45 protein-coding genes and 1 tRNA gene (2 of these 46 running past the window's edge) are annotated in these 57,671 nt (G+C 63.5%); 27 read left to right on the top strand and 19 right to left on the bottom strand.

Annotated elements, in window-relative coordinates; all coding sequences use genetic code 11:
- The 3 genes from truB to pnp all read left to right on the top strand — a co-directional run.
- Positions 1 to 585: the 3' portion of a tRNA pseudouridine(55) synthase TruB gene (gene truB, locus F7D01_RS02715; protein WP_215229629.1), read on the top strand. Its footprint begins 396 nt before the window's first position; the window shows 585 of its 981 coding nt (coding positions 397-981); its start codon lies beyond the left edge, outside the window; it ends in the stop codon at positions 583 to 585.
- 5 nt (positions 586 to 590) lie between these two features.
- Positions 591 to 860 (top strand): 30S ribosomal protein S15, encoded by a 270-nt coding sequence (rpsO, locus tag F7D01_RS02710; RefSeq protein WP_215228728.1) that lies wholly within the window; start codon positions 591 to 593, stop codon positions 858 to 860.
- Positions 861 to 1,034: 174 nt separating this feature from the next.
- Positions 1,035 to 3,323 carry a polyribonucleotide nucleotidyltransferase gene (gene pnp / locus F7D01_RS02705; RefSeq protein WP_215228727.1) on the top strand — a complete coding sequence of 763 codons (2,289 nt, stop codon included), beginning with the start codon at positions 1,035 to 1,037 and terminating at the stop codon, positions 3,321 to 3,323.
- A 79-nt stretch (positions 3,324 to 3,402) separates the two neighbouring features.
- On the opposite strand, the gene F7D01_RS02700 is transcribed toward pnp, so the two are convergent.
- Together F7D01_RS02700 and F7D01_RS02695 are read right to left on the bottom strand one after the other, a co-directional pair.
- Positions 3,403 to 3,927, bottom strand: a complete 525-nt coding sequence (locus tag F7D01_RS02700) for a DUF1993 family protein (RefSeq protein WP_215228726.1) — start codon at positions 3,925 to 3,927, stop codon at positions 3,403 to 3,405.
- Positions 3,928 to 4,015: 88 nt separating this feature from the next.
- On the bottom strand, positions 4,016 to 4,687 hold the full coding sequence (locus F7D01_RS02695) for a GcrA family cell cycle regulator (RefSeq protein WP_215228725.1): 672 nt from the start codon (positions 4,685 to 4,687) through the stop codon (positions 4,016 to 4,018).
- A gap of 103 nt (positions 4,688 to 4,790) precedes the next feature.
- Between F7D01_RS02695 and F7D01_RS02690 the strand changes: the two genes are divergently transcribed.
- The gene (locus F7D01_RS02690) at positions 4,791 to 5,675 is read left to right on the top strand and encodes an ABC transporter permease (RefSeq protein ID WP_215228724.1); all 885 of its coding nucleotides are present in this window, start codon (positions 4,791 to 4,793) and stop codon (positions 5,673 to 5,675) included.
- 19 nt (positions 5,676 to 5,694) lie between these two features.
- On the opposite strand, the gene hspQ is transcribed toward F7D01_RS02690, so the two are convergent.
- On the bottom strand, positions 5,695 to 6,045 hold the full coding sequence (hspQ, locus tag F7D01_RS02685) for a heat shock protein HspQ (protein WP_215228723.1): 351 nt from the start codon (positions 6,043 to 6,045) through the stop codon (positions 5,695 to 5,697).
- Between the two features lie 201 nt (positions 6,046 to 6,246).
- On the opposite strand from hspQ, the gene F7D01_RS02680 reads away from it, so the two are divergent.
- The 5 genes from F7D01_RS02680 (at position 6,247) to F7D01_RS02660 (ending at position 12,270) form a co-directional block, all read left to right on the top strand.
- A tRNA-Ser gene (locus F7D01_RS02680) sits at positions 6,247 to 6,336 on the top strand.
- Between the two features lie 68 nt (positions 6,337 to 6,404).
- The gene (locus F7D01_RS02675) at positions 6,405 to 6,662 is read left to right on the top strand and encodes a hypothetical protein (protein ID WP_215228722.1); all 258 of its coding nucleotides are present in this window, start codon (positions 6,405 to 6,407) and stop codon (positions 6,660 to 6,662) included.
- Positions 6,663 to 6,714: 52 nt separating this feature from the next.
- Positions 6,715 to 7,806 (top strand): efflux RND transporter periplasmic adaptor subunit, encoded by a 1,092-nt coding sequence (locus tag F7D01_RS02670; protein WP_215228721.1) that lies wholly within the window; start codon positions 6,715 to 6,717, stop codon positions 7,804 to 7,806.
- A 13-nt stretch (positions 7,807 to 7,819) separates the two neighbouring features.
- On the top strand, positions 7,820 to 10,912 hold the full coding sequence (locus F7D01_RS02665; RefSeq protein WP_251567004.1) for an efflux RND transporter permease subunit: 3,093 nt from the start codon (positions 7,820 to 7,822) through the stop codon (positions 10,910 to 10,912).
- On the top strand, positions 10,909 to 12,270 hold the full coding sequence (locus F7D01_RS02660) for an efflux transporter outer membrane subunit (RefSeq protein WP_215228719.1): 1,362 nt from the start codon (positions 10,909 to 10,911) through the stop codon (positions 12,268 to 12,270). The genes F7D01_RS02665 and F7D01_RS02660 overlap by 4 nt, the downstream gene beginning before the upstream one ends.
- A gap of 222 nt (positions 12,271 to 12,492) precedes the next feature.
- Here F7D01_RS02660 and F7D01_RS02655 read toward each other — a convergent pair whose 3' ends face one another.
- Both F7D01_RS02655 and F7D01_RS02650 read right to left on the bottom strand, forming a co-directional pair.
- Positions 12,493 to 12,741 carry a hypothetical protein gene (locus F7D01_RS02655; protein ID WP_215228718.1) on the bottom strand — a complete coding sequence of 83 codons (249 nt, stop codon included), beginning with the start codon at positions 12,739 to 12,741 and terminating at the stop codon, positions 12,493 to 12,495.
- The gene (locus F7D01_RS02650; protein WP_215228717.1) at positions 12,738 to 12,908 is read right to left on the bottom strand and encodes a hypothetical protein; all 171 of its coding nucleotides are present in this window, start codon (positions 12,906 to 12,908) and stop codon (positions 12,738 to 12,740) included. Before F7D01_RS02650 ends, F7D01_RS02655 begins: the two co-directional genes overlap by 4 nt.
- 153 nt (positions 12,909 to 13,061) lie before the next feature.
- Between F7D01_RS02650 and F7D01_RS02645 the strand changes: the two genes are divergently transcribed.
- The 3 genes from F7D01_RS02645 (at position 13,062) to F7D01_RS02635 (ending at position 16,361) form a co-directional block, all read left to right on the top strand.
- The gene (locus F7D01_RS02645) at positions 13,062 to 14,807 is read left to right on the top strand and encodes a DEAD/DEAH box helicase (protein ID WP_215228716.1); all 1,746 of its coding nucleotides are present in this window, start codon (positions 13,062 to 13,064) and stop codon (positions 14,805 to 14,807) included.
- A 127-nt stretch (positions 14,808 to 14,934) separates the two neighbouring features.
- Positions 14,935 to 15,201 carry a hypothetical protein gene (locus F7D01_RS02640; RefSeq protein ID WP_215228715.1) on the top strand — a complete coding sequence of 89 codons (267 nt, stop codon included), beginning with the start codon at positions 14,935 to 14,937 and terminating at the stop codon, positions 15,199 to 15,201.
- Positions 15,198 to 16,361, top strand: coding sequence for a cupin domain-containing protein (locus F7D01_RS02635; protein ID WP_215228714.1), 1,164 nt, complete (start codon positions 15,198 to 15,200; stop codon positions 16,359 to 16,361). Before F7D01_RS02640 ends, F7D01_RS02635 begins: the two co-directional genes overlap by 4 nt.
- A 9-nt stretch (positions 16,362 to 16,370) precedes the next feature.
- On the opposite strand, the gene F7D01_RS02630 is transcribed toward F7D01_RS02635, so the two are convergent.
- The 3 genes from F7D01_RS02630 to F7D01_RS02620 form a co-directional block, all read right to left on the bottom strand.
- Positions 16,371 to 16,913, bottom strand: coding sequence for a pseudouridine synthase (locus F7D01_RS02630; protein ID WP_215228713.1), 543 nt, complete (start codon positions 16,911 to 16,913; stop codon positions 16,371 to 16,373).
- Between the two features lie 5 nt (positions 16,914 to 16,918).
- Positions 16,919 to 18,772, bottom strand: coding sequence for an ABC-F family ATP-binding cassette domain-containing protein (locus tag F7D01_RS02625; protein ID WP_215228712.1), 1,854 nt, complete (start codon positions 18,770 to 18,772; stop codon positions 16,919 to 16,921).
- A 280-nt stretch (positions 18,773 to 19,052) separates the two neighbouring features.
- On the bottom strand, positions 19,053 to 21,857 hold the full coding sequence (locus tag F7D01_RS02620) for a TonB-dependent receptor (protein WP_215228711.1): 2,805 nt from the start codon (positions 21,855 to 21,857) through the stop codon (positions 19,053 to 19,055).
- 327 nt (positions 21,858 to 22,184) lie between these two features.
- Between F7D01_RS02620 and agaR the strand changes: the two genes are divergently transcribed.
- A complete protein-coding gene (agaR, locus tag F7D01_RS02615; RefSeq protein ID WP_215228710.1) occupies positions 22,185 to 22,964 on the top strand; it encodes a transcriptional repressor AgaR in 780 nt (259 codons plus the stop codon).
- On the opposite strand, the gene F7D01_RS02610 is transcribed toward agaR, so the two are convergent.
- Positions 22,952 to 24,115, bottom strand: a complete 1,164-nt coding sequence (locus F7D01_RS02610) for an amidohydrolase family protein (RefSeq protein WP_215228709.1) — start codon at positions 24,113 to 24,115, stop codon at positions 22,952 to 22,954. The two genes, agaR and F7D01_RS02610, sit on opposite strands and share 13 nt — an antisense overlap.
- A 167-nt stretch (positions 24,116 to 24,282) precedes the next feature.
- Between F7D01_RS02610 and F7D01_RS02605 the strand changes: the two genes are divergently transcribed.
- The 5 genes from F7D01_RS02605 to F7D01_RS02585 are packed head-to-tail and all read left to right on the top strand — an operon-like array spanning position 24,283 to position 30,628.
- On the top strand, positions 24,283 to 26,337 hold the full coding sequence (locus tag F7D01_RS02605; RefSeq protein WP_215228708.1) for a glycoside hydrolase family 36 protein: 2,055 nt from the start codon (positions 24,283 to 24,285) through the stop codon (positions 26,335 to 26,337).
- Positions 26,334 to 27,272: a DMT family transporter gene (locus F7D01_RS02600; protein WP_215228707.1), complete on the top strand. Its 939-nt coding sequence runs from the start codon at positions 26,334 to 26,336 to the stop codon at positions 27,270 to 27,272. The genes F7D01_RS02605 and F7D01_RS02600 overlap by 4 nt, the downstream gene beginning before the upstream one ends.
- Positions 27,269 to 28,549, top strand: a complete 1,281-nt coding sequence (locus F7D01_RS02595) for a D-tagatose-bisphosphate aldolase, class II, non-catalytic subunit (protein ID WP_215228706.1) — start codon at positions 27,269 to 27,271, stop codon at positions 28,547 to 28,549. Before F7D01_RS02600 ends, F7D01_RS02595 begins: the two co-directional genes overlap by 4 nt.
- Positions 28,542 to 29,678 carry an SIS domain-containing protein gene (locus F7D01_RS02590; protein WP_215228705.1) on the top strand — a complete coding sequence of 379 codons (1,137 nt, stop codon included), beginning with the start codon at positions 28,542 to 28,544 and terminating at the stop codon, positions 29,676 to 29,678. Before F7D01_RS02595 ends, F7D01_RS02590 begins: the two co-directional genes overlap by 8 nt.
- Positions 29,663 to 30,628, top strand: coding sequence for an N-acetylglucosamine kinase (locus F7D01_RS02585; RefSeq protein WP_251567002.1), 966 nt, complete (start codon positions 29,663 to 29,665; stop codon positions 30,626 to 30,628). Before F7D01_RS02590 ends, F7D01_RS02585 begins: the two co-directional genes overlap by 16 nt.
- A gap of 79 nt (positions 30,629 to 30,707) precedes the next feature.
- Here F7D01_RS02585 and F7D01_RS02580 read toward each other — a convergent pair whose 3' ends face one another.
- Positions 30,708 to 32,180, bottom strand: a complete 1,473-nt coding sequence (locus tag F7D01_RS02580) for a DUF4832 domain-containing protein (RefSeq protein WP_215228704.1) — start codon at positions 32,178 to 32,180, stop codon at positions 30,708 to 30,710.
- A 151-nt stretch (positions 32,181 to 32,331) separates the two neighbouring features.
- Here F7D01_RS02580 and F7D01_RS02575 point away from each other — a divergent pair, with 151 nt between their 5' ends.
- Both F7D01_RS02575 and F7D01_RS02570 read left to right on the top strand, forming a co-directional pair.
- On the top strand, positions 32,332 to 35,622 hold the full coding sequence (locus F7D01_RS02575; protein WP_215228703.1) for a TonB-dependent receptor: 3,291 nt from the start codon (positions 32,332 to 32,334) through the stop codon (positions 35,620 to 35,622).
- A gap of 53 nt (positions 35,623 to 35,675) precedes the next feature.
- Positions 35,676 to 37,598: an NPCBM/NEW2 domain-containing protein gene (locus F7D01_RS02570; RefSeq protein ID WP_215228702.1), complete on the top strand. Its 1,923-nt coding sequence runs from the start codon at positions 35,676 to 35,678 to the stop codon at positions 37,596 to 37,598.
- Here the strand turns inward: F7D01_RS02570 and F7D01_RS02565 are convergent.
- From F7D01_RS02565 to F7D01_RS02555, 3 genes are read right to left on the bottom strand one after another with little or no spacing between them, the layout of a single operon-like run.
- Entirely contained in the window at positions 37,595 to 39,097 is a 1,503-nt protein-coding gene (locus tag F7D01_RS02565; protein WP_215228701.1) for a tryptophan halogenase family protein, read from the bottom strand. The genes F7D01_RS02570 and F7D01_RS02565 overlap by 4 nt on opposite strands.
- Positions 39,094 to 40,473, bottom strand: a complete 1,380-nt coding sequence (locus F7D01_RS02560) for a tryptophan 7-halogenase (RefSeq protein WP_215228700.1) — start codon at positions 40,471 to 40,473, stop codon at positions 39,094 to 39,096. The genes F7D01_RS02565 and F7D01_RS02560 overlap by 4 nt, the downstream gene beginning before the upstream one ends.
- Positions 40,470 to 41,975 (bottom strand): tryptophan halogenase family protein, encoded by a 1,506-nt coding sequence (locus tag F7D01_RS02555; RefSeq protein WP_215228699.1) that lies wholly within the window; start codon positions 41,973 to 41,975, stop codon positions 40,470 to 40,472. Before F7D01_RS02555 ends, F7D01_RS02560 begins: the two co-directional genes overlap by 4 nt.
- 263 nt (positions 41,976 to 42,238) lie before the next feature.
- Here F7D01_RS02555 and F7D01_RS02550 point away from each other — a divergent pair, with 263 nt between their 5' ends.
- Positions 42,239 to 43,324 carry an aldose epimerase family protein gene (locus tag F7D01_RS02550; RefSeq protein ID WP_215228698.1) on the top strand — a complete coding sequence of 362 codons (1,086 nt, stop codon included), beginning with the start codon at positions 42,239 to 42,241 and terminating at the stop codon, positions 43,322 to 43,324.
- Here the strand turns inward: F7D01_RS02550 and F7D01_RS02545 are convergent.
- The 3 genes from F7D01_RS02545 to F7D01_RS02535 are packed head-to-tail and all read right to left on the bottom strand — an operon-like array spanning position 43,312 to position 46,458.
- Positions 43,312 to 43,962, bottom strand: coding sequence for a 2-dehydro-3-deoxy-6-phosphogalactonate aldolase (locus tag F7D01_RS02545; RefSeq protein ID WP_215228697.1), 651 nt, complete (start codon positions 43,960 to 43,962; stop codon positions 43,312 to 43,314). The genes F7D01_RS02550 and F7D01_RS02545 overlap by 13 nt on opposite strands.
- Positions 43,959 to 44,828: a 2-dehydro-3-deoxygalactonokinase gene (locus F7D01_RS02540; RefSeq protein ID WP_371819670.1), complete on the bottom strand. Its 870-nt coding sequence runs from the start codon at positions 44,826 to 44,828 to the stop codon at positions 43,959 to 43,961. The genes F7D01_RS02545 and F7D01_RS02540 overlap by 4 nt, the downstream gene beginning before the upstream one ends.
- A gap of 10 nt (positions 44,829 to 44,838) precedes the next feature.
- On the bottom strand, positions 44,839 to 46,458 hold the full coding sequence (locus F7D01_RS02535; RefSeq protein ID WP_215228695.1) for a sodium/sugar symporter: 1,620 nt from the start codon (positions 46,456 to 46,458) through the stop codon (positions 44,839 to 44,841).
- A gap of 230 nt (positions 46,459 to 46,688) precedes the next feature.
- Here F7D01_RS02535 and F7D01_RS02530 point away from each other — a divergent pair, with 230 nt between their 5' ends.
- Positions 46,689 to 47,381, top strand: a complete 693-nt coding sequence (locus F7D01_RS02530; RefSeq protein WP_251567178.1) for a FadR/GntR family transcriptional regulator — start codon at positions 46,689 to 46,691, stop codon at positions 47,379 to 47,381.
- Here F7D01_RS02530 and F7D01_RS02525 read toward each other — a convergent pair.
- The gene (locus F7D01_RS02525) at positions 47,378 to 49,171 is read right to left on the bottom strand and encodes an IlvD/Edd family dehydratase (RefSeq protein ID WP_215229626.1); all 1,794 of its coding nucleotides are present in this window, start codon (positions 49,169 to 49,171) and stop codon (positions 47,378 to 47,380) included. The genes F7D01_RS02530 and F7D01_RS02525 overlap by 4 nt on opposite strands.
- Before the next feature lie 129 nt (positions 49,172 to 49,300).
- On the opposite strand from F7D01_RS02525, the gene F7D01_RS02520 reads away from it, so the two are divergent.
- Positions 49,301 to 50,221 carry a Gfo/Idh/MocA family protein gene (locus F7D01_RS02520; RefSeq protein ID WP_371819669.1) on the top strand — a complete coding sequence of 307 codons (921 nt, stop codon included), beginning with the start codon at positions 49,301 to 49,303 and terminating at the stop codon, positions 50,219 to 50,221.
- A 77-nt stretch (positions 50,222 to 50,298) separates the two neighbouring features.
- On the opposite strand, the gene F7D01_RS02515 is transcribed toward F7D01_RS02520, so the two are convergent.
- Positions 50,299 to 51,546, bottom strand: coding sequence for a dipeptidase (locus tag F7D01_RS02515; RefSeq protein WP_215228694.1), 1,248 nt, complete (start codon positions 51,544 to 51,546; stop codon positions 50,299 to 50,301).
- Positions 51,543 to 52,238 carry a helix-turn-helix domain-containing protein gene (locus F7D01_RS02510; RefSeq protein WP_215228693.1) on the bottom strand — a complete coding sequence of 232 codons (696 nt, stop codon included), beginning with the start codon at positions 52,236 to 52,238 and terminating at the stop codon, positions 51,543 to 51,545. The genes F7D01_RS02515 and F7D01_RS02510 overlap by 4 nt, the downstream gene beginning before the upstream one ends.
- Before the next feature lie 106 nt (positions 52,239 to 52,344).
- Between F7D01_RS02510 and F7D01_RS02505 the strand changes: the two genes are divergently transcribed.
- From F7D01_RS02505 to F7D01_RS02490, 4 genes are all read left to right on the top strand, one after another.
- Positions 52,345 to 54,366, top strand: coding sequence for a serine hydrolase (locus F7D01_RS02505; protein WP_215228692.1), 2,022 nt, complete (start codon positions 52,345 to 52,347; stop codon positions 54,364 to 54,366).
- Positions 54,366 to 55,367 (top strand): dipeptide epimerase, encoded by a 1,002-nt coding sequence (locus F7D01_RS02500; RefSeq protein WP_215228691.1) that lies wholly within the window; start codon positions 54,366 to 54,368, stop codon positions 55,365 to 55,367. Before F7D01_RS02505 ends, F7D01_RS02500 begins: the two co-directional genes overlap by 1 nt.
- Positions 55,364 to 56,653: a peptide MFS transporter gene (locus F7D01_RS02495; protein WP_215228690.1), complete on the top strand. Its 1,290-nt coding sequence runs from the start codon at positions 55,364 to 55,366 to the stop codon at positions 56,651 to 56,653. The genes F7D01_RS02500 and F7D01_RS02495 overlap by 4 nt, the downstream gene beginning before the upstream one ends.
- Positions 56,654 to 56,722: 69 nt before the next feature.
- Positions 56,723 to 57,671 carry the start of a TonB-dependent receptor gene (locus F7D01_RS02490; RefSeq protein ID WP_215228689.1) on the top strand. Its footprint extends 1,328 nt past the window's final position, so the window shows 949 of its 2,277 coding nt (coding positions 1-949); it begins with the start codon at positions 56,723 to 56,725; the stop codon falls past the right edge of the window.

Here is a 57,671-nt window from a genome sequence, read left to right as displayed (position 1 = left end):
TATGACCGCGCGCGCGCGGGCGAGGAAGTTGCGATGAAGACGCGGCGGGTCACGATTCATGATCTGGGCTTGGCTGGCGGCTATGCGGGAGAGGACAATCCCTCGCAGCTTGCTACCGGCTTCGCCCAGCCCGACCCATACAATCCAGCGCCGCCGCTCGTTTCGGTCGACGCGGTCACGCTGACAGCGCATGTTTCCAAGGGAACCTACATCCGATCGCTGGCACGGGATATCGCGCGCGCCCTTGGCACCGTGGGACACGTCACCTATCTCAGACGTACGAAGGCCGGGCCATTCCGCGAGGATCAGGCGATTTCGCTGGACAAACTCAACGAAATCGGTAACGGCGCGCCCCTTCAAGACCTCCTCCTGCCGCTCGAGGCGGGGCTGGACGACATCCCGGCTCTCAACCTCACCCCCGATAGTGCGCAGGCGGTCCGCCAGGGCCGGGTCCTTTCGGGAATGCCCCAATCCGACGGGCTCTACCTTGCGAAATCGGGCGATATTCCGGTGGCGCTGGTGGAAATTGCCGGAGGCGACGCGAAAGTCGTCCGGGGTTTCAACATGCACGATGTCGCGGAGTGAATGAAATGTCGGTAACCGCCGAGAAGAAGCAGGAAATCATCAAGGATAACGCCACGGGCACGAACGATACAGGTTCGCCCGAGGTGCAGGTCGCGATCCTGACCGAGCGTATCCGCAACCTGACCGAACACTTCAAGGATCACCACAAGGATAACCACTCGCGTCGCGGCCTGCTGACCATGGTCAACAAGCGCCGCAGCCTGCTCGCCTATCTCAAGAAGAAGGACGTCGAGCGGTACAACGCGCTGATCCAGAAGCTGGGTCTTCGTAAATAAGAGTTTCTCGAAGGGGCGGCTCCGAGAGCCGCCCCTTCGTCTATCCGGCCCAAGCGCAATTCGGCGCACGGGCTGAAGAATGGGGCAGACAAGGCCCCGCACCGGCCCGGGACGGCTTACCCGGAATATGAGGCCCCGCGAGGCAATGTGGCACGCGGGTCAGAAGGAAAATCAATGTTCGACACGAAGAAAGTAGAACTGGAGTGGGGCGGAAAGACCCTCACTCTGGAAACCGGGCGTATCGCCCGTCAGGCCGACGGCGCCGTGCTGGCGACCTATGGCGAGACCGTGGTGCTGTGCGCCGTGACCGCGGCCAAGAGCGTCAAGGAAGGGCAGGACTTCTTCCCCCTGACCGTTCACTACCAGGAAAAATTCTCCGCTGCGGGCCGTATCCCGGGCGGCTTCTTTAAGCGCGAAGGCCGCGCCACGGAGAAGGAGACGCTGACCTCGCGCCTGATCGACCGCCCCGTGCGGCCGCTCTTCCCGGAAGGCTTCTACAACGAGATCAACGTGATCTGCCAGGTCCTCTCCTATGACGGCGAGACCGAGCCCGATATCGTTGCGATGATCGCCGCTTCGGCTGCGCTGACCATTTCGGGCGTGCCGTTCATGGGCCCGATCGGTGCCGCGCGCGTCGGTTTCCGCAATGGCGAGTACGCGCTGAACCCGTCGCTTTCCAGCGCGCTGGACGACGAAGGTCGCCTCGACCTGGTCGTCGCCGCCACGCAGGACGCGGTGATGATGGTCGAATCCGAAGCCAAGGAGCTGACCGAAGAGGAAATGCTCGGCGCGGTGATGTTCGCGCACGAGGAAAGCCGCAAGGTCATCGGCGCGATCATCGATCTGGCCGAGCAGGCCGCGAAGGATCCTTGGGAAGTCGCCACCAGTGACGGCAACGAGGACATGAAGTCCTCGATCAAGGCGATGATCGGCGACGACATCGCGAAGGCTTACAAGCTGACCGACAAGTCCGCCCGTTCGGACGCGCTGAACGAAGCGCGCGAGAAGGTGAAGGCGCATTATTCTAGCGAGGAATTCGACGGCCAGCAGCGCATGACCGCGATCAAGCTGACCAAGAAGCTGGAAGCCGAAATCGTGCGCGGTGCCATCCTGAAGGACGGCCAGCGCATCGACGGGCGCAAGCTCGACCAGGTTCGCCCGATCGAGGCGATGGTTGGCCTGCTGCCGCGGACCCACGGTTCGGCGCTGTTCACGCGCGGTGAGACGCAGGCGATCTGCACCACCACGCTGGGCACCAAGGATGCCGAGCAGATGATCGACGGGCTGGAGGGCCTCTCCTATTCGCCCTTCATGCTGCACTACAACTTCCCGCCCTATTCGGTCGGCGAAGTGGGTCGCTTCGGTTTCACCAGCCGCCGCGAAACCGGCCACGGCAAGCTCGCATGGCGCGCGCTGCACCCGGTGCTGCCCGATCACGAGGATTTCCCCTACACCATCCGCATCCTGTCGGACATCACCGAGTCCAATGGCTCTAGCTCGATGGCGACCGTGTGCGGCGGCTGTCTGTCGATGATGGACGCCGGCGTTCCGATCGAGCGTCCGGTTTCCGGCATCGCAATGGGCCTGATCCTCGAAGGCGACGACTTCGCGGTTCTGTCCGATATCCTGGGTGACGAAGATCACCTGGGCGATATGGACTTCAAAGTCGCGGGCTCGGAGAAGGGCATCACCAGCCTCCAGATGGACATCAAGGTCGCCGGCATCACGCAGGAGATCATGAAGACCGCGCTGGAGCAGGCGAAGTCCGGTCGTGCGCACATTCTGGGCGAAATGACCAAGGCGCTCAGCACGTCGCGCACCGGCGTCAGCAAGCACGCTCCGCGTATCGAGACGATGCAGATCGACAAGTCGAAGATCCGCGACGTCATCGGCACGGGCGGCAAGGTGATCCGCGAGATCGTCGCCGAAACAGGTGCGAAGGTCGACATCGATGACGAGGGCGTGATCAAGATCAGCTCCTCCAACGCCGACGAGATCGAAGCCGCCAAGAAGTGGATCGAAGGCATCGTCGAAGAAGCGGAAGTCGGCAAGATCTACACCGGCAAGGTCGTCAATATCGTCGATTTCGGTGCGTTCGTGAACTTCATGGGTGGCAAGGACGGCCTCGTCCACGTGTCCGAAATGAAGAACGAGCGGGTCGAGAAGCCGACCGATGTCGTCTCCGAAGGCCAGGAAGTGAAGGTCAAGGTCCTCGAGATCGACAACCGTGGCAAGGTCCGCTTGTCGATGCGCGTCGTCGATCAGGAAACCGGCGAAGAGCTGGAGGACACCCGTCCCCCGCGCGAGCCGCGTGGTGATCGTGGCGACCGTGGACCGCGTGGCGGTGGCGATCGTCGCCGCGGCGGTGGCCGCGGACGTGGTGGCGACCGTGGCCCTCGTGGCGAAGGCGACGGTTCCAGTGGCGGTGGCGAAGCCCACGTTCCCGACTTCCTGAAGGACTGATTCAGCCTTCAGCCTGAATGAAAACGGCCGCGGAGATTGCTCTCCGCGGCCGTTTTTCTTTGCTGAGGGAGCGCTAGCGTCAGGCGCTCCGTACGCGCATCGCCCCCAGATAATCACGCTTTCCGATCTCGACGCCCTTCATGCGAAGGATGTCGTAAGCTGTCGCGGCGTGGAAATAGAGGTTGGGGGTCGAGAAGCTGAGCAGGAAATCCTGCACTGTGAAGTCGAGGCGGAACTTGTCGCCAATGGAGAACACCATCTCGTTGTCGGCCAGCGCCTCCAATTCGTCTTCACCGATTGCCTCGCATGCCGAGCGCGCATCGAGGATCATCTTCCGCAACTCGTCAATCGAGCCTGGCGGTGGTGTCATTTCCGGCGAGAACCGTCCATGACGCACGCCCTCGATCGCCATTGCGGTATGCGTCCAGCAGCTCTTGAACTGGTAATTCAGGGGCAGCATGTCGTCTATGAGTCGGCTTTGCAGAAGGCTCGTTTCCCCGTCGTTGGCACGCGCGAAATCTTCCGCCTTGTCGAGCAGTCCTTCGACGGCACCGAGCGTCTGGCACCAATTGGGGATGATCGCGGCGTCAAGGGACAGGGCCATAGAGCTACTCCTCTTGTTTCAGGCAAGTGATAGAGAAAGGGCCCGCCGATCGGAACCGGCGAGCCCTGGAAAAAGACCGTGTCGCGCTTCAGCGGACCCGTGGGCCGCCGAAGGGCAGGGGCGGAGGGGGACGGCGCGCACCGCGCGGCAATTGCGCCTGGAACGCCCGCCCACAGTGCTCGACGCAATAGGGGAAACCCGGGTTCACGGGTTCGCCGCAAAAATGGAAATCGGGCTCGCCGGGGTGACCCATCGGCCAGCGGCAGATCTTGTCGTTGAGATCGAGCAGGCTGGTCTTGTCCGCCACTTCCGAAGATGGCTTTGCGGGGACGAGGCGACGCGGCGGGGCGGGCGGAATCGGCGCCTGCTGGTCGCCCGGACCCTGGCGCAAGAAGCCGCCCGGGCCGACCGACACGATCTTCGGCGCGTTTTGCCCCGCATTTGGCATCGGCTGCGATGGCGTCTCCTTCGCGTCGGAGCGAGCGGAAATGGGGGCGGGAGCAGGGGTCGGCGCGGGCGCGGGAGCGGGGGCGGCTTTCGGAGCCGGTTTGGGCGCTGGCGCAGCGGGCGTCGGTTTCTTGGGCGCGGGTTTTTCGTTCGCCTTCACCGGCGATGGGCGCGCCTTCAGCCCCATGCGATGGGCTTTCCCGATCACCGCATTGCGCGATACGCCGCCCAGTTTCTCCGCGATCTGGCTGGCGGTAGCGCCGTCTTCCCACATCTTCTTCAGGGTCGCGGTACGTTCGTCGGTCCAGCTCATGCAAAATCCATAGTCTCGGAGATAAAAAGGTCGGCTCGGTCAACCGATATGGGGTGCGGCACACAACTTGCCAGCCCCGGAACGCTCGCCTAACGCGCGGACCATGGCGGATCAAGCGCAGACAATCGACCCAGCGAGCCTTACCCAAGCCGGGGAAAGTTCGCCGCACCGCTTTCATCCGCAAGGAGAGCCGGTCATCACCGGTATCAACCGGATCGGTTTGTGGAGCCTGTACCTTAAAGAGGTACGCCGTTTCATGAAGGTGCAGACGCAGACGATCTGGGCGCCGGCGGTCACCACCCTGCTGTTTCTGGTGATTTTCAGCCTTGCGCTCGGACCCGCGGACCGGACGGTATTCGGCGTACCGTTCACGAGTTTCCTTGCGCCCGGCCTGATCGTCATGGGCATGATGCAGAACGCGTTCGCCAATTCCGGGTTCAGCCTGCTTTCCGGCAAGATTCAGGGAACGATCATCGACGTCCTGATGCCGCCGCTCTCTACCGGGGAATTGATGACCGGCATTCTGGGCGCGGCGGTGACCCGCTCGGTCATGGTCGGCTGCGCGGTGGCTCTCGCAGTAATTCTATGGCCCGGCGTTTCGCTGACGGTGGCGGCCCCGTGGGCCATCGTCTGGTTCGGCTTGATGGGCGCGCTGATGCTCGCGCTGCTCGGCTTGGTAACCTCGATCTGGGCGGAAAAGTTCGATCACAATGCCGCCGTGACGAACTTCGTGATCGCGCCGCTCAGCTTGCTGTCAGGCACGTTCTACACGATCGACAATCTCCACGGTGCATTTCAGGCGATCAGCCGCGTCAACCCGTTCTTCTATACCATCTCCGGGTTTCGGTACGGCTTTCTGGGTGAGAGCGACATCGGGGCGGGTGCTGGCGCCGTGTGGCAGGCCGCTTTGGGCCTGGGTGTGCTGAACGCGATCTTCTGCTGGCTGGTCTATCGCCTGCTAAAATCGGGCTGGAAGCTGAAGGACTGAGGCTGCAAGCGCGCTATAATCAGTGTGTCAGGGAGCGATGCATGCGATAACGGCCATCGCTGAACGCTTCGAACAGCTGGGGCACGTCCGGGTGGTCGATCGGCCCGTGCTCGGCATCACCGATGAGGTTTTGCTGGCTCACATAGGCGACGTAGGAACTGTCCTCGTTCTCCGCAAAGATATGGTAGAACGGCTGATCGCGCCGCGGTCGCATGGTTTCGGGAATGGATTCGTACCACTCCTCGCTGTTGGCGAAGACCGGGTCGATATCGAAGATAACCCCACGGAAATCGAACATGCGGTGGCGGACGACTTCGCCGATACCGAAGCGTGCCTCGGCCAGACGTGGCATGGTGATTTCTTGCGCCATGATTTAAATATCAGGGCACATAGGCGGTAAATCAAGCCCCGCTTCGCCGTGGGTTGACAGCTTCTGCGACCCTTCCTTTGGCCAAGACGCACCACCCGCTCATTTTCGATCATACGCGGCTTGGCATGGCGCCATTCTTCCGTTAAGCGCGCACCTCCTCGCGAAGGGCGGCATGCGTCGACCGCCGTCCTCACGAATCGCGGAGAGGTGCCGGAGTGGTCGAACGGGGCAGTCTCGAAAACTGTTGAGCCCTTACGGGTTCCGAGGGTTCGAATCCCTCCCTCTCCGCCATTTCCTTTTCCCTACGTTCGCGAGGCGACCGCAAAGGTGCTGGCACAGCGGATCGCGACCGTGCTCGATTGGGCGTATGCATCAGGGTATCGCGACAGCGAAGCACCGATGCGCTCGATCAGCGAGGGATCGCCCCGACAGCCGAAGAGGAAGGTTACTACGCGGGCGATGTGCCCAAGTTCATTCCCAGGCTGCGCGAACGGGAGAGCGACAGCCGCCTGGCGCTGGACTTGGTAATCCTGTCCGCAGCGCGGTCGGGGCAGGTGCGGCACGCAGTGTTCGACGAGTTCGACCTCGAAGCCAAGCTCTGGACCATTCCGCCCTAGGAAAACCGAAAGGCCTTTCGCCAACAAACCTACTCTCATAGACAGGGACAGGATGGGCCTGCTTAATCTCAGAACACTGGCGTTCGGCGGTGTAAGTCTGCTGCTCGTAGCTTGCGTGGCCGAGAAGGAGGAAGGTTCGGCAGAGCAAGTGCCGGTGATTGCGCAAGAGGTGCGCCTTCTGCCCGAAATGTCGCAGGTGGAAGCCATCGGCACGGCCCGCGCGGCAACCTCTGCCGAGCTTTATCCCGAGACCGCGGGTCGCGTAACGCGTGTGCTGTTCAGCGCGGGCGACTACGTGCGGGAAGGCGCGCAACTGCTACAGCTTGACGACCGGGCCGAGCGGCTGGAGGTCGAGGCGGCGCGGGTTTCGGTGCAGGAGGCGAGCCAGCTACTCGGTCGCTATCGCCGGATCGAGGATACCGGCGCAATCTCAGAAAGCCAGATCGAGGCGGGCGAGACTGCGCTGGCCGCTGCGAGAGTAGCCCTGCGGCAGGCGCAGACCGCGCTCGCCGACCGCACCGTGCGCGCGCCGTTTTCCGGCCATGTCGGGCTGACGGAGATCGATGTCGGCGACAGGGTAAACGATTCGACGCCGATCACCCAGATTGATCGCCGCGGCACGCTCTATGTCGATTTTCCCGCGCCCGAAGAGGTCTTCGCCAATCTCAGCCCAGGTGACACGGTCGAGGTAACGCCCTTTTCCGAACCCGGCCGGACGATCGAAGCCCAGGTGATCGCGACCGACAACCGCGTGTCTCAGGAGAGTCGCGATTTCATCGTCCGCACCGCAATTCCCAACGAAGACGATAAGTTGCGACCCGGAATGAGCTTCCGCGTGCAGTTCACCCGCAACGGCACGACCCGGCCGGCAATTCCCGAAGAGGCGATCGTGTGGGGCGGCGAAGGCTCGCACCTGTTCCTAGTCCGCGAGGGCAAGGCCGTGCGCGTGCCGGTCACCATCACCTCGCGGCGCGACGGGCGGGTGTTCGTCGACGGACGGGTGAGCCGCAACGACCGCGTAATCGTGGAAGGTGTTCAAAAGGTCCGCGACGGGCAGGACATTCGGCTCGTCCGCCGAGCGCGACAGCCCGAGCAAAATGTTCGCGTCGAAAACGCGCCAACCCGCGGCAGCGATGGAGACTAGGTCGGATCTGCCCATGCTCGCGGTCAAGCGGCCGCTGCTGATCGGCGTTCTCAACCTCCTGATCGTCATTGCGGGTGTTGCGGCGCTGATGGGTGTGGAGGTGCGCGAGCTTCCCAATGTGGACCGGCCGATCGTTTCGGTCACTGCCACACTGCCCGGTGCCGCGCCCGAGACGATGGATGCAGAGGTCACGAGCATCCTAGAAGACGCCGTGGCGCGGGTTTCGGGCGTGCGCCAGATCAGTTCCTCGAGCGAGGAGAACAATTCTCGCATCCGGGTCGAATTCAACCCCGGCGTCGATCTCGACACCGCGGCGACCGACGTGCGTGAGGCGGTCAGCCGCACCCAGCGTGACCTGCCCGAGCGGGTCGAGCAGGTCACTGTGGTGAAGGCGGACCAGGATGCGCAACCGATCATGACGCTGGCCGTGCTGAGCGATGCCTACGATCAGGCGGAGCTGACCCGGTTGGTCGACAACGACATCATTCCCGAATTGCTGACAGCCGACGGCGTCGCCAGCATCGAGCCGTTCGGCGCGCGGCAGCGGCAGATGCGCGTCGCGGTCGACCCGCTACGGCTCAACCGCTTCAGCCTCACCTTGACCGATGTCGCCGATGCGCTCGAGAACGCGCCGTTCGATGTGCCGGTCGGCTCGTTCCGTTCGGATGCGCAGAACCTGGTCGTGCGCGCCGATGCGAGTGCAACCGAGCCCGACCGAATAGAGAACGTGGTCATCTCGGGCAATGTGCGGGTGGGCGACGTCGCGCAGGCCGATTTCGCGCCTGCCAATGCGACCAACTTCGTGCGGCTGGACGGGCGGCCGATCATCGGGCTGGGGGTGGTGCGGCAGGCCAGTTCGAACACGATTCAGATTTCGGATTCGATCCGGCAGGCGATCGAGCGGGTCAACCGGCGGTTCGACAATGTCGAGGTGGAGGTCGTTTCCGACGACGCGGAGTTCATCCGCATCTCGGTCCGGGAAGTGCTGATCACCCTCGCCTTCACGATCCTTGTGGTCGTGGCGACCATGCTGATCTTCTTCCGCGCGTGGCGACCGACGATGATCCCGAGCACGACGATCCCCGTGGCGCTGGTCGGCGTGATCGCGGGCATCTGGCTTATGGGCTTTTCCATCAACCTGCTCACGCTGCTGGCGCTGGTCCTCGCAACGGGGCTTATCGTCGACGATGCGATCGTGGTGCTGGAAAATTGCCAGCGGTTGCAGAACAAGGGGCTGGGCAAGCGCGCGGCGGCGGTCGTGGGCACGCGGCAGGTGTTCTTTGCGGTCGTCGCGACGACCGCGGTGCTGGTCTCGGTGTTCGTGCCGATCAGCTTCCTGCCGTCCGAAACCGGGCGCCTTTTCCGTGAATTCGGCTTCGTGCTTGCGGTCGCGGTCATCCTGTCCAGCTTCGTCGCACTCTCGCTAGTGCCCGCGCTGGCGGCGAAGTTCGACCTCACCAGTAACGGGGAGGGCGACGGTCGCCTGTCCCGCTTCGGCAGCGCCGTGACCGACCGCTACGACCGCACCTTGAAGCGCGCGCTCGATGCACCGCGAGCTATGGTCATCGGTTCCATCCTGGCCGCGGGGCTGGCCGGGTTTCTCTATAACCAGCTCGATAACGAACTGGTCCCTGACGAGGATCGCGGTGTGATAACTGTCGATGCGACGGGGCCGGACGGCGTCGGACTCGATTTCATGGATCGCGAACTCGACGAAGTGGAGGGGGTGCTCCAGCCCTATCTCGAGAGCGGTGAGATCGAGAGTACCTTCTCGATCGTCGGCCGCTACGATCCCAACCGCGTCCGCGTGACCGCCGAATTGGCAGACTGGGGCGATCGGGATCGCAGCCAGACCGAGATCGTGCAGGACCTCAACGACCCACTTGCCGAGATTCCCGGCTCGCGCACCAATGCCCGCGGACGCGGTACGCTCAGCTTCGGCGGCGGCGGCGACGGGCTGGAGGTCGCGCTGACCGGTGCGGAATATAGCGGCATCTATGAAAGCGCCGATGCCCTCGCGACCGCGATCGACACGCAGTCAGACATTCTATCCAACGCCGAGATTTCCTACCAGCCGACCCAGCCGCAGCTTTCCGTCCGGATCGACCGGCAACGGGCGTCGGACCTCGGCATCGATCTGAACGACCTGTCGCAGACGCTGCGGGCGATGGTCGGTGGGGAGGAACTGGTCGACCTCAACGTCGGCGACCAGGCCGTGCCGATCTTCCTCACTGCGCAGGCGGTTAGCGTGACAAACCCCAACGATCTGCGCAATCTCTACGTGCGTGGATCGGGCGGCGAGACCGGTGGGAACCGGCTAGTGCCGCTCTCGGCAGTGACCACTATCGTGGAGCAGGGGATCGCCGCCGAACTGGACCGCACCGAGCAGCGCCGTGCGATCGAGGTGAATGCCGATATCGAGGCGGGCACGCCCCTGCGTGACGCAGTCGACGAGATCGAGCGGCTGGCGCAAGAGACGGTGGCCGAAGACATCGACATGCTGCTGCAGGGCGACGCCGAGAGTCTGGAGGAAAGCTCCAACGCCCTGCTTCTGACTTATGGCTTCGCGCTCGCGATCGTTTTCCTCGTTCTGGTTGCGCAGTTCGAAAGCCTGACCAGCGCGCTGGTCGTGCTACTGACGGTGCCCTTTGCCTTGGCAGCGGCCGTGTTCGCTTTGTTCCTCTCGGGTGTGTCGCTCAACATCTATTCCCAGATCGGACTGGTGATGCTGATCGGGCTGATGGCGAAGAACGGCGTGCTGATCGTCGAGTTCGCCGATCAGTTGCGCCATCAGGGACGCAGCGTGCGCGAGGCGGTGGAGGAGGCCGCGGCCATCCGCCTGCGCCCGATCGCGATGACGCTAGTCTCTACGGTTATCGGTGCGGTGCCGCTGATCCTTGCGAGCGGTGCGGGCGCTGAAGCGCGGCAGTCGATCGGCTGGGTAATCTTCGGCGGGCTCGGCATCGCGGGCGTCTTCACGCTGTTTCTGACACCGGTGCTCTACCTTGTCATCGCCCGCTTCGGACAGCCGCGCAGCGTCGACCTCGCCAAGCTGCACGATGAGATCGACTCGCTGGATGAGGATATGACGGTGGCGCCCGCATGATCCGTGTCGGCATCTTTGTCGCGGCAGCCGGGGCTTTGTCGGCCTGCGCTTCCCTCGACCCCTATCAGCTCAATCGTCCCGTGACCGCGCCACGTGTCTACGCCGGAGACTTGCCGCCCAGCGGCGTGGCGGCGAACTGGTGGGAGGGGTTCGGCGACCCCGTGCTCGACACGCTGGTGCAGCAGGGACTCGACGCCAATCTCGACATTGCCATCGCGCGCGATCGCCTGCGCGCAGCCGATGCGCTGTTACAAGCGGAGCGGGCGGACCGAATGCCGCGCTTCGATGGAGCGGCCGACGCGACTATCGGCCTGGGCACGAGCGATAGCGACAGTGCGAGCGTGGGCCTGCTCGGCAGTTTCGATCCGGATATTTCGGGGCGTCTCGCAGCGGAGATCCGAGCCGTCGCCGCCGACTATGCGCAAGCCGAATACATCGTCGCCGACCAGCGCAGACTGGTGGCCGCCGCCATCGCCGCGCAGTATATCGAGTACCGCCGCACCGGCGCGCAGCTGGAGCTGCTCGCGCAGTCGACCGACTTGCAAGAGCGGACCTTGCGCATCGTCACGCTGCGGTTCGAGGCTGGGCTTGCGGCCAATCTCGATGTCCGGAGAGCCGCAGCAGACCTCGCGCAAACGCGCGCACGGCGGGGCCTGATCGAGATTGCGAGGGCGGGCGCGGCCAACCGGCTCGCGATCCTGCTGGGCCAGGCAGCAGGGCCGTTCGCTCCGCCCCCCGCTCCGGGCGAGAAGACCATTCCCGACTTTGCCGGTGGGCCTCCCGCGGGCACGCCTGCCGATCTGCTGCGCCGCCGGGCCGATGTGCTTGCCGCCGAAGCGGCGCTGCTGCGGGCCGCCGCCGGCGTCGGAATCGAACAAGCGGACTTGCGCCCCTCGCTGACAATCCCGGCCAGCGTGGCGCTCGGCGATGGCAGCATCGGGGGTATCCTGGACGAGTTCATCGCCAGCGTCGGAGCGGTGCTGGATCTGCCGCTTTTCGATGGTGGCCGTCGACGCGCTGAGGTTGCCGCCGCGGAAGCGGAAGCCGACGCCCGCTTCGGTGAATACCGGCTCACCTTTCTCGAGGCTCTGGGCGAGGTGGAGAACGCTCTGGTCGCGCTCGACGCAAACGGCCAGCGGATCAATGCACTGCGCGAGGCGATCGAGCAAAGCGAAGCCGCGCTCGAACAGTCCGACGCCCTTTACCGCGAAGGTCTAGCGACCTTGTTCGACGTCCTCGATGCGCAACGTCAACTGATCGCCAGCCGCCAATCGCTTATCGACAGCGAGGCTGCGCTTGCGACGGCGTTCGTGTCGTTTCACGCGGCCATCGGCGGGCCGGATGGTCAGCTTCCCTAGGGAAGGATATACGCAACCACCGCCCGCCTTTTTCGTCGAAATCACTGGACGAAGCACTTTGCCCTTCGAGTGACGCAAACAGTGGCGGGACCGCCGGTCACGAGTTCGGTGGGCAACGCTCGGTTGGCACTGGGCTCGAGACGAACAGGGTCGAATATCACAACTGGCGACGACCCGCCGATCGGAGCGGCGGACAGCGCCCGTTATGGAAAGAACCCTTAGTCAGACAGTCGGAGCGAGCACCGCCTTGGCGCTGGTCCAATCGGTCTTCCCATAGCGGGCATTGTCGAGCGGCGAGAGCTTGCCGCGCCCGCTCGCCATGTCGCGAATATACTGCATTCCCTGCCAGGCCGGGAACGCAGCATCGCTATCCGGGGTCAGCAGCCGGGCAATGCGGATCATCGCGGAAAGCCGGCCCATGCCGCCTGCACGAAGCAGCTTCCAGGGCCGGTCGTCCAGCCGCGTCATCATCGCGGCAGATCGCGCGGCGAAACCACGTCGCCCGCAATGCGAAGCAGGCGGGGGGCGCCATCGTGTAGCGCGACATTGGCGGTATAGTCGGCTGTGTCGTCCTTGGCCGTGAAGTCCATCGGCTGGTCTGCGTCGCCCTTCTCCAGCGTCATTCCGCCCCCACGCATGACTTTCCACAAGCCTTGCGGGGCATTTATTGCTATATCGTCCTGATGCGAGGCTGCTTGCACGCGCCCGTTCCCCGTTTTCTGCCTGAGCGGAACTCTTCCGCCCGCTAAACCTCGCCGCCCTGTCAAAGGGCGGATCTATTGTGAGTTCCAATGTCCTTCGAAAATCTACCGCCAATTCTGCGCGACACCCTTGTCGAACGCGGTTTCGCCTCTGTTACTCCGGTGCAGGCTGCCGTGATAGCCCCCGATGCCGAGGGGCGGGACCTTATCGTTTCCGCGCAGACGGGTTCGGGCAAGACGGTCGCGTTCGGTTTGGCGCTTTCGAGCGAATTGCTTACCCACGGTGACGCTGAATCGCGCGGCGAGGGGCCACTGGTACTCGTGGTCGCCCCGACGCGCGAGTTGGCATTGCAGGTCAGTCGAGAACTCGCCTGGCTGTACGGCAGGACCGGTATTCGCATCGCAACTTGCGTCGGCGGAATGGATGCATCCAAGGAACGACGGGCACTGCGGGGCGGACCGGCGATCGTCGTGGGCACTCCGGGGCGGCTGCGCGATCATCTCGAACGCGGCGCGCTCGACCTGTCGGGGCTCGCGGGCGTCGTGCTCGACGAGGCTGACGAGATGCTCGATATGGGGTTTCGCGAGGATCTCGAAGAAATTCTCGATGCCGCGCCGGAAACGCGCCGCACGCTTCTGTTTTCAGCAACTCTGCCTCGTCAGATCGTTCGCTTGGCCGAGCGCTATCAGACCAACGCCTTGCGTTTGACACTCGCGAGTGAGGGACACGGGCACGGAGACATCGCTTACCAGGCGATTACCGTCGCTCCGTCCGAGATCGAGAACTCGGTGGTGAATCTGTTGCGCTTCCACGAGGCGGAAACGGCCATTTGTTTTTGCGCAACCCGCGACAATGTGCGGCGGTTGCATGCCACCTTGCAGAATCGGGGTTTCGCCGTCGTGGCCCTGTCGGGCGAACATTCGCAGTCGGAACGCAACCAGGCTATGCAGGCATTGCGCGATCGCCGTGCGCGCGTTTGCGTTGCGACGGATGTGGCGGCGCGTGGTCTCGACCTGCCTTCGCTGAGCCTCGTCATTCATGTCGAGATACCGCGCGATGCGGAAACGCTGCAGCATCGTTCGGGTCGTACCGGCCGGGCGGGAAACAAGGGAACCGCCGTCATTGTGGTGCCCTACAATCGCCGAAAGCGTGTGGAAGGCATGTTGCGCGGTGCGAAGATATCGGCGGATTGGATGAGCGCGCCCTCGGCCGAATCCATTCGCGCTCAGGATCACATCCGCTTGATGGACAAGCTTTCTGCTCCGGTCGAATACGAGGAAGCGGACCGCAAGGTGGCCGCCGAGTTGATGAGCCGCATGGCACCGGAAGACATCGCAGCGGCACTGGTGCAGGCCCACCGTGCGAAGATGCCGCAACCGGAAGAATTGATCGCGGATACACCGGCGGCGCGTGAAAAGAACAAGGCCGACAATCATCGTCCGGGCTTCGACGACGTGGTCTGGTTCAAGATCTGCATCGGGCGAAGACAGAATGCCGAGCCGCGCTGGCTGTTGCCGATGATTTGCCGCCAGGGCCACATAACGCGTAACGAGATCGGGGCGATCCGGATTGGCCAGAACGAAAGCTGGTTCCAGATCCCACGAGCGATCGCTTCGAAATTTGCGGACACGATTGCCCGCACAGCTTCCGCAGACGACAGTCAAGATGCCATCGCAATCGAGCGAAGCGACGAAGGGCCGCGTGTGGAGGCCCGCCAGAACCGCAAACGTGGCGATCACGATCCGGGTGTGAAAAACTTCCGAAAGGGTCGCCGCGAGAAGGGTGGCGGAGAAAAGAAAGGGAAGCGCAAACCCGTTCGGCCGTCGGGACGCTGAAGGGCGAGTTCTGACATGGGCTAGTACTCTCGCCAAGGCCCGGAGCGATTGGCGGCAGCGGTTTGCAACCGCACTGCTAGAGTTGAGATGCTTTGCCATCCTTACGGCGATCGCTAGGCGGAATGGGATGGACTTCGACGACCTCATCTTTCGCTACTTCGGTACCACCTCGCTGGATGGGGTGAGCGAGGGCGCGCGGGTGGCCGGGGTGGAGCGGATGCTGGTCGATTTCGGGCTCTCGCGCGATCGCGGCGGTCGGTTCGCCCTGTGGACTCTGTTGTACATGTTCGACGCGGCACCCGATCTCGACATTGCATTTTCCGATCCCGCCGATCGTGATGCGGCGCGCAATTTCATGGATTTGTTCGCCGGTGCCGAGGGCGAGCCGCAATGAACGTGCCCGCCTTTCGCGACTTCGATGCTGAGCGCTTCCTGATCGAGCACTGGCAGAAGCGGCCGCTGCTGATCCGCAATCCGTGGCGGTCATGGCGCAATCCATTGCCGCCGGACGAACTGGCGGGGTTGGCGTGCGAGGGCGAGGTGGAATCACGCCTCGTCCACGAAACCGCATCCGGCGAGCTGGACCTGGAGCACGGTCCGTTGTCCCCTACGCGGTTCGGCGAATTGGGGCGCTATCCGTGGACTCTGCTCGTGCAGGCGGTCGATCACCACGTTCCCGCCGTCGCTGCGCTGCTTGATGCATTTCGGTTCATTCCCAACTGGCGGGTGGACGATGTGATGGTCAGTTACGCGGTTGATGGCGGCGGGGTGGGCGCGCATTTCGACAGGTACGATGTGTTCTTGGTGCAGGGGCTGAGCCGCCGGCGCTGGCGGATCGGGCCGCAGTGCGACGAAGCCACCCCGTTGCAGCCGCACGATTATCTGCGCTTGCTGGCAGAATTCGAACACACGGCTGAATGGGTGCTGGAGCCGGGCGATATCCTCTACGTCCCGCCCGGTTTCGCGCATGAGGGCGTGGCGGTCGGCGATGATTGCATGACCTATTCGGTGGGCTTCCGCGCGCCCTCGCGCGGCGAACTGCTGTCGGGTTGGATCGATCACGCGCTCGACACCCTTGCCGAAGACGATCGTTACACCGATCCCGACCTGAGCATGCAGGACAATCCGGGTGAGATTTCCAGCGCGGCGCTCGACCGGGTCTACGAGATGATGACGCGCAGCCTGTCCGACCGGCCCGCATTCGCGCGCTGGTTCGGCGAGTATGCCACTGCGCCGAAGACCGACCGGCTGGACTGGGCACCCGAGGGGGCGGTTTCGATGCAGGACGTACGGTCCGCGATGGAATCCGGCGCGACGATAATGCGCAATCCCGCCAGCCGCTTCGCCTTCGTGTGCCATGAGGCTGGATCGGTGACGCTGTTCGTCGATGGCGTCGCACAGGAATGCGCCGGTGCGGCGGCCGATTTCGCCGAGCGTCTGTGCGCGGAGCCCTCTATAGTTCCAGGCACTGACATGGCGGCGTGCCAATCGGTGGTGAACCTGATCCAAGAGCTGATCCACCGGGGCGGCGTAGCCTTCAGCGAAGACGACTGACTCGCGCGATCACACCGCGCGCCACGCGCCCGGCGCCAAGCCGTCCAGCGTCCATTCGCCCACCGACCAGCGCACCAGCCGCAGCGTGGGATGACCGACGGCGGCTGTCATCCGGCGCACCTGCCGGTTGCGCCCCTCGCGGATTGTCAGCCGCAGCCAGCTGTCGGGGATGGATTTGCGCACGCGGATCGGGGGATCGCGCGGCCATAGCCGCGGGTCGTCGATGCGCTCCACGCTGGCGGGCAGGCTCAGGCCGTCCTTCAGCCGCACGCCCCGTCGCAGTATTTCTAGGTCGTCTTCGCCCGGATCGCCGTCCACCTGCACCAGATAGGTCTTGGGCAGCTTGTGCCGTGGATCGGCGATCCGCGCCTGCATCCGCCCATCATCTGTCAGAATGAGCAACCCCTCGCTGTCGAAATCCAGCCGCCCGGCCGCATAATACCCCGGCGCATCGATGAAATCTGCCAGGGTGGGGCGGGGTGGACCCTGCCGTTCGTCGGTGAACTGGCACAGCACGCCATAGGGCTTGTTGAAGGCGATGATCCCCGGCATCGCGCTCAGGCTTCCACTTTTTCCAGGCTCTCCTGCGCCTCCAGCCACGCAGCTTCGGCCTCTTCCAGGTCCGCCGCTGCCGCGGCTCGCTCGCGCATGAGATCGCCCGCGGATTTTGCGCTCGATGCGGGCGACGCATCCGCCAGCGCGGTATCGATCGCGGCGATCTGCTCCTGCAGCGTGGCCACGCGCTTTTCCGCTGCCGAGACATTGCTACGCGCGGCTTTGGCTTCCTGTCGTTGCTTGGCTGAGTAACCCCGGCCCCCCTTCGCCTTGGCCTTGCCTCCTTCCTTCGGCTGGTTCCGGCCCAGCACGAAATCGATGTAATCCTCCATGCTGCCTGGATATTCGCGCGCCGTACCCTCATCCACCAGCACCAGCCGGTCAGCCGTCAGCTCCACCATATGCCGGTCGTGGCTGATGAGGAGGACCGCGCCGTCGAAGGCGTTGATCGCCTGCACCAGCGCCTCGCGCGCGTCGACGTCCAGGTGGTTGGTCGGTTCGTCCAGAATCAGGAGATGCGGCGCGTCGCGGGTAATCAAGGCCAGCGCCAGCCGCGCCCGCTCGCCGCCGGAAAGCTTGCCGACCTGGGTTGTCGCCTTTTGGCCGGAGAAGCCGAACCGGCCCAGCTGCGCGCGCACTGCACCGGGGGATGCCTTTTCCATCGCGCGGGTCATGTGGTCGAGCGGCGTATCGTCGGACGAGAGCTCCTCCACCTGATATTGCGTGAAATAACCCACTTTCATGCGGGGGGAGACGTTCATTTCGCCCTCCATCACCGGCAGTTGCGCGGCGAGCAGACGGGCCAGCGTGGTCTTGCCATTGCCGTTGCGGCCCAGCAGCGCGATCCGCTCGTCCGGATCGATCCGCAGATCGAGGCGCTGCAGGATTGGCGTCTCGTCATAGCCCACCGCGGCGAGATCGAGCGTGATCATCGGCGGGCGCAGCTCGTCCGGGCTGGGGAAATCGAAGCTGAGGCCCGGATCGTCCATCAGCGCGGCGATCGGCTGCATCTTGGCCAGCATCTTGGCGCGCGATTGCGCCTGCTTCGCGGTGGAGGCACGGGCGCTGTTACGCGCGACGTAATCCTGCAGCCGGGCGCGCTGCGCATCCTGCGATGCCTTGGCCGCGGCGAGCTGCGCGGCACGCTCCGCCCGCTGCCGCTCGAACGCGTCGTAATTGCCGGGATACATGGTCAGCTTGCCGCCCTGAAGGTGCAGAATCCCGGTAACGACATTGTTTAGCAGATCACGTTCGTGGCTGATGACGATCAGCGTGCCCTGATAGGATTTCAGGAAGGATTCCAGCCATAGCGTCGCCTCCAGATCGAGGTGATTGGACGGCTCGTCCAGCAGCATGATGTCGGGTGCGGACAGCAGCAGGGCACCAAGCGCAACCCGCATCTTCCATCCGCCCGAAAAACTTTCGAGCGGGCGCGCCTGCATCTCCTCATCGAAGCCCAGGCCGTTCAGAATGATGGCCGCCCGCGAGGGAGCAGCATAAGCGTCGATCGCCAGCAGACGTTCGTGAATATCGCCGAGCCGGTTCATGTCGGTGCAGGTTTCCGCCTGCTCCAACAATTGCGAGCGCTCGGTATCGCCCGCGAGCACCGCGTCGAAAGCGGTGGTGGCGCCATCGGGCGCTTCCTGCGCGACATAGCCTAGCCGCGACCGGCGCGGCATCTCGATCGTGCCGTCATCCGCCTCCAACTCGCCGATCAGCGCTTTCATCAGCGTGGACTTGCCCGCGCCGTTGCGCCCGATCAGCCCGATCCGAGCGTCGATCGGGATGGCAGCCGAAGCGCCCTCGAGAATGGCCCGGCCGCCAAGCCGTAACGTCAGATTGTTGATGGTGATCATGAGGCCGCCGCCACTATCAGCGAAGCGGCGTATTCCCAAGCGAATGACGTTCTGACTGGTGGAGGTCGCGTTTGGTTCTTCTCAGCCGGTTCGGCTACCGGGCGTAATCCGGATCGCATGTAGGCCCGCTTCTGGCCTGCGGTTGCGCAGCAAGGATCGGGTAACCGTGTATGGGGATACCCGATCCTTGCTTTTCACTTAGCCTGACAGCTCGTGCGATTGGACCGTTACACAGCCGATACCGCAGAATAACCGTATTGCGGTGCTTCGGCGTTCCTACTCAGAAGCGATAGCTCGCACTGAGTTTGACCGAACGGCCATACCGGTAATAACCCTGCGAAAGCAGCGGATTGCCGTTCAGGCTGTATGTCTGCTTGGAATCCAGCAGGTTCTGTCCGTCGAGCGCGAGAGTGACGCGATCGGTGATGTCATAGGACATGTGAGCCGTTACCCAGGTAATGGCATCGGCCTCCTCGTTATACCCTGCACCCAGCACGTTGATCGCGGTGGTGAAGCTGTCCGTATGGTCGGCCGTCGCGGCCAGCGACAGCGGACCTTTCTCGTAAAGGAGGCTGAGAGAATATACGGACGGCGCAATCCCTTCCAGCGGGCGGACTTCGTCGCCGACATAGCTCTTGGACCAGTTGCGCGTGAATTGCCCGCGCACGCCGAAGCCGTTGTTGAAGAGATGCTGCAGACCGACTTCGATACCCTTCACCTTAGCGTAATCGCCGTTGATGGGGCGGATGATGTTGAACAGATATCCCGGCACACCGATGTCGACACCCGGCTCCCAGCTGGTCGTGATCTGGTTCTTGATGTGCTTGTAGAAGCCGGCGACGTTGAAGATCGAGCTCGGCGCGAAATACCATTCGAGCGAGACGTCGAACTGATCGGCCTGGTACGGTTTCAGATCTGCGTTGCCGCCATAGACTTGCGTGAATTCGCCCCAGGACACGCTTTCGGTCGTGTTGGTCGGCGCGAGGGTCTCGACCGATGGGCGCGCCATGGTGCGCGCGGCGCTGAGGCGCAGACGAAGGTTGTCGATCAGGTCGATGCTGAGATTGGCCGAGGGCAGGAGGTAGGTGTACTCGCTATCCTGTTTAACCTCCGACGGGGCATCGTAGACGGCGGTGTAGTTGAACGCGCCGTTGGCGATGATATTGAGGATCTTCGCATCCCACGCCTGCGCGGTGGTGTTGGTATTCACCAGCCGCAGCCCGATATTGCCGCTCCAGCGTGCACCCGACAGGTTCGCCTGCACATATCCGACCGCGGTATCTTCCGTCACGCGGTAGCTCTGCAGCGGGTTCCAGACGGGGGCCGCGGCCGAGAAATCGTACGTGCCACCGCCGGGGCGCGGCGTCCCGTCATACGCTTCGAGCGCGGCAAGGTAGCCCGGAATGTCGAATGACAGGAAGGAGCGGGGGAACATCGCGTTCACGCCGTTCATGAAGTTGGGCAAGTCCAGGGTGCGCGAAATGACGTTGCCGCCCAGGTCGCCAACGTTGATCGCGTAGTTGCCGGAATAATAGTCGGCACCGCCGGTCAGCGAATTGTTGACCAGCTCACGCGCCTTCTCGCGGCTGTTGTAGGTGAAGCCGAACAGAACGGATTCCAGCGGCCCCATGTCGGTGAACAAATCGCCGGCGAAGGACAAGCCGGTGATCTTGTCGTCGATATTGTCGCCTGCCAACGAGAAATAGTGGGTGTTGAAGTCCGAAGGACCGAACGCTCCATCCGCCAGCCCGCTGACGAGGTCTCTTCCGTCGTTGAAGGTAACGCGCACGTCGGGCACCGCGGAATCGTTCAGCATGAAGCTCGCGGTATTGGGCTGATTCATGCGCAGGACCACGTAGCTGTCCTGACCGCCCGAATTCCGCGAGGAACTGGAGCGGTAGACGTCTGCGGTCAGGGTCAGGGCGTCGGTCGCCTCCCACTTCGCATTGGCACCGTACAGATCGGTATCCACCACCCGATAGGACGTCTGGTTGAGCAGTTCCGGATTCAGAGCCAGCTCCGGATCGGGATTGTTCATGTCGAAGCTGGTGACGATGCCGTCCTCAATCTGGATGTTCGACCAGCGCCCCGGGGAAAACAGCGTGTAATACGACTGCTGGAAACCGACCTGCGGGGAATCGAGCTTCGTTTTAATGCCGTCGAGCGTGAGGGTGAAGGTGTCTGTGGGACGCCATTCGACCTTGGCGGTGAAAGCTCGACGACGTTTTTCTTCCAAGATCGAGCCGACCCGGAACTGGCCGAGACCGATCAGGCCGTATTCGTCGGGATCGAGCTCCCCGTTGCCGTTCGGGTCGATATTTCCACCCCAGGCATTGCCGTACAGCCAGCTTTCGTCGGTCGGATCGGGGTTGCGGGTCCAGCCGCCATCGTTGCCGGCGACGTCGGTGCGATCCTTGCGCCGCTCGAGAACCACGCCCAGCATGACGCCTAGCGTATCGTCGGCGAAGGTGTTGCTGACGACCCCGGAAAACTTCACGCCCGCATATTCGGACATCAGGTTGTAATCGCCCTGCAGGCGAACCACTCCGTTCAGGCCGACCTTGTCGAACGGGCTCGCTGAACGCAGATTGACCAGGCCGCCGATCGCACCCTCGGTCAGCGACGCTTCCGCCCCCTTGATCACGTCCGCCCCGCTGATCACGTCGGCGGGCAGGACGTCGTAAGCGAAATCGCGGCTCGCGCCATCGGTGGCAAGCGTCCGGCCGTTGAAGGTCGTCAGGGTGTATTCGGGGCCAAGTCCGCGGACGCTGACATACTGTCCCTCGCCGCCGGCGGTGCGGCTTATGGCGACGCCCGTGATGTGCGCGAGCGAGTCTGCCACGTTGTCATCGGGGAAAACGCCCAGTTCCAGCGCGCTGATCGAATCCTGCACCGTCGATGCATTCTTCTTCAGATCGACCGACCGGGCGATACTCCCGCGCACGCCGCGAACCACGATCACTGTGGACGACGTATCGGCGTAATCGGTTTGCTCATCGTCCGCCGCGGCCTGCGCATCGTCCGCCGTAACGTCCTGGGCCGCCAACGGAGTGGCCGCGACCAGTGCTGCGACACTGGAACCCACGACTGCCATGGCACGAAATTGACGATATGCGTTCATCATAAGCCCTCCATCAAGCTGCCCGGCATTCTCCGGCCGTAACAGCGCCCCGATTTGCGAAACGAGGGCTGTACCCTCAGTATGTTTCATTTTGCATCGTAAGCACGTAATTTTTTGATGGCAAGCACAATATAACGATATTTATCCCGGTGGTTTTCGCCCGCGATACGTTTGTGCTTTGCCGAAACCTACCGTTATCCTGCGTTTGCAGGGCGCTTCGAAACCGTGTCGTATTGCGGATGATAACGGTACCTCTTACAAGGCATATTCAAGCGGGCATCACGGGGCACAATGACCAAATTGCGAGACACCAGCGGTCGGCGCCAGAAGATGATCGCCATGCTGAAGGATTTGGGCAGTATCCAGGTGGCGGAACTGTCCCGGCAGTTCGACGTGTCGTCCCAGACGATCCGGAAAGACCTTGATTTCCTGTGCGAACGCGGGCTGGCCGAAAGGTCCTATGGCGGCGCCATATCGACCGACGTCATAAACGCTGGCGGCGAACCCGCTGTCGAAACGAAGCAGGTGATCAATGTCGAGGAGAAGCGGCGGATCGGGAAGTGCGCGGCCGACATGGTCGTGGCAGGCGATTCGATCGTCCTCGATTCAGGTACGACCGCCATGGCCATCGCGACGCACCTGCCGGATATCGAAGACATCACCGTCGTCACGAACGATTTCAACGTCCTGTCGATACTCGCGCGCAAGGAGCACGTGGTCACGGTGATGCTGGGCGGGCAAATGCGCCGGCGCAACATGGCCTTCTACGGCGGGCAAACGATGGACGCGCTGGACGCGCTGCATGTCGACAAGCTGTTCCTGGGCGTGGATGGGTTCGATCTGCAGCGAGGGCTCACTACCCATTACGAGCCCGAAGCTGTCCTCAACCGCAAGATGGTGGGCCGCGCTCGATCGGTCATCGCGGTGACCGACAGTTCGAAATTCGGGCGCACCTGCCTGCACCGGATCATCGATGTCGGCGAGATTTCCGCGTTGGTGACCGACACCGACGCGCCCGACTACATTCGCGATGCAGCCCGGACGGTCGGCTTCGATCTTTACGAGGCTTGAGAGAAGGCGGGGAAGACCCGCAGCGCGTTCTCGTGGTAAATCTTCCGGATCACCGATCGCGGCAATGCCAGCCCGGGCGTATCGGCCTTGAGCGTGTCGACATACTGGCTGTCCGGTGTCGCGAGATATTTCCAGTCCGACCGCCATACGCTCTCTGCCTGCGCGGCGAAGTCTGCGCCGGGATCCATCGGCGGGTTCTGGGACTTCGCCTCCTCCGATGGGGGGCTTAGCGTTAGATCGGTGCCGTACATGACGCGGTCTTGATACTTGATGAGGAAATCGCGCACCCGCTTGCGATCGCGGTTCGACTGATATTGCAGGTTGCTCATCCTCGCCGCCATGTCGACGACCGCGTTGGGATGGGCATCAAGAAACGCGGCAAGTTCGTCTACGCTCCATTCGATACTGCCGAGATGCGCGCCGACCACCGTCAGTCCGGGATGCGCCTCGACGAAGCGGTCGCGCGCGTCCATCAGTTGCCGGTAGCTCGGCATCTCCGGGTGCAGGTACATGTGATATTCGGGATGCGCCGCGAAATAGAGGCGATCGTTCTCAGTGGTCATTTCGTCCAGCGGCAACCAGCAATTGTAGGGTTCGCCCTGGTGCGCGATCAACGGCACCCCGCGCTGCTCGATATGCGCCATGACGGTGTCGAAGCCGGGATCGTCCAGCATGATCAACTCCCCGTCCCGGTCACGCTCGACCATGCCGATGTTCTTCCATACCTTCACGCCGATCGCACCGGCGGCCAGTTCCTGGTCGAGATGCGCATCGGTTCGCGCCGACCAGCCCGGTGATTCGAAGCCGTCCATCGAAAAGGTGGTCGTGAACTGGAAATGCCTGGGATCGTCCGCGAAGTAGCGGTGCGCCACGTCGGCCTGCATGGCGAGCGGGGGAAAGTCCGGATAGTCGACGTTGATCGACAGCACCTGGAATCCATTGTTGCGGACCAGATCGAGGAAAGACGGATCGTACATGTTGGCGTGCACATGGACGTCTATCTTCGGCATGCTGTCGAAGTCTGCCTGCGTGTAATGTCCATCCGTCGCAGAGAGAGCCTGCGGGCGGGCGCTGTCGACCGCCGTGCATCCGGCAAGCACCGTGGAAAGAGCGGCGAGTACCAGCGAATGCGTCAATGTGGGGGTTCTCATGCAGCCTCCTGAACGAATGAAAACGAAAGTTCATCCTTGCATCGATTTTCATTATGTTACATCTATTGGGATGAAGAGCAAACGGATATTCCGGGCGGGGTCGCTCGGGCGAGTTGATGGCTGGAGGGCGAGGGATGATTCACAAGGCAAGTTTGCGACGGCGGCAGTTGCTGCAGCTCATGGGCGGTACTTCCGCCGTGCTGGCAGTCGGCGCGATCAACATCCCCCCGGTCTTCGCCGCACCGATCGAGAACCGCTTCGGCGACGATGCCCTCACGATCGAGATCGACAGCTCGATGCGTACCCGTCTGCTGGTCGGCGGACGCGCGCTGACCGACTTTTCGGATAGCGAGATGCTGCTTCCCGTCGAAGGCACCGCGCTCGCCCCGTTCCTGCTGACCGAGCAGGGCGATGGTCCTTCGAAGGTGGCGGGTCTGTCCGGAGCGACGCACAGCGCCACGGGCGTGAGCGCGAGCGGGATCGAGAAGACGGTCGAATTCACGTTCGATCCCGCGCGACCGGGCGTCGCAGCGATAGTCGCCACCTACCGCAACAAGGGGCGCGAGGCGGTGTCGCTGCGCGGATGGCGCAATGCGTCCCACACCCTCGATCGTGGGCCGCGTGGCGTGTGGACCTTTGCCGGATCGTCGCACGGCGACCGGCGCGACTGGATTCAGCCCGCACCGGCAGGGTTCGAGCAGCGCAACTACATGGGCATGAACGCATCGGATTATGGCGGGGGAACCCCGGTCGTCGACATCTGGCGTCCCGACGCGGGCCTGGCCGTCGGCCATCTGGAGCTGACGCCAGAGCTGGTCGCATTGCCGGTCGCGAGTACGGCCAGCGGCACCAGCATCGCGATCGAGAGCGATCGGCCGTTCGCGCTGGCACCGGGCGAGGAGGTGTCCACGCTGACGACCTTCGTCGCCGCGCATACCGGCGACTGCTTCGTGCCCCTGACCGCTTATCGCGAGATCATGGCCGCGCGCGGGATGACCGACGCCTATGTTCCGGCGTCCGCATACGAAGCGATGTGGTGCGCCTGGGGATACGAGCGCAATTTCAATGTTGCGCAGGTCGTCGACACGCTGCCCAAGGTAAAGGAGCTCGGGATCGAGTGGGCCGTCCTCGACGACGGCTGGCAGACCGCCGAGGGCGACTGGTATCTCGATCCGGTGAAGTTCCCGCGGGGCGACGCCGACATGATCGACTTCGTCGACCGGATAAAGAAGGCAGGGCTCCGCCCCCGCTTGTGGCTCGCCCCGCTGGCGGTCGATCCCGGCACCGACCTGCTGCGCGATCACACGGACATGCTGCTGCTGGACGAGAACGGCGCGGTCAACGACGTGACGTGGTGGAACGCGTTTACGCTGTGTCCGGCCTACCAGCCGACGATCGACAACTGCACCGCACTGGTGCGCAAGATCATCGGTGAATGGGGGTACGAAGGGCTGAAGCTCGACGGCCAGCATCTGAACGGTGTTCCGCCATGCTACAACCCGGCGCACAACCACGCCTATCCAGAGGAATCGTGCGAGAAATTGCCCGCGTTCTGGGAGGCGGTGCATGAGGCGGCGACCTCCATCAATCCGGATGCAATCCTGGAATTCTGCCCGTGCGGGACATCGTTCGCCGTGCATTCGCTGCCGTACATGAACCAGGTTCCCGCGTCCGATCCGCTTTCCTCCTGGCAGATCCGTACCAAGGGCAAGACGACCAAGGCGCTCATGGGCCCTTCGGCCCCCTTCTCCGGCGATCATGTGGAGCTAAGCGACGGCGGAACGGACTTCGCTTCTGCAGTGGGGATCGGCGGCGTGGTTTCGACCAAGTTCACCTGGCCGCGGGACACCGACAATCCCAGCGGCGAGCTTCCGCCCGGCGGATATGTCCTGACGCCCGAAAAGGAGCGGCACTGGCGCAAATGGATCGGGCTCTACAAGGAACACGACCTTGCGCGCGGCACGTATCGCGGCGAGCTGTACGATATCGGGTTCGACCGGCCCGAGGCACATGCCATCGACCAGAACGATCGCAGCTACTTTGCCTTCTACGCCGATAAATATGCAGGTCCCGTAGAGCTCCGCGGGTTGTCCACGGGCCACTACCGCGTGACCGACATCGCCAGTGGAAAGAAACTGGGCACCGTCGATGCCGCCGCGCCCAAACTGGACGTCGCTTTCCAGGAGCATCTGCTCCTGCAAGCCGAAAGGGTATCGGCATGAGCTCCGCCGCCGCCGTGCCCACGGCGCCTGCCGAACGAAGCTGGCTAGTCTATGCCCTCGCCACGGTCGGGCTGTGGGGCGTATGGGGCGCGATCGCGGGAATATCGGCTGAACGCGGTTTTCCCGAAACGCTAGTCTATTGCGTGTGGGCGCTGACCATGGTGCCGCCCGCGCTGATCGTTCTAGCCAAGTCCGGCTGGCGTCTGGACAAGGACGCCCGCTCGATCGCCTACGGATTGACGATCGGCCTGTTGGGCGCGGGCGGGCAGCTGATCCTGTTCTACGCGGTGACCCGCGGGCCGGCCTATTTGATCTTCCCGGTCATTTCCCTGTCACCGATCGTCACGATCGCATTGTCGCTCGTCGTCTTGAAGGAGCGGACCGGCAGGCTCGGCGCGCTCGGCATCGTGCTCGCGCTGATCGCGCTGCCGATGTTCGATCTCTCGCTGTCGGGCGAGGTCGGCGGACTGGGTTGGGCACCGCTCGCGCTGCTGATCATGTTGTGCTGGGGTGTGCAGGCGTTCTTCATGAAGCTCGCGAACAACACCATGAGCGGCGAGAGCATCTTCTTCTACATGATGCTGTCCGGCCTGCTGTTGGTGCCGGTTGCCTGGACCATGACCGACTTCACGCAGCCGATCAATTACGGTGCGGACGGACCCTGGCTGGCGGGGGGCATCCAGATGCTGAACGCCGTTGGCGCGCTGACCCTCGTTTTTGCTTTCCGCTATGGCAAGGCGATCGTCGTTGCGCCCCTGTCCAACGCGGGCGCGCCTTTGGTCACCGCCGTGCTGTCGCTGCTGATCCTGGGCGCTGTTCCCGGCCCGCTGAAGATCGTGGGCCTTGTGCTGGCCCTCGTCGCTTCCGTCCTGCTGGCGATAGAGCCGGAGGCGGCAGACGAAACCGAAGCTAATTTCGACGGAGAGATCGCATGAACCTGTTGCTCGACCGGGTTGCCCGCCACAAGGCAGGCGAGGATGTCGGCATCTACTCGGTGTGCTCCGCCCATCCCATGGTGATTGAGAGCACGCTGCGTCATGCGCTGAGGCGCGACGCACCTTTCGTGCTGATCGAAGCGACTTCCAACCAGGTCAATCAGGATGGGGGCTACACCGGGATGAAGCCGGCGGGCTTCCGGGACTATGTGTCGCAGATCGCCCAGCGCGTCGGCTTTCCGGAAGAGCGGATCGTGCTCGGCGGGGACCATCTCGGTCCCAACGCTTGGACTTCGTTGAGCGCCGAGGAAGCGATGGAGCGGTCCGACGTGCTGATCGACCAGTATGTTTGTGCCGGGTTCGCCAAAATCCATCTCGACTGCTCGATGTCCTGCGCCGACGACCCCGTTCCCTTGCCCGAGGAAACGATTGCCGCGCGCGCGGCGCGGCTCTGCCGGGTGGCGGAAGCCGCCTATGCCGATGCCGGCACGCAGCCCCCGGTCTATGTGATCGGGACGGAGGTTCCCGTGCCGGGCGGCGCCACCGAAGATCTCGAACCGTTACAGGTTACCTCACCCGAGGCGGCGCATGGCACCATCGCCATGCACAAGGAGCTGTTTCCGACGGAGGCCTGGGACCGCGTAATCGCGCTGGTGGTTCAGCCGGGCGTGGAATTCGACCACCATCAGGTGCTGGACTACCGGCCGGAGGCCGCGCAGGAACTCAGCCAGAGCCTCGACGATGTGCCGGGCATGGTCTTCGAAGCGCATTCCACCGACTACCAGACGCAGGAAGCCCTGACCGCGCTGGTGCGCGACCATTTCGCGATCCTGAAAGTCGGCCCCGGCCTCACCTTTGCGCTGCGCGAAGCCCTGTGGGCGCTCGACGCCATGGAGCGCGACATACTGGGCGAGGGCGCGTCCAATTTCCGGGCGCGGGTGCTGGCGGTGATGAACGACAACCCGGGCCACTGGAAGAAGTACTATCATTCGAGCGGCGCCGACTTGCAGCTGGACCTGCAATATTCGCTGAGCGATCGCATCCGCTATTACTGGCCCGATCCGCAGATCACGCAAGCGCAGGAAGAGATGTTCGCCAATCTGCGCGCATCACCCCCACCGCTACCGCTGATCAGCCAGTATCTCCCGCAATCCTATGCCGAACTGCGCGAGGGAACCATCACGAACGATCCGGCCGAACTGGTCATGGCGCATGTCATGACGACGCTGGACACTTACCTGCAAGCGACCGACGCTGGAGATAGAAGCAATGCTTAGGCTTGGATACGATGAGCGGGAGCTGGAGCAGAAAGGCGCTCTCTGGACTGCTCGCGAAATCGGGCAGCAGCCCGAAACGCTAGTGGCGACCGACGGGATCGTGACGGAGATGAAGGATCGGATCGCGGCGTTCGTGCGACCCTATCTGTCCAATCCCCTTGCGCGTGTCATCCTGACCGGCGCGGGCACATCCGCGTTCATCGGCGAATGTCTAGCGCCCTTCCTAGACGCGCAGGCGACCGCGCGGGTCGAGGCGGTGGCCACCACCGACATCGTGAGTTCGCCGTTCGTCTATCTGCGAGCAGACACACCGACCTTGCTCGTCTCCTTCGGGCGTTCCGGCAACAGTCCGGAAAGCAAGGGAGCCATCGAGATCGCGGACAAGCTGGTTGCCGACGTGAGCCACCTGGTCATCACCTGCAATGCCGAGGGCGCGATCGCCGGGCAGGGCAACGATAACCGTTTGACGGTGCTGCTGCCCGATGCAGCGCACGACCGCAGCTTCGCCATGACGTCGAGCTTTACGGCAATGATGTATGCCGCCTGGGCCGCGCTGGCGCGCGAACAGGTCGATCTGGAACGCATCTCGGAAGGCTGCGCGAACATCCTTCAAACCACCATACCGATGATGCAGCGGCTGGCTGCCGCCCGGTTCGATCGGGTCGTGTATCTGGGTAGCGGTCCTTTCAAAGGCCTGGCGCGCGAGGCGGCGCTCAAGCTGATGGAGCTGACCGATGGGAAGATACCAACCAGCTTCGATTCCCCATTGGGGTTCCGGCATGGACCCAAGACGGTGGTCACCGACCGGACCATGGTGATGCTGTTCATGTCCAACGATCCGCTGACGCGGGCGTATGACATGGACCTTCGCGCAGAACTGATCGCCGACAGCAAGGCAGCGGAGATCGTCACATTGTCGGCCATCGACGATATCGAAGATGCCATCCTGGTTCCGGGAATGGCCGACGCGAAGGACCCCGAATTGCTTTATCCCTATATCATCGCGCCGCAGATTTACGGGCTTCTCGCCTCGCTCGATGCAGGGCTGACCCCCGACAATCCGAATGTGAGCGGAACGGTCAATCGCGTGGTCCAAGGCGTAAGGCTTCACGCATGCGAGACGGTCTGAACGCGGATATCTATCTGGGAGTCGATGGCGGTGGAACGAAGACCGCCTTCACGCTGATCGATAGCGCGGGCAGGGTTCTGGCCCAGCATATGGCAGGGTCGAGCTATTATCTGCAGATCGGCTTAGAAAGCCTGACCGAACTGTTGCGGGAGGGGGTGGCGCAAGTCTGTCCCGATCCTGAAACTCTGGCTTTCGTCTTTTTCGGTCTGCCGGCGTTCGGAGAGGACAGCAGGGTTGATCCGCTGATCGCAAAACTCCCGCGCGAGATACTGGGCCACGATCGCTTTGCCGTGGGCAACGACATGGTATGCGGCTGGGCCGGATCGCTGGGCGGTCGGGACGGCATCAACATCGTCGCGGGAACCGGCTCGATCGCATATGGCGAGCGCGCGGGGAAAAGCGCACGAGCAGGCGGTTGGGGCGAAATTTTTAGCGACGAGGGCTCCGCCTACTGGATCGCCATCAGGGGCCTGCAGCTCTTTTCCAGAATGAGCGACGGTCGATCACCGCCTGGACCGTTGTTGAAGGCGCTGCGCGATCACTTTGCGCTGCAGGAGGATCTCGACCTGTGCGGGCACATCATGGGTGCGGCCGCGAACCGCGACAGCATCGCTGCGCTGAGCCAGATCGTCGCGTCGGCAGCGAATGCCGGAGATGCGGCGGCGGCGGGGATTTTCAGCGATGCCGCGATCGAGCTTGCCGAGATCGTGCATGCCGTGGCGGAACAACTCGCCTTCGCGTCGGATGAGGATATCCCGGTATCCTGGTCCGGTGGCGTATTCCGGTCAGGCGACCTCGTCACGGAACCGTTCAAGGCCAGACTGGAAGCGATGGATCGGCGCTATCGTCTTTTGGACCCGGTCGCCGATCCCACGATGGGGGCGGCACTGTATGCACTGCGTCGTGCAGGCAAGGCGCAAGTAGCTTCCATCGTGCAGACGGCTGGCTAGGTTCGCGACAGGTTCGGCCCCCAGCCGCTCGCCATGGTTTCGTGGTTCCGGGGCGTCGGGTTGAGCGAGCTGGCCAAGCCTATTCGGCGACCTCTATCGTAGCGCCCGTTCGGAACGCCGCGATATCCGCGTCCCATTCCTGGCCCAAATCGGCGCGGTCGGCATTGGCGAACCGAACCGAATAGCGCGGATCGGCCGCAAGCGTGGGTGCTCCGTCGCGCAAGGCGAGGTAAACTTCGTAGGTACCTGGTGGCACGCTGTCGTCGATGCGAAGGTCGATACTGACTTCAGATTCTGAGCCCGGCAGCCAGGCTCGGGGATCCGCGTTCACCCCGCCGAACTCCAAAACGGCACCGGACTCTCGATTCTTCAGAACCAACCGGAACTGTTTCGGGTTATACGGCGGAGCCCACCCCGTGTTGGCGATCGTCAGCGCAATCCGGGTGGTTTCGCCTCCCTCCACCACGCGCGGATACTTCAGGCTCAAGAGCGAGAGCCGGTAACCCATGCTGTTGCGCACATCGTCCAGGCATCCGCCGGCTTCCCAGCGATCGTAAAAGAGCGGGCGATAATAGCCCGCGTTGAGATAGGTCAGACCGAACCGCGCGCCTTCGCGCAGGATGTCCGCGCATTCGGACCGGGGGGAGGGGTCCGGGTCCGCCAGAGGGTTGCACGTCTCCCCTCCGAAAGGCCCGCGCGCGCTCAGCCGGGCCATGGCGTCGCGTTGTTCTTCCCGCTTTTGCGCATCTTCCGAATAGGTGCCCACATCCATATCGCTCGCCAGGAAGCAGTCGTTGTGAAACCCGATCCCGGCATTATCGGAAGCGGCACCCCGAGAGGCGAGCCATTCCTCGATATACGGCGGATACCGGAACTGCACACTCCGCTCGGGCGGAGCGGAACCGATGATCGCGTCCATGATTCGCCGGCGTTTGTCGGGCGAAGTCAGATCGTTCGAAGACGTGTGCCACTCGCCCCACGCGCCGATATACCCGGCCTGTATGAACGCGATGACGTCTGCATTTTCCCGCATGACGGCGCTCAACTGCTCGATATGCTTTAGGACGATTTCGAGCGGCGCATCCTGCGCAGCTTGGTAATCCGTCTCTCCCCGGGGGTAATTATAGACGGGACGGACGATCAGTTTGACGCCTTCGTTGCGCGCTGCGGCAAAGCCACGGGATAGTTTACGAAGAAACCCGTCGGGCAAAGGCCGACTCTTGTAGCCGCTGAGGTCGATGCGGACGTAAAGCAACCGATAGTCCTGCGCGAAAGCGTCGCGAAGCTCACGCCGTTTCAGATCCTGCAATGGGTGCTTCGCCGAGAGATAGAAGCCTCTCTCTGGATTGGGATGAGCCCCGTCATCAGAGACAAACTCGACTTCCTGAAGATCCGTATGGCTGGCCGCTGCCGCCGCGGGGAGGGCTGCATTCAGTGCGAGCATGACAGCCGCACCTATACCGACGATCGCTGTCTTCGCATTCGGGAAAGAAAACGAAACTTTCATCGAAAGGGTCTCCCTCGTTTTTTGCCAGATTTGCAGTTTGCCCATCCTATTCCCGGCCCGATTGCCCTGTCTATGTTTCCTTTTTTTGGGTTTGACAAATTATCATATTATTTTATCCACGACGTCGATGGCGATGAGGGCGCTGGTTCGAACAAGGGGTGACCAGCCACGATGCGCTTCAGTGGGAGGACAGAAAATGATGAAAATTGCGGGATATGATCCGATAGCGCTACGCAGCCGATCGGATGTTTCGGTAGACGCGACGCAGGCCCTTGCGGCGGGGCGCGGCACCAGGCGTGCTTCGGGCTACTGGAAATTCCTCGTGGGCAGTTCGCTGCTCGCAGCGTCCATGTCCAACGTCGCGCATGCACAGGAAGCGGACGAGGAGCTTTCCAAGCCCGCATCCGACGAGACGGACGACAATGTCATCGTCGTGTCCGGCATTCGCCAGAGTCTCGCCTCTGCGCAGGAGATTAAACGCAACGCCGACACGGTCGTGGACGCGATTACGGCCGACGACATCGGATCGTTGCCCGACCGCTCCATCAACGAAGCGCTGCAGCGTGTTCCCGGCGTTGCCATCAACCGCTTCGCGGCACCCAACGATTCCGCGCACTTTTCGGTCCAGGGTTCGGGCGTCACGGTCCGCGGGCTGAATTACGTTCGCAGCGAGTTCAACGGTCGCGACGCTTTCTCCGCTTCGGGCGGGCGTGAGCTCGGCTTCGACAGCGTGCCGGCGGAACTCGCCGGCTCCGTCGAGGTGTTCAAGAACCTGACCGCGGACATGATCGAAGGCGGCATCGCCGGCACGGTCAGCATCAACTCGCGCAAACCCTTCGATTCAACCGATCCCGTGCTCTTCCTATCGGCCGGGATCAACTACGGCGACATCGCGCAAAAATCCGCGCCGTCGTTCGTCGGTCTGTTCAGCGATCAGTGGGAGTTCGGCGACGGCGGCCGGGTCGGCCTGTTGGTCGGCGGCAGCTATTCCAAGCAGTACAGCCGCGCGGACTCGATCTTCCTCAACGGTTTCCAACCCCGCTTCAACGCTCCGTTCGAAGCCGACGGCACCTGTGCCAACGGGCGCATCATCAACGAGGGCGAACCCTACGCGCTGCGCGTGTGCGACAACTTCCCGACGCCCGCCGGGTACGACCAGGTCTATACCCCGCTGGGCGCCGGGTTCCGCTCGCAGGATTTCGAGCGTGAGCGCAACAGCCTGAACGCCGCTCTCCAGTACGAGAACGCAGCCGGAAACCTGCTGGTCACGGCGGAATATATCCGCTCGGAGTTCAACGAAAGGTGGACCGAGCGCACCATCGAGGCGGACAACTGGTTCCCCGATGCAGGCCAGATTTATCCCGCGGGCTACCTGGATCAGCCCGGGTTTGCGTACGACCCGGACGCCAATTTCATGTATGACGAAAACGGTGTGTTCACCTCGGGTACGCTGGTGCACAGTGGCGGGTACGTCAGTGGGCTGTGCCAGGGCTCGTCGAGCGACTGGTGCGATTACCGCCAGTTCATACCCGGCGGCATTTTCACCAAGCTTTCGAACCGTTCGGCCTTCAACGATGTGACGGCGCAGGACGCGTCGCTGAACATCAAGTGGTCGCCGTCCGACCGTTTGCACCTGATGTTCGACGGGCAATATGCGAAGTCCAAGGTCGACAACGCCGACGATGCGATCAATTTCAACACGCTGGCGAACTACGACATCGATCTGACCGGCAAGTATCCGGACGTCAATTTCGTGACCCCCGGTTTCGACCCCGCCGAATATATCGGCAGCGGCAATTCCACCTATTATCGGTCGGCGGTCGAAAACCGCGCTATCAATGATGGCGAAGAATATGCCTTCAGGGCGGATGCTTCCTACGACCTCTCGGAAGACAGCTTCCTGAAGGAGGTTCGCGTCGGCGGCCGATATGCGAAGCGTAAACAGACGGTTCGCACCAACGAGTTCAATAACTGGGGCGGTCTGTCGGAAACCTGGATCGAGGGTGGTCCCAACTTCGTCAACAGCGATCCGTCCGTCGTCTCTTTCTACGGCTTTCCGGACTTCTTCCACGACGCCGCGACCCCGCCGCCGGGTGCCTTGTTCATTCGCGACTCGATCCTCGAATCGCGTGGCGGGCTTATCGATCTGGCCCGTTCGCTCGCACCTCCGGGCTATTTCACGCCGATCGAGGATCGCGGCAGCGACCTGATCAAGGGCTATTTCCTGCCCGGCGAAGTGTACCCCAACAGCGAGGAAACATGGGCGGGATATATCTCGACCTCGTTCGGGACCGAGTTCGACAGCGGCATGAAGTTGTCGGGCAACCTCGGCGTGCGTTACGTCCACACCCGCGACGAATCGACCGGTGCGATCAATTTCGCGCCGTCGTCTCAGGTCATTCCGGACAGCTTCAACGGCGACTTCATCGCATTCTGCGCCGGCCAGGCGCAGGGCACCGGGCCGCTGCCGGCATTGTGTCGACCGGGGGTCACCGCTGCTCAACAGCAAGCGGCGCTCGACTTCGCGGATGGCGCAGCGCTGGCCGACGTGGCGGAGAACAGCTTCGATCACTGGCTGCCATCGCTGAACGTGCGCTTCGATGCGTCGGACGAACTGGTGTTCCGCTTTGCCGCCTCGAAGGCGATCTCGCGGCCCGAGTTCAGCAAGCTGCGGAATTACGTCGGGCTCAATTACAACGCGCAGCTCGGCGGGTTTACCGCGCGATCCCAGAACCCGTATCTGCGACCCGTGGAGGCCTGGCAGCTCGACCTGACCGCAGAGTGGTATTTCGCGCCGGTCGGGTCCCTGACGCTCGCTGCCTTCTACAAGGATCTGAACAATGTCGTGGTCTCCAATCAGGTCTATAACCGCGACCTGACCAACAATGGCGTGACGCTACCGGTTTCGGTCAGCGGCCCGGCCAATTCGGAAGGGCATACGACCGTCAAGGGCGCGGAAATCGCCTATCAGCAGACCTTCGACTTCCTGCCCGGAGCCTTGGCGGGTCTGGGCACACAGCTTTCTTACACCTTCATCGATGTGGGCAAGATCGCGCTCGGTCCGCCCGCCTACGCGCCGTCGAACAACCTGGTGGAAACGGGCAACCAGCCTACCATCGACATCTCGGGGCTCTATGAAAGCCTGCCTCTGGAGGGCCTGTCGAAGCATAACTTCAACGCGGCCGTGTTCTACGAAAGAGGTAAGATCCAGGCGCGGGCGGCTTACAGCTGGCGGTCCCGGTTCCTGCTCACCCGGCTCGATTGCTGCTTCCCCTTCGGCCCGGTGTATCAGGAGCCCAGCGGACAGCTGGACGCGTCCATTGGCCTGGATGTGGACGACAGGTTCCGTCTGGTGTTCGAAGTCCAGAACTTGCTGGACACCACGCTCAAGACCTCGTTCGTGCTGAACGGCGACGGGCTGCGGACGCCGCGTTCGTGGTTCAAGAACGACCGCCAGTATGCTCTTACGGCGCGGATGAAGTTCTGACCGTCCGAAGACGTACGAATGCGAATAAGAGGGTGTTGGAGGAGTATCGAGCCATGAATTCCGCAAAATCCGGGCGCTCGATGCGCAATCCTGCATCGAAACTGTTCTCGAGGTCGATCTGCACGCTCGCCTTGCTCTCGCTCGCGGCATCGCCGCTGGGGGCGAAGGAAGCTGCCGACGACCTCGAGCCTACGGGTAGGTATTCGGTCTATCAGACCGATGCCGCGCAGACCCCGCCGATGGGGTGGAATCCGTGGAATGCATTTCGCACCGACGTTGACGAGGCAAAGATCCGCGGGTCGGCAGAGGCACTGGTCGACAACGGTCTGGCCCAGCTCGGTTATCGCTATGTAAATATCGACGATGGCTGGGCGTTGCAGCGCAAGGCCGACGGGACGCTCAAGATCCGCGATACGATGTTCCCTTCGGCCAAGGTCGAGGGCTATCCCAACGGCACCTTCGTCCCCTTCACGGATTTCGTCCACGGTCTGGGCCTGAAAGCCGGCCTCTATACCGATATCGGGCGCAACACCTGTGCCCAGTATCACGATGCGAAGAGCCCCAATCTGCCGGTCGGGACGATGGCCGAACGCCAGGTGGGCAGCCTGGGCCATGCCGAACAGGACATGAAGGCGATCTTCGGAACCTGGAATTTCGACTACGTGAAGATCGATGCGTGCGGAGTAGCCGACTACGCACCGGGTACCGAGCCGGTCGAGTCCGGGCGCTTCGCGGTGTTCCCGCCCTACATCGTGCGGGGGGACATTCCCAAGTCGAACCCCGACGCGGTGGAAGCGCTCTATGCGCAGCTCGGTAGCGCGATCAAGGAGTGGGGCGGACCCGATGCGGTGCTGAGCATCTGTGCCTGGGGCGAGGCGCTGTCGCCGCGCTGGGGGCACAAGCAGGGCAATCTGTGGCGCACCAGCCCGGATATCGAATTCAACTGGGACAGCATGCTGCGCAACATCGACAGCGCCGTCTATCGCACGCTCTATGCCGGTCCGGGCCACTGGAACGATCCCGACATGCTGGCGATCGGACATGGCGACTTCGACGAGAACCACCTGACCGAAGCGCGTGCCCACATGAGCATGTGGGCGATCATGGCTTCACCCCTCTTGCTCGGATACGACCTGCGCCACTCGCCGCAGGAACTGCTCGACATCGTCGGCAATCGCGAGGTCATCGCGATCGATCAGGACCCGGCCGGCAATCAGGGCGTCGCCTATCCCGATGGCGAGGCGATGGTGGTCGTTCGCACGCTCTCGGGCCCCGGATCGCGCGCGGTCGCCTTCTTCAACCGGGGGGACGAGCCGGTTTCCGCGACGGTGAATTGGACGCAGCTCGGTTTCGCGCCCGACACCGACGCAAGCGTGCGCGACGTCTGGAGCCATGAAACGCTTTCCCCGGCATCAGGCGCGATAACCGTTCAACTGAGTCCCCGCGAGGCCAAGCTGTTTCGACTAAAGGGTACACCCCTCGATTCCGATGCGGTGTGGCTCGATGAAATGCCGGGGCGCATCAATGTCGCGGCCGACGGACTGGGCAATCACAGCCTTCCCGAAGGCTGGACCCCGGCGCGCGTCGCCGCCGCGCCCGACGGCGGGCCGCTCGCCGCTGGCAAGACCACCTTCGACAAGGGCATCGGCCTCTTCGCCAATTCGCGCCTCGAATTGCGGACCGACGGTGAATTCGGTCGCTTCACTGCGCGGCCAGCGGTGGCCGAAGGTGCAGTGCCCGTTCAGTTCCAGGTCTATGCCGACAAGAAGCTCGTAGCCGAGGCGAAGGTTGCCGGCGGACAAGTCGGTACAATCGATGCGGACGTAACGGGCGCCCAGATCGTGAACTGGTCACGCGTGCCGGGGGTACCGAGCAACGCGGTCCGATGGTCGCCTGGGCGAACGCGAAGTTGCAGCGCTAATGGGGTTTCGGCCCGACGATCGAGGCTTTCCCTGAGGGTCCTGCCGCTCCGTTAGCCGCCTCCGATCGCATCTCGATGCAGCGGCAGGCGCGCGGCCATGGCGTGGTGGGCTTGCTTCATCCGGCGCATTGCCTGTGCCAATCCGTCTGCGTCCAGGGCCGCGCAGAGCGGGTCGCTGCCGAGCGGCTTCATTCCCTGGCCCTCAAGGATCGCGGCCCAGCTACCCACGGTGAACAGCTCGTCGTCGTAACGAAAAATCCGGCCTTTCCGGCGGAACAGCTCCAGCCGCGTTTCCAGGCTGTCAGGAATTTCCATCGTGCGCACGTAATTCCAGAAGGGCGTGTCGTCCCGCTGGGTGACATGGTAATGCGCCACGATGAAATCGCGCACGGCGGCGTAGCTGGAAGTCATCAGGCGATTGTATTCGTCGCGCTCAACGTCGGTGAAATCACGGTCGGGGAAGAGCGCCAGCAGCTTGGAGATACCGGTCTGGATCAGGTGGATGCTAGTCGATTCTAGCGGCTCCAGAAATCCGCCCGACAGGCCGAGTGCGACGACATTGCGCTCCCACAATTTCTCGCGCACTCCGGTGCGGAAGCGCAGGGGCCGGGGATCGTCGGCGGGTTCGCTGTCGAGATTCGCCAGCAGAAGCCGCTCGGCCTCCGCGTCTTCCATATAGGCGCTCGCATAGACATGGCCGTTGCCGGTCCGGTGCTGCAACGGGATGCGCCACTGCCATCCGGCCGTAAGGGCGCGCGAACGCGTGTAGGGTGCGATCTGCTCTTTCGCAGCGCTCGGCACCGCAACGGCCCTGTCGCACGGTAGCCAGTGCGACCAGTCCGTGAAGGGGACGCCCATGGCCTCGCCCAGCAACATGCTGCGAAACCCACTGCAATCGATGAACAGGTCGCCGGTGACCCGCGTGCTATCCTCCAGCTTGACTGCAAGGACGTGCCCGGTCTCACCGTCGAGCTCGACATCGACGATCCGCCCCTCCTGCCGGGCGACCCCGCGCTCGATCGCATAGCTGCGCAAGAATGCGGCATAGCGCGTCGCATCGAAATGGTAGGCGTATTGCAAGTTGGAGAGAGGCGAGCGTGGATCGGACTGGGGGTGTGCGAACTTGCCATTGCGCGCCGCCACGGCGCTCATGGAATATTCCTCCAGCGAGCCCACGCCTTCGGCATCGCGCAGCCACGACCACAGCTGGTGGAATGCGATACCGTCGAAGTCGCGGCCGGTCCGCCCGAACGGGTGGAAATATCGCGTGCCTTGCCGGCCCCAGTTCTCGAATTCGATCCCGAGCTTGAAGGTGCCCTGCGTCGCTTCCAGAAACGCCCGCTCGTCGATCCCGAGGAGTTCGTTGAAGCCCAGGATGGGGGGAATCGTCGCTTCGCCCACGCCGATTGTTCCGATCGCGTCGGATTCGATCAGGGTGATGCTGCGCAGTCCACCAGCCAGCACGCGCCCGGCGGCGGCGGCCATCATCCATCCGGCGGTACCGCCGCCGACGATCACCAGATCGCGTATCGCATTTCCGTCCCCACGGCTCATCGTCCGCGTTCCTCCGTCAACCAATTGTCGTAGTCCGTTTGCGAGCGCAGCAGTTTCGCCACCGCATTGCGCCGCGCTTCCAGCACTTCGTCTGCTCGTTGCAGGGGGACCGACAGCGCAAGCGCGTCGTATCCCGGACCGGCTTCCACCAGAGCATCGAGCGCGCGCGTCCAGCTCGCATCCGCGATCGCATCGACCTCGCGCGGCGGGAGACGACCGGATCGTGCGAAGCGCCGCGTCACCTGCATCAGTTCACCGACTGCGCCGTGCTTCCGGAGACGCTTCCAGAAAGCACCGGCATGTTGCGAATGGACATGCAATGCGGCGACGAAGTCACGGATTTCATCGGAAATAAGGGCGGCGCGGCGGTTGTATTCCCGCTCGATCAGAGGGTGCGGTTCGCTGCCCGGCATGAAGTCCAACAGGAGAGCCAGATGCATCGCCGCAAGCGTAAATCCGAAGCCGCCAAGCGGGCCGGGCACGGCGGCGGCGTCGCCCAGCGCGACGCGCCGATCCTCCAGCGGTCTTTCGAGCCGCCCGGTTGCGAAAGCCAGCTTCCTCGCATCACGGGGAGTCGACGGAACACCTCGTTTCGGGTCGAACACCGCAACATGGCGCGTCGTGCGCGGTCCCGGCAGCGTGGACTGCCATCCCCAATCCCTTGCCGCATATTCGTTCAGCAGCGAGGGTGCCGCTGCAACGTCCCACAGCAGCATTTCGCCATCCGAGATTTCCCCGCCCCAATCTTCCGACCGGGCGTCCTGGAGCACCGTGCCGCACCCGGCGCACTCCAGCCGGAGATCCGCCTCGGCAAGCGAGTCCGTGTCTCCCGTGAAGATGACACCCGCCTGCTCGGCGAAGCGCCGCAAAAGAGCCGTGAAACCCGCGGTGTCGAGATGCAGCGCATATCCGATCGCGTCGCCCGCGTCCGTCCGATGCAAGCTGTCGGGATCGAATTTCCCGGCCTCGGCCAAGGCAATGGCTGCAGAGCCGGTCGCCGGATCGCGGCGTCCCGTCCGCATGCGTTCGATGAGCGAAATCGGAATGCCCATTGCAACGGGCTCTTCCTCCGCAACCGGGACGATGAACGGTGCCTTCGTCCAACCGGTGAACCGGTCGCCCAGCGTGTGAGAAGCCAGTCCGGCGCGGACCAATCCGGCTTCGTCCAGACCGATCAGATCGAGCAGTCTCATCGCCGGTGGATGAACGAGTAGGACGCTGTCGGCGATGCCAGTCTCGGCGTTGCCGCGCTCGACGAGCTGGATTTCCGCCTTTGGCAGAGCGCGTTTCAGCGCCAGGGCCGCACACAAAGCGACGGCACCGCCTCCGACGATCACGGCGCTGGCTATCGGCTTGCGAACGTTCGTCAGAGTCACGCCGCGACCTCTCCCGCCAGCACGGCGGCGTGCGTCGGAAGCGCCTCGACTCCCTCGGCGATACGGTGGGATAGCCCCGACATCGCCTGCCGAAGACCGGTGAGGGACGGGAACTCGGTGCGCGGGTCCCAGCCGTGCGGCATGATCCCCTGACCGATCATCACCGAAATCCAGCTCGGCTCCAGGAACAGCCCCCGGCGATACTGCGGCACCAGCGCGCAAGTGCGCCACAGCTCCATCTTCTCCGCCAGCGTTTCGGGGATGTCCATGGTGCGCACATGGTTCCAGAAGTCGGAATCGCTGCGCTCGGTCGCGTGATAATGCAGGATCAGGAAGTCGCGGATGCGGTCGTATTCGTAATCGACTTCGCGATTGAATGCGGCGCGCTCTTCCGGCTCGATCGTGCCATTGGGAAAGTGCTCCAGCAGGCCGGTAATGGCTGTCTGAATCAGGTAGATGCTGGTGGATTCCAGCGGCTCCAGAAATCCGGAGGCGAGCCCGATCGATACGACATTGCCGACCCAGCTGCGCCGCCTCCTGCCAGCGCTGAACCGCAGCACGCGCGGTTCAGCGAGGGCTTCGCTTTCGAGTGCGCCCAGCAGGCCCTGCCGCGCCTCGTCGTCGGAACAATGCTTGCTCGAATAGACGTAGCCATTGCCGACGCGGTGGCGCAGCGGGATCCGCCAGCGCCAGCCTGCGGGCATGGCGATCGCCCGCGTGTAGGGTTCGATGTCGTCGCTCGCGGGCAGGCAAGGGGCGGCGACGGCGCGGTCGCATGGCAGCCAATGCGACCAGTCCTCCCACTCTTCCTCCCCGATCAGCAGTGCACGGAAGCCGGAGCAATCGATGAACAGGTCGCCTTCCACCAGTGCGCCGCTTTCGAGCAGGAGCGCGGACACGTCGCCGCCTTCGTCGCGCTCGACCGACACGACGCGCCCTTCGGTCCGTCGCACGCCCCGCGCGGTGGCCCGGTCGCGAAGATAGGGGCCGAACAGGGTCGCATCGAACTGATAGGCGTAGCCGAAGCTCTCGATCGGATCGCCGTCCTGCGCAGGCCGGGCGAACCGGCGCGCCTCCGCCGCCATGACCGCGAAGGAATATTCGTCTATCCGCGAGGCCTCGCCCTCGGCCCGGGCGCGCAGCCAGAAATGATGAAAACCGACCCCGGCCAGGCTGCGCCCATAGGTGCCGAAGGGATGGATGTACCGCTCTCCCTCGCGCCCGAAGCCCGAAAACTCGATCCCCAGCTTGTAGGTCGCCTGCGTGGCGGCCATGAATTCGCGCTCGTCTATCCCGAGGCGCGCGATGAATGCGCGCAGATGCGGCAGGGTCGCCTCGCCCACACCGACGATGCCGATATCTTCGGATTCGATCAGATGAATATCAGTCGTCGCACCGACCATGGTTTGGAGCGCGGCGGCGGTCATCCACCCTGCCGTTCCGCCGCCCAGGATGACCACGCGCAGGGGGGCGGGCTGCGATTGGATTGCAGGTCCTGCCATCGTATCCGGACGCCTCCCCCTAGCGAATTCTCGCTTGTGATCGCTAGCCTCGACCGGGCTTGCCGTGCTCGTCGGGCGGGCAAGAATATTCACGCGTTCGCGTGCTTTGTCCCGCCATTTCGGGATAGGGCACCGGCACAACCAGAGGCAATAAAAAGATGCAAAACGAAGATTCGAAGCAGCGCCTCCTCGCAATCGCGTCTAGGCCAGGGGAAAGGGTGCGATAGCGGGAAACAGGCCGCAAACCGGAGGATTGGAAGCATATGCAAAGAGACGGCGTCGTTTGCGAAACGCGTATCGAGCCGTTCGGCCATCTGCCGGACGGACGGGAGGTTCATGCGCTCCGGCTGGAAAACGCGCGCGGTTTCGTTGCGAGGGTGATCACCTATGGCGCGCGGCTGCAGAGCATGCTGGTTCCCGATGCGGCCGGCGGCGTGGCGGACGTGGTGCTCGGCTATCCCGATCTCGCCGGCTATCTGTCGGATCCCGCCTATCTCGGCGCGACTGTCGGTCGGTGGGCCAATCGCATCGCCGGGGCGAAATTCTCGCTCGGGGGAGAAGAGTTCGTTCTCACCAGCAATGACGGACCCAATTCGCTGCACGGCGGGACGCAGGGTTTCGATTCCAGGCTATGGACCGTCGAGAGCCATAGCGGCGGCGAGAGCGCGACGGCGGTGCTGTCGCTTTTCAGCCCGGATGGCGAGGAGGGTTTTCCCGGCGATGTGCGGGTGAGGGCAGTCTTCACGCTCGATCGCGAAGACGGCCTTACGGTGGAATACGAGGCGGTCAGCGATCGTTCGACGATACTGAACCTTACGCATCACAGCTACTGGAACCTCGCGGGCGAAGCGAGCGACCGCGATGCGCGAGGGCAGGAGCTGACTATCGATTCCGACGCATTCTTGCCGATCCGGCCCGGGGGCATTCCTACCGGCGAATTTCGCGACGTTGCGGGAACCCCGTTCGATTTTGGCCAGCCTCGCCAGCCGTTGACGCATGCGGGCAACGACGACCCGCAGCTGCAGGTGGCAGGGGGCTACGATCACTGTTGGACGCTCATTGGCGGTCGAACGGCGGAACCGCGTCTGGTGGCCACGCTTCGCGACCCAGCTTCGCGGCGCGCCGTCGATCTATGGTCCGACCAGCCCGGCCTCCAGTTCTACGGCGGCAATTTCCTGTCCGGCGAGCGCGCGGGCAAGTGCGGGCGGGTCTATCGCCCGCATGACGGCCTCGCGCTAGAGCCGCAGCTGTTTCCCGACACGCCGAACCAGCCCGCCTTCGGTTCCGGTGTGCTCGAACCCGGCGAGATCTATCGCAACCGTATGATCTGGCGGTTCTACTGCGACTGAGCGGCGGAAAGTTCGCGCCACGCTTCGACGAATGCCCGTGCTCTTTCACCCACATCGGCCGGGGTCCGGCCCGGCTTGTAAAGCGAGGAGCCCAGGCCGAAACCCGACGCGCCGGCCTTCACCCATGGTTCCATGGAGTCGACCTCGATCCCGCCCACGGGGAGAACGGCGAGTTCCTTCGGGAGCACCGCGCGTGTCGCTTTCAACGCTGCCGGGCTCGAGGCTTCGGCAGGAAAGAGCTTTAGCGCGGTGGCTCCGGCGTCGATAGCGGCGAACGCCTCGCTCGGCGTCGCGAAGCCAGGTAGAGACGCAAGGCCCGCAGTTGCCGTCGCCTCAATCACGCCCGCGTTGGTGTTGGGCGAGACGACGATCTGACCGCCAGCGTCAGCCACCTGCGCAACCTGTTCGACGCTTAGGACTGTGCCTGCGCCGACCATGGCGCGGCCCTTCAGCCGAGCGGCGAGTCGAGCGATACCGTCGAGCGGCTGGGGCGAGTTGAGCGGCACTTCGATCAGGCGAAAGCCCGCCTCCACCAACGCTTCGCCGATGTCTTCCACTTCGACGGGCGTCACGCCGCGCAGGATTGCGACCAGCGGGCAGGCGGAAAAGGCACTGTCGAACTCGGGGACGAAACTCATGGCAATAGGCCTTCTATTTTGACGATACCGCGCACGAATGCCGCTTGGCTATCGATCACGGTTGACTTGCGACCTGCTCGTTCGATCGCCTTGGCATAGAGAACCCCTAGCCGCTCATCGGCCAGGATATGGACGAGATCGTGACCGTATTCGGTAAAGCGTGCGGCGACCTCCGCTCCTATAAGCAAGCCGCTGGCAAAGGACGGTGCGTCATCCTGCGCGAGCGAGCCCAGCAACCCGGCGGCCCGGATACCGAACAGCGCGGCGGACAGGTCGCGTTCGAGCCCCTTGTCCACACCTGCGAGGAAGGCTTCGCCCTGGGCGACCGAACCGGCAAGCTGCGATGCGAGGATGCTGTCGCGGCTGAGAATGGCGAATAGTTCGCCTGTCATGGCGGTGGTGAAGCGGGCGATACTTCCGCCCTTCGTTTCCACCCATTTGCAATGGGTACCCGGCTGGATCAGAAGCGCATCGGGCGGAACGAGACCGGCGTCCACGGCCCCGAGCAGCTGAACTTCCTCCCCCCGCATGACGTCCGCGCGGGTATCGTCCATCCGGGATACGCCCGGCACGATGTACACGTCCCGATCCGGCTGCACGCAAGCGGCGGCCAGTGTGGACAGGTCCGCCGGGGCGGGCACATAAGGTGCCTCGTGCCAGCCGATCGACGACCCGACCATCCCGGCCATGACGATCCTATGGGGCCCGAAGCGATCCCGTATCCCGTCGATCTCGCCCGCAAAATCGGGTTTGGCGGCTACTCCGCGATCGTCCCTCTCGGTCGTGACGACCCGGTCGCCCTCGATGAGATAGACGCGACGGTTGGTCGTCCCCCAGTCGACTGCAAGAAAGGTTCCCACGCTCACCACTCCACGCTCACCACATTGCGGCATAGAGTGCGATGAGGATCCCGATCACCGCGAACCCGGCGATATTGAAGGACTTGCTGGTCGCATAGCTGATATCCGCCGTCTCGATCCGGTCGCTGCCGGCCGCGCCGGGTTTCAGGAACGAGACCAGTATCGCAAGTCCCAGCGAGAGGAAGAACACCCACATCATGCGGTTCATGAAGGGCACCGCGTTCAGCGCCGCGATCCCGCCCCAATCGCTGGGGAACCAGAACACGACGCTGCCCAGGATCGACACGGCTGCGGCGGTGATGGCACCCGCTTCGCTCGCCCTCTTCCAGAACAGGCCGAGCAGGAAGATGACCGTGATGCCTGGCGTGATGAAGCCGGAGAATTCCTGGATGAACTGGAATGCCTGATCGAGGCTGCCGAGGAGCGGGCGTGCCGCGAACAGCGCCAGCAGCGTGGCTACGCTCGCGCTGATCCGGCCGATCAAAACGAGATGCTTTTCATGGCCCGCGCGCCGGGTCTCGTCCTCCGCTTCGCTTCTGTACCCGCGACGCTTGGCATAGAGGTCCAGGGTGAAGATGGTCGCGATCGAATTGATCTTCGACGCGGTAGAGGCGACCACCGCCGCCATCAATGCGGCGAACACCAGTCCCAGCAGGCCGGTCGGCAGATAGCGCATCATCGTGGGATAAGCTTGATCGGCCGGGTCCAGGCCGGGTGCCAGAATGACGGCGGCGAGGCCGGGCATGACGACCACCAGCGGCATCAGCAGCTTCAGGATGGCGGCGAAGACCACGCCCTTCTGCGCTTCCTTCAGGTTCTTCGCGGCCAGTGCCCGCTGGATGATATACTGGTTGAAGCCCCAATAGCTGAGGTTGGCGATCCACATGCCGCCGACCAGCACGGCGATCCCTGGCAGTTCCTGATAGCCGATATCGCCCGGCTCTAGGATCATGTTGAACTTGTCCGGAGCCTGGTCGAGCAACGTGGTGAAGCCGACCCAGACGCCTTGCCCGCCGCCCACTTCGTTCAGCGTCAGGCCCGAGATGATGAGGCCGCCGAATACCAGCAGCGTGACCTGCACGATATCCGTCAGGGCGACCGCCTTCAGCCCACCGTAAAGCTGGTACAGCAGGGCGAACCCGCCCAAGCCGAACAGGGCAACCATCTGGTCGACGCCGGCGACCTGGTTGACCACGATCGATCCCAGCCACAGGATCGAGGTAAGGTTCACGAAGATGTACAGGCCGAGCCAGAAGATCGCCATGATGGTGCGGATATTCGGGCCATACCGCTGCTCCAGAAACTGGGGCATGGTGTAGATGCTGTTCTTGAGGAAGATCGGCAGGAAGAACTTGCCGACGATCAGCAGCGTCAGCGCCGCCATCCATTCATAGGATGCTATGGCGAGGCCGAGGCGATAGCCCGAACCCGACATGCCGACGATCTGTTCGGCCGAGATATTGGCGGCGATGAGAGACGCGCCGATCGCCCACCAGGGCAGCGACTTCGAAGCCAGGAAATAATCCGAGCTGTTCTTTTCATGCCCCGCACGGTCGCGGCTGACCCATTGCGCGAGACCGAATATTCCCACCGCATAGATCGCCACCACGACGATATCGAATGTCGCCAGACCCATAGGATCGCACCCTCCGCCCCGCGGGCCACCCGCGGTGGCCCATTTCACGCTCGGGCCGAATTATATTATTTATAGACTTTGTCCAGCCGTGGATGGTTTGTCTATCGCGATCATCACTTTAAGCTATGATGGCAGATAACCGATTTTGGTGGGAAGGAGCAGCCTTGGTGAGGGCAGTAGAAGACGACGGGAGCGTCCGCTCCCGGCTTGGCCGGAATCTGACTCAGGGAATGCTCGAACATCTCGGGCGAGCTATCATCGTGGGCGAATACAACGATGCGCCGTTCCCTACCGAAGCGGAATTGACGCAGCATCACGGGGTCAGTCGCTCCGTCACGCGCGAGGCGGTGAAGATGCTGACGGCCAAGGGATTGCTCAGCGCACGCCCGCGCCAGGGCACGGTCGTCGAGCCGGCGGAGAACTGGAATCTTTTCGACCCCGATGTCCTTCGATGGCTGCTGGAACGAAGAGCCTCGGTCGTCCTCTTGCGCCACTTCAACCAGCTGCGGGTCGCGATCGAACCCGAAGCGGCCGCCTTGGCGGCTCGTTTTCACCAGGAACACGATCTGAAACTCATTTCGGATGGGCTGGACCGGATGCGCGAGGCCGAGAAGGGCGAGGACGATACGCTCTCCGCCGATATCGCCTTCCACGTGGCGATTCTGGAAGCTTCAGAGAACCCGTTCTACCGCCAGTTTCGTGATGTGGTTTCGACGGCGTTGCAGACTTCGATCCGGTTCACCAACAAGATCAAGGGCCACACCGCCAGCATCGAGGACCACGGTGCCGTCCTCGATGCCATCGCCAAGAGGGATGAGGACGGCGCGCGGCGCGCGATGCGACACCTGATCGGTGAAGTGCTCGACCTAATCGGGCAGGATAGCGGCGACGGGCAGGGCGGGCGTGCCGCCTCGCTTCCCTAGTGACTGTCGCGCGGTAGACCCTTGGTCTGGGCGATCCGCTGATAGGCGACGGCACATTCCAGCACCGCGCCTTCGCCGAATTGCCCGACCAGATTGCGCTGTATTTCCTGCCATGGGGTCTGTGATTCCGGTGCCAAACCTGTGTTATCGTCGCTGATTTCCTGGCGGCGCCGGTCGAGTTCCTCGTCATCCAGTAGCACGTCGACCTTGCGCGCGGTCAGGTCGATCCGGATCGTGTCGCCCGTTCGCACCAATGCCAGCCCGCCGCCGACGGCGGCTTCAGGCGAGGCATTGAGGACCGACGGAGATCCGCTGGTGCCCGATTGGCGACCGTCGCCGATGCATGGAAGCGTATCGATACCGGCCTGGATCAAGGCGGCGGGCGGACGCATGTTCACGACCTCAGCCCCCCCGGGATAGCCCACCGGCCCGGCACCGCGCATGATCAGGATGCAATCCTGATCGACCCCCAGCTCGGGATCGTCGATCCGCTGGTGATAATCCTCCGGCCCATCGAACACGATCGCGCGCCCTTCGAACCGGTTCGGCGATTCCGGGTTCGAAAGGTAACGCGACCGGAATTGGGCCGAGACGACCGAAGTCTTCATCACGGCATTGTCGAACAGGTTGCCCGACAGGACCGTCAGCCCCGCGTGCTCCGCCAGCGGCTGGCCGTAAGGACGGATGACCTGCTCGTCGAGCGAGCGGGCGGTGCCGATATTTTCCGAGACCGTCTTTCCGGTGGCGGTCATGACCGATCCGTCCAGCTCGCCGTTGCGCAGCAATTCGCCCATGACGGCGGGCACCCCGCCGGCCCGATGGAAATCCTCGCCGAGATATTCCCCGGCGGGCTGGAGATTGACGAGCAGGGGGACCTTCGCCCCGTGCTCCTCCCAATCGGCGATCGTCAGCTCCACGCCGAGATGCCGCGCGACCGCGTTGAGGTGGATCGGCGCGTTGGTCGACCCGCCGATCGCGGAATTCACCCTGATTGCGTTCAGGAAGGCATCCCGCGTCATGATGTCACTGGGCTTGCGATCCGCGGCAACCATCTCCACGATCTGGCGACCGGTCTCCCACGCGCATTGCTGTCTGTCGCGATGGGGTGCAGGGATCGCGGCCGAGCCCGGCAGGGACATGCCCAGGGCCTCGGTCAGCGAATTCATCGTCGTGGCGGTGCCCATGGTGTTGCAATAGCCCGTCGAGGGCGATGACGAAGCGACCAGCTTGATGAATCCCTCGTAATCGATCTCGCCCTTCGCCAGCATCTCGCGGGCTTTCCAGATGATGGTTCCGGAGCCGACGCGCCGCCCCTCGTGCCATCCGTTCAGCATCGGGCCGACCGACAGGGCGATCGCGGGCACGTTGACCGTCGCAGCCGCCATCAGGCACGCCGGGGTGGTCTTGTCGCACCCGATCGTCAGGACAACGCCGTCGATTGGATAGCCGTAGATGGTCTCGACCAGGCTCAGATAGGCGAGGTTGCGGTCGAGCCCCGCGGTGGGGCGCTTGCCGGTTTCCTGGATCGGATGCACCGGGAATTCCAGCGGAATGCCGCCCGCTTCTCGAATGCCGTCCTTCACCCGCGCGGCCAGCACCAGATGGTGGCGGTTGCAGGGCACGAGGTCGCTACCCGTCTGCGCGATCCCGATGATCGGACGGTCCGATTGCAGCTCCTCGATGCTCAGCCCGTAATTCAGATAGCGCTCCAGATAGAGCGCGGTCATATCGGGATGGTCGGGATTGTCGAACCAGCTTCGCGAGCGAAGTCTCTTGCGTGCTGCTCGCATCTCATTCTGGCCCGTCACGTCGCCTTATCCCCCAAACAGTTCCATCACGCGGTGTGCGCCGATGATTGATAACGGCGTTCTTCCTGCTAAGGAACCTATAAATCATATAAAACGAACGAGAGTGTCTGAATGATGGATTTCGCTGCAATCGGTTTGGGTAAGATAGCCGGGGACCAGCATCTGCCCGCGGTTGCCGAGAGCGACTTCTTCACCCTCGCGGCCACTGTCGATCCGGACCAGAAGGCCGACGGAACACCGTCGTTCGAAAGCGTGGAAGCGCTCGTGGACAGCGGGTTTCAGGGTGCTGCCGCTATCTGCACGCCCCCTGCAGTCCGCTTCGCAGTGGCGAAAACCGCACTCGCTGGCGGACTGCACGTCATGCTGGAGAAGCCACCCGGCCTCAGCCTGGCCGAGGTCGCGGACCTGACGGCGGATGCGGACCGGGCCGGTTGCACGCTCTTCACCGCATGGCACTCGCGCGAAGCGGCAATGGTCGCTCCCGCGAAAACATGGCTGGAAGGACGATCCGTGCGTCATGTCGATATCGTCTGGCGCGAGGATATCCGCCAATGGCATCCCGGCCAGCACTGGATCCTGCAAGAGGGCGGCTTCGGCGTGTTCGATCCCGGCATCAATGCCCTGTCGATCCTGACCGAAATCCTTCCGGGCCCGGTTGAGGTCACGGATTGCAGGCTGGATATTCCCGAGAACTACGCCTCGCCGATTGCCGCGTCGGTGCAGATGCAACTGGCCGGTGGCGCGGACGCGCACGCCGATCTCGATTTTCGGGAGTCGGGAACGCAGACGTGGGAAATCCGGATCGAGACCGATGACGGCTCCATGGTCCTCGCGGATGGAGGAGCCCGCTTGACGATCGGCGGTGAGGCCGTTCCGTCCGCGGGCGGCACGGACGAATATCCGCGCCTCTACAGCCGGTTCGCCGACCTGATCCGGGCCGGTGCGAGCGATGTCGACAGCGCGCCGCTCGGGATCGTGCTGGAGGCGCTAAAGGCGGGCGAGAAGCGAAAGGTTGAACCCTTCGCATTCTAGCCTTCAGGGCCGGTATCCGCACCCACCTATTGGCGGAGGCGCGGGCATCGTCAGCACGAAGCGACCGGTGCGCGCCGTCAGCTCCGGTTTTCCGCCCTCTCCTGCGCGGCGACCGCTTCGACCGCTTCCATCACCCGCAGGACGTTTTCTCCGGCCAGTTTCGCGATATCGCCATCGCTCCACCCCCGGCGCATCAGTTCCTTGAGCAGCGCCGGATAGGTTGAAACGTCCTCCAGCCCTTCGGGCAACTGGTTGCCGACGCCGTCGAAATCCGATCCGATTCCGACGTGATCCACGCCTGCGACCTTCGCGATGTGCTCGATGTGATCGGCCACTTCGCTCAGCGTGACCTTGGGCGCGGGATGGGCCGCGAGCCACTCTTCGAAAAGTGCGGCGGCTTTCTCCGGCTGACCGATCGCCAATCCCCCGTAGGGCGGTGCGTTCAGCCGCGTTCTTTCGGCGCCCCGATCCGCCGACCAGCGGCGAAAGGCATCGGAGACATAGGGGTCGGCATAATTGACCATGACCACGCCGCCGTTCTCGCGAACGAGCTTAAGCACCTCGTCGGACACATTGCGCGGATGATCGTTCAGGGCGCGGGCGTTCGAATGGGAGAAAATGATCGGTGCCTTGGTGACCCGCAGAGCGTCGCGCATGGTCGCTTCGCTGACATGGCTCAGGTCGACGAGCATTCCCAGCCGGTTCAGCTCGCGCACGACATCCTCCCCGAACGGGGTCAGCCCGTCATGCTGCGGGTTGTCGGTGGCCGAATCCGCCCAATCGATGGTGATGGAATGGGTGAGGGTCAGATAGCCTGCGCCCAATGCGGCATAGGTCCGCAGGATGGAGAGATTGCCGTCGATCTGGCCGCCGCCCTCCACGCCGATCATCGAGGCGATCCTGCCGGCCTTGTGCGCGCGCCGCACGTCGGCGGCAGTGCGGGCGAGCGCGAAGGTTTCGGGATACCGCGCGACGATCGATTTCACGAGGTCGATCTGCTCCAGCGTCTCGATCACCTGCTCGTCGCCGGGCAGGGTGGGGGACACCCAGACGGACCAGAACTGGCCCCCGACCTTGCCTTCTCTCAGCCGCCGGATGTCGGTATTGTACTGCGCCGGGTCCGCCGAGATATCTTGCAGGTCCATGGTCCAGCGCTTGTCCGGGGCGTTCTCTCGCAGCATTTCCGGCAGGTCGTTATGCCCATCGATCAGCGGGGTTTCGGCCAGCACGCGGTCCACCCGCGCATCGTAATCCTGCGCGGAAGCCGGGGCGGCGACGGCAAGCCCGGCTGCAAGGACTGTAAGAACAAGGCGTGTCATCTTCATCGCGCTCCTCTGGCGGTGCGGGTGTGTTCGTCGGACGGCGTGTCCTCGTTGGCCGGGGTGGTCGCCTGCCTTTGTTCCTCGTGCAGGTTGAGCATCGATTCCATCAGCGCTTCGTCGGCACTCGACATGATACCCAGGACTTCCGCTTCCTCGCAATCTTCCGCCGCCAGATATGCGTGGCCCATGCTGGAATCGATATAGAGCGACTGCCCCGCCTCCAGCGTCACCGGATCGTAGAATTCGGTCTGCACGACCACCTTGCCGCTCAGCACATAGATGAATTCCTCGCCCGAATGGCGCACGAGATCGCCGAACTGTTCGGCGGAGCGGGCGCGAATCTTCGTGATGACGGGTATCATCCGTTTCCGGCGAAGCTCCGTGCAAAGATAGTAATAATCGTAATTGGGCGTCTCGACGCGGACCGAGCGCCCGATATCGCCCAGGCTGCGCCGGGCGGTAACAGCCTGTGACGCGGTCTCGTCCTGTTCGGAAAAAAGGTCCGACATGCGCAGGCCCAGCCTTTGCCCCAGCGACTGGAGCTTGTCGTAGGTCAGCGTAAGCCGGTCATGCTCGATCTTGGACAGCGTGGAGACGGGGATGCCGCTCTTCGCGCTCATTTCCTTGAGGGTCCAGCCTTCCCTCTTGCGCAGATTGCGAAGCAGAGAGCCCAGAGTGGGCGGTTCCTGCGACATGCCGATCCCTCACACAGCCATTGACGAATTTTCCAATCAGGATAAACATTGTCCTAATCGGAATGTTATTCATTCATAGAGAAAGCTGGTGGCGGGGGCAACGGGAATGCGATTTTTCAAGCTGTTTATCGGTCTGGCGCTGATCGGTGCATTGATCGCGGCGGGGGCTATCTCCACCGCGCAGACGCTCGATGAAACCTCGACCATGCAAGGTCCGCTGACCCCCGAACCGGCGGTCGCGCAAGCATCCCCATCATCGGGCGGCACTGGCGAGACGCTCACCCAGGACGACATCAACGCATGGCTCGACGGGTATATGCCCTATGCGCTTCGCTCCGGCGACGTGGCGGGCGCCGTCGTTACCGTCGTGCGCGATGGCCAAATCGTCGCGGCAAAGGGCTATGGCTATGCGGATGTCGGCAAGGGGACGCCGGTCGATCCCGCGCGCACCCTGTTCCGCCCCGGCTCGGTCTCGAAGCTCGTCACCTGGACCGCCGTCATGCAGCAGGTTCAGGCCGGGAAGATCGATCTCGACGCCGACGTCAATCGCTATCTCGATTTCGAGATTCCGCCGCGCGAGGGGAAGCCGGTGACCATGCGGCAGCTCATGACGCATACGGCCGGGTTCGAAGAGGCGGTGAAGGATCTCATCAGCTTCGATCCCAAGGCTGCGCAGCCCATTGGCACCTATCTCAAGCGTTGGGTGCCCGAGCGCATCTTCGCCGCCGGTACGACGCCGGCCTATTCGAACTGGGGCACCACGCTGGCGGGATATATCGTGCAGCGCACGTCCGGCATCCCGTTTGATGATTATGTCGAACAGCGGATCTTCCGTCCGCTCGGCATGAACACCGCGACGTTCCGCCAGCCGCTGCCCGAGCGTCTCGAACCGCTGATGGCGACCGGCTATCCGCTCGCCTCGGGCGAGAAGGAAGGGTTCGAGATCGTCGTTCCCGCCCCGGCCGGATCGCTGTCCGCGTCCGGGCTGGACATGGCCAAGTTCATGATCGCCCACCTGCAGGGCGGCGGCCCGATCCTCGACGCGAAGACCGCGGCGATGATGCATGACAGCCCTCTCGACAAGGTCGATCCGGCGTCACTCATCCCGCCGCTGAACCGTATGGAGCTGGGCTTCTTCGAAACCAACATCAACGGGCGCGACGTCATCGCGCATCTCGGCGATACGCAGAACTTCCACACCTCCCTGCATCTTTTCATGGACGAGGGTGTGGGCCTGTACGTCTCGTTCAATTCCACCGGCAAGGAGGGGGTCGTGCAGGAGGTTCGGGCGCAGCTGTTCCAGGATTTCGCCGACCGCTACTTTCCGGCCTCCGGTACCGATGGACGGGTCGATCCGGAAACGGCGAAGCAGCATGCCCGGATGATGACGGGGGTCTGGATGAACAGCCGCCGGGGCCAATCGAACTTCATCGATATCCTCAACCTCTTCGGCCAGACCGACGTCACGCTGGACGCGGATGGCGGATTGCTCGTCCCCTCGCTGGTGGAACCGGGCGGCGCGCCGCGCAAGTGGGACGAGATCGCGCCGTTCGTGTGGCGCGATCGCACCGGGCATGATCGGCTCGCCGCGAAGGTCGTCGACGGGAAGGTCGTGCGCTGGAGCTTCGACATGGTCTCCCCCTTCATGGTGTTCGACCCGGTCGAGGGCTATCGCTCCAAGACCTGGATCCTGCCGCTGGTCTATGCCAGCTTGGCGATCCTTCTCCTGACCGCGCTCTATTGGCCTGCCACCTGGTTCATCCGTCGACGCTATCGGTCCGAACTGCGGGTGGAAGGTAAGGCAAGGCGCGCCTATCGCGCCGCCGGGATCATGGCGTGGGCGGAATTGTTGACGATCGGCGGATGGACGGCGCTGGTCCTGGCGATGTTCACCCAGCTCGAACTGCTGAGCGGGGCGTCCGACCCGCTGCTGTGGCTTGCGAAGATCGTCGCGATCATCGTCTTCGTCGGCGCTGTGCCGATCGCAGGCTGGAACGCGTGGCTGACTTGGACGGATGGCCGCAAGTGGACGTCCAAGCTGTGGAGCGTGCTGTTCCTGCTGGCGACCGTGGTGATCCTCTACGTCGCGATCGTCTTCCACGTCCTCGTGCTGTCGACTAACTACTGATGCGCCTGACGGTCGAGACGCAGGCGATCCGGCTTGCCGAACCCTTCGCGATATCGGGCTATGTGTTCGAACACGCGGAGGTGCTGGTCGCGACGCTGGACGACGGGTCGCATCGCGGTCGGGGAGAGGCCGCCGGGGTCTATTATCTGGGCGACGACCTTGCGAACATGCGCCAGCAGATCGAGGAGGTGAGGGACCAGGTCGAGGGCGGGATCACCCGCGCGGACTTGCGCTCCGCCCTGTCGCCGGGCGGCGCGCGCAACGCGCTCGACGCGGCGCTGTGGGAGCTGGAGGCGGCTCGCACCGGGACGCCGGTGTGGCAACTCGCCGGGCTGGACGAGCCGAAGCCGGTGCGCACCACGATGACGGTGAGCGCCGACAGCCCGGCGAAGATGGCCGGCAAGGCCACCCGCTTCGCCTGCGCGAAGGCGATCAAGATCAAGCTGACCGGCGAAATCGATCTCGATCTCGCGCGCGTGGCGGCGATCCGCGCAGCGCGCCCCGACGTGTGGCTGGGCGTGGACGGCAATCAGGGTTTCGAGGCGCGCGAACTGGACCGGCTTGTCGAGGGACTACAGGCGCAGGATGTCTCGCTGCTGGAGCAACCGCTTCAGCGTGGGCGCGAGGCGGACCTGGACGGGTATTCCTCGCCCATTCCGATCGCCGGGGATGAAAGCCTGCTGAGCCTGGAAGATCTCGATCGGGCGGTCGGGCGGTTCGACGTCGTCAATATCAAGCTGGATAAGTGCGGCGGGCTGACCGAGGGCCTGATGGTGGCCGCGGAGGCCCGGCGGCTGGGGCTGGGCGTGATGGTCGGCACCATGATCGCGACTAGTCTCGGCACCGCGCCAGGCTTCCTGCTGGGCCAGCTTGCCGATCTGGTCGATCTCGACGGCCCGCTGCTGATTGCAGAGGATCGGGAGCCGGGCGTCACCTACACGGACGGGATGCTCTACGCCCCTGCCGGTGTGTGGGGAGCGGGAAGCCCGGCGATCGCATGAGCTTCGCGAAACCGGAGGAGCAGACCTGGTTCGGCCAGCCGCGCGGCCTGACCGTGCTGTTCCTCACCAATATGTGGGAGCAGTTTTCCTACTACGGCATGCGCGCGCTGCTGGTCTATTACATGACCAAGCAGCTGATGTTCGCGCAGGGGCACGCCTCGCTGGTCTATGGCGCCTATACCGCGACCGCGTATTTCACCCCGATCGTCGGCGGGGTCATCGCCGATCGCTATCTGGGGAAGCGGCGCGCGATCCTGATCGGCGGGTCCATCATGGCCTTCGGGCACTTCATGATGACCTTCGAGATTCTGCTCTATCCCGCGCTGGTGACGATTGCGCTGGGCAATGGCCTGTTCCTGCCCAGCCTGCCGAGCCAGATCGACGATCTCTACGAGAAGGGCGATCCGCGGGTCGGCTGGGCCTACAACATATATTATGTCGGCGTGAACATCGGCGGTTTCCTGGCGCCGCTCATCTGCGGAACGCTGGGCGAACTCTATGGCTGGCACTGGGGCTTCGGCGCGGCCGGGATCGGGATGGGCCTGGGCCTCGCGATCTATGTCTGGGGCCAGAAATATCTCCCCGAGCAGAGCCGCTCGCGGAGCGCCGTTCCCGCGGCGAAGCTGGGCGGGGGTATCGGGCGCTTCCCCAAGGATATCGTCATCCTCCTGTCCGCCGTCGCCCTTTCCGTGGTGGTCTTTCGCGGCGCCTACGAGCAGGTCGGAAACACCCTGGCCTTGTGGGCGGATACGGGAGTCGATCGCACGGTGGGTGCGACCGAAATCCCGATGACCTGGTTCCAGTCGCTCAATCCGCTGCTGGTAATGCTGATGACCCCGCCGCTGCTTGGCTGGTGGCGGCGGAGAACGGAGGCGGGGCGGCGCGAACATCCCGCGCGCAAGATGGCGACCGGCGCGCTGATCGTGGGGGCCGCCTATCTGCTGCTGGCGCTGCTGGAGGCGTTGGGCGGCCCCACGCACTGGCTCTGGCTGGTCGCCTTCTTCGTGATCTTCACCTTCGGGGAGCTCTATATCCTGCCAACCGGCCTGGGGCTGTTCGCCAGACTGGCACCGGCCGGGCTGGGAGCGACCACGGTGGCCGCGTGGTACCTGACGATCTTTGCGGGAAGCCTGGGCGCAGGGGTGGTCGGCACGCTCTGGAGCGTCACCAACCACGCCCTTTATTTCGCGTTCCTGGCCGGTCTGGCGGGGCTGGCGGCGGGAATGCTGCGGCTGATCGACCCGCTAGAGACGCGGATCGAGGATGAGGTGTCACAACCGGGTTGACAATTTTCCGATTAGGACAATAGTTCTCCTACTCGGGTATCCTGTCATTGACACGACTGTGGGGGCAACATGCGGCGCATCAAAACATCTCTTCTCATCTCGGCGGCGGTCGCCGCGATCGCGGGCGCCAATCCTGCGCAAGCCCAGACTGCCGGCACGGACCGGGCCCCGGTGGCGGTGGGTGAAGAGATCATCGTCACCGCGCAGAAGCGCGCACAGACGCTTCTCGACGTGCCGCAGTCGATCTCCGTGGTGTCCGGGGAGGAGCTGGAGCGGGCGCAGGCCGACAATTTCCAGGAGTTTCTGAATTACGTTCCCGGCCTGCAGGTCGATCAGGCGACGCCGGGGGCGGGCCGACTCGTCCTGCGTGGCCTCAATACGGGGGGCGTCGCCTCAACCGTCGGTGTCTATGTCGACGAAACGCCCTTCGGCTCCTCTACCGCGCTGGCAAACGGCGCGGTGCTCGCGGGCGATTTCGACACGTTCGATATCGCCCGGGTGGAGGTGCTGCGCGGCCCCCAGGGCACGCTGTACGGCGCATCGACCCTGGGCGGGCTCATCAAATACGTCACCAACGAACCGGTTATCGGCGAATGGGAGGCGCGGGCACGCGGCGCGATCGAGGATACCCGTGGGGGCGAGATGTCGTATCACGGCAACGCCCTTCTCAATGTGCCGCTGGGGCAGACGCTCGCTCTGCGGGCATCCGGATTTTACCATAACAATGGCGGCTGGATCGATTCCATCGGCACCACAGCGACCGATGGCCTCGGCTATACTCTGGCATCCGACACCGAAGACGATATCAACAGCTCGTTGAGCTACGGCGGCCGCGCCTCGCTACTGTTCCGACCGAGCGAAAGCCTGGATATCCGGCTGACGGGGTTCCTACAGAACATCCGCGCCGATGCGGCATCGACCGTCGAGAGCGATCCCGACACGCTGAAGACCCTGTACGGCCAGCAGAGCCAGTCGCAGTTCTTCCCCGAGTTCACCGATGTGAATTACCGGCTCTACA

The organism is Erythrobacter sp. 3-20A1M (assembly GCF_018636735.1).
GTDB lineage: Bacteria > Pseudomonadota > Alphaproteobacteria > Sphingomonadales > Sphingomonadaceae > Alteriqipengyuania.
Note: the sequence above shows the minus strand (reverse complement) of the source record. Positions and strands in the feature narration are given on the sequence as shown.

Bases quoted from the DNA above. Each gene is read 5' to 3' on its own strand.
- F7D01_RS02600 (WP_215228707.1), top strand. From the start codon at position 26,334: ATGAGCTCCGCCGCCGCCGTGCCCACGGCGCCTGCCGAACGAAGCTGG.
- hspQ (WP_215228723.1), bottom strand. From the start codon at position 6,045: ATGGCGCAAGAAATCACCATGCCACGTCTGGCCGAGGCACGCTTCGGT.
- F7D01_RS02510 (WP_215228693.1), bottom strand. From the start codon at position 52,238: ATGTCGCAGGAACCGCCCACTCTGGGCTCTCTGCTTCGCAATCTGCGC.
- F7D01_RS02575 (WP_215228703.1), top strand. From the start codon at position 32,332: ATGATGAAAATTGCGGGATATGATCCGATAGCGCTACGCAGCCGATCG.
- F7D01_RS02645 (WP_215228716.1), top strand. From the start codon at position 13,062: ATGTCCTTCGAAAATCTACCGCCAATTCTGCGCGACACCCTTGTCGAA.
- F7D01_RS02585 (WP_251567002.1), top strand. From the start codon at position 29,663: ATGCGAGACGGTCTGAACGCGGATATCTATCTGGGAGTCGATGGCGGT.
- F7D01_RS02700 (WP_215228726.1), bottom strand. From the start codon at position 3,927: ATGGCCCTGTCCCTTGACGCCGCGATCATCCCCAATTGGTGCCAGACG.
- F7D01_RS02595 (WP_215228706.1), top strand. From the start codon at position 27,269: ATGAACCTGTTGCTCGACCGGGTTGCCCGCCACAAGGCAGGCGAGGAT.
- pnp (WP_215228727.1), top strand. From the start codon at position 1,035: ATGTTCGACACGAAGAAAGTAGAACTGGAGTGGGGCGGAAAGACCCTC.
- F7D01_RS02650 (WP_215228717.1), bottom strand. From the start codon at position 12,908: ATGCGTGGGGGCGGAATGACGCTGGAGAAGGGCGACGCAGACCAGCCG.
- F7D01_RS02515 (WP_215228694.1), bottom strand. From the start codon at position 51,546: ATGAAGATGACACGCCTTGTTCTTACAGTCCTTGCAGCCGGGCTTGCC.
- F7D01_RS02655 (WP_215228718.1), bottom strand. From the start codon at position 12,741: ATGATGACGCGGCTGGACGACCGGCCCTGGAAGCTGCTTCGTGCAGGC.
- F7D01_RS02695 (WP_215228725.1), bottom strand. From the start codon at position 4,687: ATGAGCTGGACCGACGAACGTACCGCGACCCTGAAGAAGATGTGGGAA.
- rpsO (WP_215228728.1), top strand. From the start codon at position 591: ATGTCGGTAACCGCCGAGAAGAAGCAGGAAATCATCAAGGATAACGCC.
- F7D01_RS02690 (WP_215228724.1), top strand. From the start codon at position 4,791: ATGGCGGATCAAGCGCAGACAATCGACCCAGCGAGCCTTACCCAAGCC.
- F7D01_RS02570 (WP_215228702.1), top strand. From the start codon at position 35,676: ATGAATTCCGCAAAATCCGGGCGCTCGATGCGCAATCCTGCATCGAAA.
- F7D01_RS02610 (WP_215228709.1), bottom strand. From the start codon at position 24,115: ATGAGAACCCCCACATTGACGCATTCGCTGGTACTCGCCGCTCTTTCC.
- F7D01_RS02545 (WP_215228697.1), bottom strand. From the start codon at position 43,962: ATGAGTTTCGTCCCCGAGTTCGACAGTGCCTTTTCCGCCTGCCCGCTG.
- F7D01_RS02635 (WP_215228714.1), top strand. From the start codon at position 15,198: ATGAACGTGCCCGCCTTTCGCGACTTCGATGCTGAGCGCTTCCTGATC.
- F7D01_RS02630 (WP_215228713.1), bottom strand. From the start codon at position 16,913: ATGCCGGGGATCATCGCCTTCAACAAGCCCTATGGCGTGCTGTGCCAG.
- F7D01_RS02580 (WP_215228704.1), bottom strand. From the start codon at position 32,180: ATGGGCAAACTGCAAATCTGGCAAAAAACGAGGGAGACCCTTTCGATG.
- F7D01_RS02505 (WP_215228692.1), top strand. From the start codon at position 52,345: ATGCGATTTTTCAAGCTGTTTATCGGTCTGGCGCTGATCGGTGCATTG.
- F7D01_RS02660 (WP_215228719.1), top strand. From the start codon at position 10,909: ATGATCCGTGTCGGCATCTTTGTCGCGGCAGCCGGGGCTTTGTCGGCC.
- F7D01_RS02640 (WP_215228715.1), top strand. From the start codon at position 14,935: ATGGACTTCGACGACCTCATCTTTCGCTACTTCGGTACCACCTCGCTG.
- F7D01_RS02670 (WP_215228721.1), top strand. From the start codon at position 6,715: ATGGGCCTGCTTAATCTCAGAACACTGGCGTTCGGCGGTGTAAGTCTG.
- F7D01_RS02520 (WP_371819669.1), top strand. From the start codon at position 49,301: ATGATGGATTTCGCTGCAATCGGTTTGGGTAAGATAGCCGGGGACCAG.
- F7D01_RS02530 (WP_251567178.1), top strand. From the start codon at position 46,689: ATGCTCGAACATCTCGGGCGAGCTATCATCGTGGGCGAATACAACGAT.
- F7D01_RS02565 (WP_215228701.1), bottom strand. From the start codon at position 39,097: ATGAGCCGTGGGGACGGAAATGCGATACGCGATCTGGTGATCGTCGGC.
- F7D01_RS02500 (WP_215228691.1), top strand. From the start codon at position 54,366: ATGCGCCTGACGGTCGAGACGCAGGCGATCCGGCTTGCCGAACCCTTC.
- F7D01_RS02495 (WP_215228690.1), top strand. From the start codon at position 55,364: ATGAGCTTCGCGAAACCGGAGGAGCAGACCTGGTTCGGCCAGCCGCGC.
- F7D01_RS02590 (WP_215228705.1), top strand. From the start codon at position 28,542: ATGCTTAGGCTTGGATACGATGAGCGGGAGCTGGAGCAGAAAGGCGCT.
- agaR (WP_215228710.1), top strand. From the start codon at position 22,185: ATGACCAAATTGCGAGACACCAGCGGTCGGCGCCAGAAGATGATCGCC.
- F7D01_RS02525 (WP_215229626.1), bottom strand. From the start codon at position 49,171: ATGCGAGCAGCACGCAAGAGACTTCGCTCGCGAAGCTGGTTCGACAAT.
- F7D01_RS02665 (WP_251567004.1), top strand. From the start codon at position 7,820: ATGCTCGCGGTCAAGCGGCCGCTGCTGATCGGCGTTCTCAACCTCCTG.
- F7D01_RS02535 (WP_215228695.1), bottom strand. From the start codon at position 46,458: ATGGGTCTGGCGACATTCGATATCGTCGTGGTGGCGATCTATGCGGTG.
- F7D01_RS02625 (WP_215228712.1), bottom strand. From the start codon at position 18,772: ATGATCACCATCAACAATCTGACGTTACGGCTTGGCGGCCGGGCCATT.
- F7D01_RS02550 (WP_215228698.1), top strand. From the start codon at position 42,239: ATGCAAAGAGACGGCGTCGTTTGCGAAACGCGTATCGAGCCGTTCGGC.
- F7D01_RS02555 (WP_215228699.1), bottom strand. From the start codon at position 41,975: ATGGCAGGACCTGCAATCCAATCGCAGCCCGCCCCCCTGCGCGTGGTC.